Genomic DNA, 50402 nt, shown 5'->3' on the forward strand with positions numbered 1-50402 from the left:
TGGAGGCCTTTATTGCCTTCCGCGAAGAAGTAATCCTGCGCCGCTCGCGCCATGACCTGAACAAGGCGCGCGACCGGGCCCATATTCTGGTCGGGCTGGTTATTGCGGTTGCCAATATTGATGCCGTTATTGCCCTTATCCGCGCAGCGCCAGATGCTGCCACCGCGCGGGAATCGCTTATGGCAGCGCAGTGGAATGCTGCGGATGTGGAACCCCTGCTGGCCCTGATCCACGATGAAGGCAACGTGGTGGTGGATGGCAAGGTCCGCCTGACCGAAGCACAGGCACGCGGGATTCTGGAACTGCGCCTGCAACGCCTGACCGGGCTTGAGCGCGACAAAATCCAGAACGAACTGTCCGAAGTGGCGGTGCGGATTAACGAATTGCTCGAAATTATCAGCAGCCGCCCCCGCCGTATGGAAGTGCTGTGCGAGGAACTGGCCCGTGCCCGTGCCGAACTGGTAACCCCGCGCGTAACCGACATTACCGATTATGACGGGGATCAGGATGATGAAAGCCTGATCGAACCCGGCCAGATGGTTGTGACCATCACGCGGGAAGGCTTTATCAAACGCACACCGCTGGATGTGTTCCGCGCGCAAAACCGTGGTGGCCGTGGCCGCACCGGGGCAGGCACCCGCGGGGATGATATTGTGGTGCGCTCCTTTAACGCGCACACGCACCAGTGGGTTATGTTCTTCTCCTCCGGTGGCAAGGTGTACCGCCAGAAGGTGTGGCGTCTGCCAGAGGCAGGCCCCGCCGCCAAGGGCCGCGCGCTGGTTAACCTGCTGCCTGACCTTGGAACAGACACCATTACCGCCGTGCTGCCCCTGCCGCAGGACGAGGAACTGTGGGAAAGCCTACACCTTGTCTTTGCCACTGCCAGCGGGGGTGTACGCCGTAACCGGTTGAGCGACTTCCGCAATATCCGTGTTTCCGGCATGATCGCCATGAAGCTCGATGACGGTGATAGCCTGATCGGCGTTGCCACCTGCCGCGATGGGCAGGACGTGTTCCTTGCTACCCGCAAGGCACGCTGCATCCGCTTCCAGATTACGGATGACACGGTGCGTGTGTTTGCCGGGCGTGGGTCGTCGGGTGTGCGCGGGATCCGTCTGGCCGAGGGCGACCGGGTGATCAGCCTTGCCGTGCTCAACCATGTTGAGGCCACGGTGGAGGAACGCGCAGCCTACCTGCGCATGGCCAACGCCAAACGCCGGGCCGAAAACGCAGCCGACACCGAGGATGATGCCGACGTATCCGTGGTGGATGGGGATGAGGATGAAGGTGCAACCGGCACCGAAGCCCTGACCCCCGAACGCTTCGCCCAGCTTGAAGCGGCAGAAGAAGTGCTGCTGATTGTGAGCGATGGCGGGTTTGGCCGCCGCTCCTCCGCCTATGATTACCGCGTAAGCGGGCGTGGCGGGCAGGGCATTACCAACATGACCTTCTCTGCCAACAAGCGCGGGACGGAGGTTTCGGCCACCCTGCCGGTGCTGCCGGGTACGGATGTCATGCTCGTGACCGATGCTGGCCGCCTGATCCGTGTGCCGGTTGACCAGGTGCGTATTATGGCCCGTCAGGCTAGCGGGGTGACCCTGCTGCGCCTGAATGATGCGGAACGCATTACCAGTGTATTCCCGGTCATGGATGATGGTGAGGACGAAGCAGGCGAGGCAGAAGATGCCGCTCCCCAGCCGTCCGCGGATGATGGTGCCGGTCCCGCAGCATGACCAGCCCTGCTGCCGCACCCAAACGTGTCGGGCTGTACGCTGGCACGTTTGACCCGGTAACAGTCGGCCATCTGGACGTGATCGAGCGGGCAAGCCGGCTGGTGGACCGGCTGATTATCGGGGTTGCCCGCAATCCCGGCAAAAGCCCGCTTATGCCGCTTGAAGAGCGGATCGAATGTGTGAGCGAAGCCCTGCCTGCCATCAAGGCGCGTACAGGGGGGGAGATGACGGTTGTCTCCTTCCACTCGCTTCTGGTGGAGGCGGTGCGGGCCAATGGAGCTACGCTTATCTTCCGTGGCTTGCGCGTTCTGTCCGACTTTGATTACGAAGTGCAGATGACGGGCGTAAACCGGCGGCTGGATAGCGGGATAGAAACCGTGTTCCTTATGGCGTCGGAGCGCACGCAGTTTATTTCCTCCCGTATGGTGAAGGAAATTGCCAGCTATAACGGCGATATTTCGGAGTTTGTAACACCCTATACCCAGGCGCGCCTGCTGGCCCGTCTGGCTGAACGCACGGGCTGAACCGCGCATTTGGGCGGGTGTTGCCTTAACAGGAGAGTTTCTGATGTCCACAGAAGATAAAAAAGACCTGATTTACATGGATGTGCCCGCAGGCCGCGTGGTTATCCGCCTGCGCCCCGACCTTGCCCCCAAGGCGGCCGAACGCCTGCGCACGCTGGCCGAACAGGGTTTTTATGACAACGTGGCTTTCCACCGCGTTATCCCCGGCTTTATGGCTCAGGGTGGTGACCCCACGGGTACGGGCATGCACGGTTCCGACCTGCCGGACCTGCCCGCCGAATTTACCAACAAGGCCAAGTTTGAGCGTGGCACCATTGGCATGGCGCGTACCTCTGACCCGAACAGCGCGAACAGCCAGTTCTTTATCATGTTCGAACCCTCCCCCCATCTGGATGGCCAGTACACCATTGTGGGTGAAGTGGTTGAAGGCATGGAGAACGTGGACAAGATCAAACGTGGCTCCGGCATGTCCGGCGTGGTGAACGAGCCCGACCGGATTGCCAAAATGGTTCCGGCGGACAAGGCAGAAGCCTGATCCCACGCAAACGGCCCGCCCTAACCCGGCGGGCCGTTTTTGTATGGGCCTTAACAGGCTATGGCCGCGTATGTGCCCCAACGGGCATGATGTGGCACAAAGAGGCGGAAAAATGCCTTTGTGCGCTTGACGCAGGGGGTTAATCCGGTTAGGAACAGCCCCATCACGCACGGTCCATGACCGCCCGCGTGGTTCCATGTGTGAGCCGGTAGCTCAGCTGGTAGAGCATTCGACTTTTAATCGAATGGTCGAGGGTTCGAGTCCCTCCCGGCTCACCATTTCTCCCCAAAAAGCGCTAAAGACGGCCATTTTTTGAATGGTTAGAAAGTAAGGTTATACATTCATGCTAGCGAATGACCCGCTTCTATATACTCGGGTCAATCTCTTTTCCCGCCTGCACCTCGGGGTCATTTTCAAAAACGTGGAGGACGGCAGACCAGAACGCCCGCAGGGTTGGAAAACTGCCCCAATTAGATGGTTCTTCAACCTCTTCAGTGGGACTTATGCGGATCAAGGCAAAGCTTGCATGGTTGAGTTCCGCCTCATTGCAAGCCAGTAAAGTCTTTAGTTCGTTGACTGTTTGCTGTTTGAATAGCAGGTCATGACCTTGTGGTGCATTTTCAATAGCCTCTGCCAAGGTATCGCTAAAAATATTAGCATCCTCGCCAAACGAGCCCGTACCCAGATCGGTCAGGCGCGGGAATAAGTCAATAATATCAAATTTATTCAAGTCTAGCAGTTTGGACATAGTAAACTAACCTATTATGTTCTTTTTTGGTAATTGTAATGCGAATATACCGTACAGTCTTACGCTGACGATTAGCTTTTTCAATGACAACAGTTTCCCTTTCAGAGATATTTTGGTCTAATAGCATTTCCGCTCCATCTTTGGCATTCTTGAGCCAGGCATCAATATTGGATACGTTATTTTTAAGTGTTTTTTGAATAATACGGTCTACTTATGACTGTGTAGTAAATAATGAATCTTATGGCAGTTTTTACTTTATAAACTGATGCTTAATATATTCGTCTCTGAGAGCAATGTGTTTTCGTAGTATATGGCCCCCTACCTTGAGATTATGCGGTAGTGATTCATTACGGTCGTCATCAAATCTTTTCTAGCAGTGATGTGAGATGAGGTTCTGGTTTGCGCCTGATCTGGCTGGTTGAGACGCGTAAGGTGAAGGACGGTGGAAGTGTTCCCAAGTGATGTCAGCATGCCTGAAGGTCAGCCGGTATGCATCTGTTAATGCCACGCGAATGACCCGCCTTTACATATCTGGGTTAATCTCTTTTCCCGCCTGTACCTCGGGGTCATTTTCAAAACTGTGGAGGGTGGCAGACCAGAACGCCCGCAGGGTTGGAAAACTGCCCCAATTCGGTGGTTCTTCAACCTCTTCAGTAGGACTTATGGCGATCAAAGCAAAGCTTACATGGTCGATTTCTGCATCATTGCAAGCCAGTAAATTCTTTAATTCGTTGACTGTTTGCTGTTTGAATAGCAGGTCATGACCTTGCGGTGCATTTTCAATAACTTCCGCCAATGTAGCGCCAAAAATATCAGCATCCTCGCCGAAGGAACTGGCACCCAGATTTTTGATACGCGGGAATATGTTGCGAATATCATTATTTGTACATTCTAGCAGTTTGGACATAGTAAACTAACCCATTATGTTCTTTTTTGATAATTGTAATGCGAATATACCGTGCAGTCTTACGCAGACGATCGGCTTTTTCAATGACAACAGTTTCCCTTTCAGAGATATTTTGGTCAAGCACCATTTCCGCTCCATCTTTGGTATTCTTGAGCCAGGTATCAATCTTGGAGGCGTTATTTTTGAGTGCTTTGTGAATAATAAATTCGGCTACTGCCTGTGTAGTAAAGAATGAAAATACTGGAAGTTTTTAATTTGCAATCCGACGTTTAATATATTCGTCGCTGAGAGCGATGTGTTTTCGTAGTATATGGCCTCCTATCTTGAGATTATGCGGTCGTGATTCATTACGGTCGCCATCAAATCTTTTCTGCCAGTGATGTGAGATGAGATTCTGGTTGGCGTCTGATCTGGCTGGCTGAGGCGCGTAAGGTGAAGGACGGTGGAAGTGTTTCCAAGTGATGTCTGCATGCCTGAAGGTCAGTCGGTTACGCATCTGCTGATGCCACGCGAATGACCCGTCTTTACATATCTGTGTTAATCTCTTTTCCCGCCTGTACCTCGGGGTCATGTTCAAAACTGTAGAGGGTGGCAGACCAGAACGCCCGCAAGGTTGGAAAATTGCCCCAATTAGGTGGTTCTTCAACCTCTTCAGTAGGACTTATGGCGATCAAAGCAAAGCTTGCATGGTTGAGTTCTGCCTCATTGCAAGCCAGTAAAGTCTTTAATTCGTTGACTGTTTGCTGTTTGAACAGCAGGCCATGACCTTGTGGCGCATTTTCAACAACTTCTGCCAACGTATCGCCAAAAATATCAGGATCCTCGCCGAAGGAACAGGCACCCAGATCGGCTAGACGCGGAAATATGGTGCGAATATCATGATTTGTACATTTTAGCAGTTTGGACATAGTAAACTCATGCGTGGGGTGCTTTTTGATCATTGCAATACGGATATACCGCGCAGTCTTACGCTCCATCTTGGGCATCCTTGAGCACTTTGTAAATAATATGTCCGGCGGGCGTCCTGCATAGTAAAAATTAAATGACTGGATCTTTTTCCTTTTTTAAACCGATATTCCATATATTTGTTGGTTGGAGCAGCCTATTTTAGGAGGACATAGTCACCTACCTTGAGAGTGTGCGCTCGTGTTCTGAGGGGGTATCCCTCGTGTTAGGGACGGGTTTGCTCAGTAGGTGTTGTTGCTGGGATGTGTGGCAGAATAAAAAACAGTGTTTATGCGCGCAATGTGTGGCATAGGTTTTTTATCGTTGCCTATTCTGCGCCCTTTGGGACAACGCCCTAGCGTTGCGCAAGACATGCCAGACGCCCTTATAACCCCTTCCGCCTTATAATCCTTGAGCACCTGTTCCTGCCTGTCAGGGGCAGGTTTTTTTGTATTCAGGGTATGGAAAAATCCCGCGTGCGGCATGTGGGCTGTGGCCTTGGGGCTGGCGGGTAGTGGGCAGACGACCAATCCGTTAAATGGAGGTTCTGAACATGGCCGATACAGGCCACAATGTGCCCGTTATGGGGTCAGTTACGCGCAATACAGCCAAGGTTGCTGCCATTGTTGCTTTTATTCCCTCGTTTTTTTCTGTTCTTCCCCCAAATCTGGCGCTTGTTATTTGTGCTGGTATGGTCACCTGTGCGGCCATAACCGCGGCTGTGCCCGCGCCCGTGCATGGGCGGCTGCTGGTTGTGCTGTACCAGATTGTGCGGGTGCCGGGGCTGGGGGTGCAGTACGCCGTGCCCTATATGGCGGCCCATCTGGTTAAGACCCCGTCTGCCAGCGTGCCTGCTGCGGAGGCCGGAGCTGCGGCCACGGAATGTGTGGTTGCAGGGAAAACTACACCTTAAAAATTTTCCTTTCAGGAACAATAAATATGAAAAATTATGTCAAAGCAGGCAGCCTTGCGGTGCTGTGCCTACTGTGTTCGTGTGCGCAAACTGCTCAGGGCAAGTTGCGTCAGGCCGTGTATGATACGGCCAGTGCGTACCACCTGCTGGCCAGCCCGATGCCCGATATTATGGCAGGGCACGTGCACGGGGTAAGCCTGAGTGCCGGGCAAAAAGCCCTTGCCCGCAAGGCCAGTCAGAGTGTGCTGGACGAACTGAGCGCACTTGAGCAGTCCATACAGGCCGGGAACACGCTGGCCGAAACAGCCGTTGCAGCCCTGCAGGCGGATTTTGCCGCGTTTTCCACCTGCTGGAGCGGGCTTACCGCAGGGAGCACTCCGGCTGCATGTACCTTGGCCACGACGGCAAGTACGGCCACCACTGCCACGCAGGCTAATGCGGCTGTGTCCGTATCCACCAATGGGAAGGAATGAACCATGACCGCAGCAGAAATTAGCGCCATACTGGGTATTGTAGGGACTGTGGTCTCTCTGGCGGAAAAATATGGTCCCGAAGCGTATGACACGGTTTTGAGCGCCATTGCGCAAAGCAAAAGCGGCACAGGCCCGAGTGATGCGGATATTGCGGCACTCTTTGCCAAATGTCAGGCTGACAACGCGGCTATTCAGGCATCATGAGTGTGGATTTTGAGTGCGGTATGGTGCTGGGTGGGGGGCTAGTAGGGCTGGTGGGGGTTGCGCTGGCCGTAACCCTGCGCCTGCTCGCCCAGCGTGACGGTGGCTGGCCAGACTAGGTGTTTAGTCCCGGGTTTTGTGCTGGAAGTGCTGTCTCGGCGCATAAAAACCGGCTGCACGCATGGCCTCTTACCGATAATGCCATGCTTAATAGATTAATTTGGCGAATTTCATTTCAGGAGGATGGGTGTATGCCTTGGGAATATAGTCAATCTACAGGCTTTCTAAATTCAACAACAGCATTACTGTGAGTGGTCATGCAGGCATAGGAGTGGGGGAAAAAACCAGCCACACAACAAGCTAGTTTATAACACTGCTCCTATCCCTCGTGGCACAGACTCCATTGGGAAGCCATTCCGTCAGGCGCATATATGGTGCGCCTGACTCCTATAAAGGGCACCAATGTTTACGGAAGAACGGGATTTGTGATGCATGGAGAGAGTGCTGGTTATTCTGGAGAAGCATCAAATGGATGCATTATCGTCAAACCTGATACGCGGTAGCGGATATGGAACAGCAATGATTATATTATAAGGATAGTAAGATGAAATATTTATACTTGTTTATTTCTTTCGTATTCACAAATTATGCTTATGCTCAATCCCCACCAGCGTGTGAGCATTGGCCAAAAACTATGGCCCTTATGGGTATGAAGAACGCAGAAATTGTTGATCTAGATAAAATAAATGAAGATAAGACAAAAGTTGTTCTTTTGGCATACCAAGCTCTACCAAACGGTCTTTTTAAAGAAATATATGATATCACTTATTTTTCCAATGATGGTAAGCTTGTATTTGAAGTTATTACTTCGAGTGAATCTTCTTACGAAGAGTGTTCGATGTCTGATGTTACGACATTTCTTATTTCTAGACACATAGAGTGATTCTCGACCGGTTCGTCAGTGCAAGGCGATTCGGTTGACGAAGATGGTCCCGCTTAATACATCGCGATCATCTACGCGAGACTTCGCGTGGCGTTACCCCAAAGGCTGTTGTTGGCGTTCCAGCAGGTCGCGCACGGTTTGTACAATCTCGCCTATGCTTTCCTCGCAGTAGCGGTGCTGGTCGGCGGCAAAGATGGTGTTGGTGTAAAAAGGCCATTGCAGGCTGTGGCTGGCTGCGCGCAGGTGCAGGATGGCCTGCTCGTAACGGGCAAGCTCCTGCGCCGTGGCGCTGGGCAGCGTATCGGTGCTGAACAGGCCGCGCCGGGCAGCGTGAGTATAGGCATCGACCAGCGCCGCGTGGCGGTGGTCGGGGCAGGGCGGATGTGCTTCCAAAGTGTTCTCCCTCAACAACACGCGGCCAGTATGTGCGTAATAAACGCACAACGCAAGACCTCATAACACGCATATGTGTGCGGGGGAGTGCGGGCTTATGGAGGGCTGGGCGTTACTTCCAGGTCCATTTGCCCACAACACGGCCGTTAATGCTGATTTCTTCCAGTGTGAGCTCGTAGGTGGAATAGGCGCTGTTAATGCTCATGATCCGCACCCGCCGGGGCTCCTCCATGCCGGGGATCAGTTCCAGCCGTTTGAGCACAAGGCCAAACCCGTCCCACAGAACATACACACCGGGGGGGGAAGGAATACGGTGGGCTGTGTCCACCAGCACCCTGTCTCCGGACTGGTAGTCTGGCTCCATGCTGTCCCCCGCCACGCGGACAATGGCCAGCGTGTCTGGTGTTTCGGAAAAAGCCGCAACGTAGCCACGCGGCAGGGTCCAGTGTTCCACCGGGCGCAACCCGTCCTGCGGGGCGCACAGAACCGGCACACAGCCCGGCCCGGCCGATGTGATGACATCATACTCAGGTATGGCAATGCGGCCGGAGCCCGCCGGGGGCAGGGTATCGGGCTGGGGTGGGGCTGGCGCGGGCGTAGGCTGGGGGGTCATTTTGGCCACAAGGCCCGCTTCCCCCATGCTTACACCGGCAAGGTTCCATACCTCGTTGGCGGTAATGGGCGGGTCTCCCCTGCCATTGAGCAATGGCACCATGGATTTGACCATGGGTAAGGGCAGCACATCCTTTTTGTAGGAGGTCTCATACATGCGGTAGGAGGAAAACTTCTCTCCGTACCCCAGGTCGCGCGCAAACTCACGAATCGTATAACCGGCGCGCTCGCGCAGGGTTTTAAGCCTGTCCGTGATCCGATTCTGGTTCATGCCTGCATTGTGGTCAAAAGTGTCGTGCATGTCAGTGCGTAAAAACCGCTTGCAGTTTGTATTTTTAATACGCACATTATGTGCATGAACAACGCACATACCAGCCTGCCGGATGCGGTGCAAGAGCCGCCCCGGCCTTTTCCCGCCCCAATGACCCCACCGCAGAGCGATTTGCGGGGTCTGCCCTTTATGCCGCTCGATACCTGCCGCCTGCTGGATAGCGACCTGTTCGCCCTGAGCACGGGGGACGGGTTTAAATGCGCCGTAGCCTTGTGGTGCAAGGCATGGCAGCAGGTGCCAGCGGGCAGCCTGCCGCATAACGACCGGGTTCTGGCGCATTTGTCCGGTGCGGGTGGGCGGTGGCCCACGCTGCGCACGGTGGCCCTGCACGGATGGGTCGTCTGCTCTGATGGGCGGCTGTACCACCCCGTTATTGCGCAAAAAGCCAATCAGGCCTGGAAGGCCCGTCTGGCCCAGCGTGCCCGTGCGGCCCGCCGCTGGGGGCATGCGCCGGAGGAGAGTGCTCCCCCCACACAGGCCCCCGCATGCCACGGCACAGCCCACGCAGATGCAAGGGAGAGTGATAGGGAGAGCAAGAGTCGCTCACTGCGTTCGCGGGGGAATAATCAGGCGGATTTAGCGCGGGGGCGTTCCAGCAAGGCGCATGTGCCACACCCGCTGGAGGAGCAGGCCGCGCGGTTGAGGCAGCGCAGCGCGGCCCGCAAACAGGGGCGGGAGCCAGCGCGTAACACGCCAGAGGCACAGCCCCACATGGCGGATGATGACAAACCCGGTGGTGCGGAATGTTGAGCCTGAACGCGCAGGGCCACGGCATGGCGGACCTGCCCCAGCCCAGCCCCGCACTGGCTGGCCAGCTGGAGGCGTTTCGCCCCGGAGGGTTTGCTCCCCCATCTGCCCTTGTGGACGAGGCACGCGCCCTTCTGCCAGCCTATACCCGCGCCCTGTCTCCCCTACCTGTGCTGGAACTGACCAGCAGGGTAGAGGAGTTTGCCGAAATGCTGAACGCGGGCGTGGTTAACCCACTGCCCGGCGTGGCCCTGCAACTGCGTTGTGTGGCGCTGGTTACAGCCTGCGCCACAGTGCCAGCACTGGCATGGAGCGAGGCCACTGTGCGCCGTGCCCTTGTGGCGTTTACGTTTTTTCCATCCGCGGCACAGTTGGTGGCGTTGCTGGAGGCACAGTGTGGCGAGGCCCGCGCCACGCAGGGCCGGTTGCGCCTGATGGTGGCAGAGGCCGACCGGCGCATGGCGCGCGCACAGGCGCAGGAGCTGCGCTGGGCACAATGGGAGCAGCACCATGCGCTACAGCCTGTGTACAACCCTGTGGATAATGTGGATTGTATGCAAAATCGGACCTGATTGCGCGCCACTTTACAAAAAATTGAACAGTTTATGGCCCGTTTTCTCCAAAAAGGTGGAAAAGGCAGGGCAGGCAAGGATTTTATGCAAATGAATGCATCCCACACGCAGGTTTCCAAAAAACAGGGTGGAGTACCCCATGCGGGTCTTTTATCCGCGCAGGCAGGGTGCCAGCCCACGCCCGAGCGGATGGAAAAGTCCATCTTTGCGGTGGACACGGCAACGCCGTGCAACCCGTTGCAGGTGCTGGGTACGGTGCAGGCGCTGCTGAATGCGCGTGATATTACCCAAGATGCCGCCAATGCAGCGGAACGCTGGTATAAGGACTGGGTGTTTGCCTATGTGGGGCATATTGAATACCCCACAAACCATACGCCTAATACCCTGACCCGGCATGATGATGTGTCCTGGCAGATGACACGCGCGCACGCCGCTGGCCGTCTAGCCGATGTGCGCCACGCTCTTGGTTTGTGCGCTGATGTGCGGCTTAAACTGATGCTGGTGGATGAGCTGTCATTCATGCAGATGGGGCGCGTGCTTTTTCCGCATCTGTCAGATGCGCGGGCGCGGCTCAAGGTTTCTGCCCAGTGCGCCATGCTGCTGGAGCAGCTTGAAGGATTTTATAACAGTCTGCGCCGGGCAAACCAGAACCGTAAAAAACCGCGTTCTGGTGTGGCGGCAGGCTAGGCCGGTCGGGAAAAAAGCTGGTGCAAGGCATGGATTTGTAAAAAATATGCACAATGTGCGTTTTTTTTAACTTGCCATGTGCGCGCAGCCTGCGTATGTAAATATCTACATTGGAATTCCTGCGCCAGACCGCAGCAAGCCGCCCCACCGGGCGGCTTTTTTTATGGGCTGGGCGCTACGCGGCACACAGGGCCGTATTCCCCATTTGTGGAAAAATCATGATCCAGTCAGTCAGCTATGCCGATGTGGTGCGCCTGCACCGCACGGATGCCGTGTGCGTTGGCCTGCGTGCGGGCCTGCCCTTGCTCTGCTTTTTGGTGCCCGAGGCGGAAAATACACGCCACAGGGCCGATGTTCCCCTTTCGTGGTGCGAGAGTGCGCAGGCCAATCTGCCGCCAGAGGTGCGCGTGCGCTGTGTGGTGCGCGAGCGGGCGGTGCGTGGGCCGGTTGTGGGGCAGCTCCCCCAGCCTGCCATGCAGCGCATTCACGCCATGATCGCGCGCGAGCGTACCAGCCAGACGGTGGAAGGAGGCTGGCCGCACAAGACCACGCCCCACAATAAGGCCAGCACCCATGCCTGCATGCAAAAAAACACCAGTTCCCGTAACGGTACTGCCCGAACCGGCTATTACGCCTGAGGTCTGGGAGCATATCTTCAGTCAGGCGGAGGAAGGCCACACCCTGCGCCAGATCAGCACGGGGGCGGGCATGCCAACATGGGAGCATATGCGCGCCAGCCTGCGTGCAAGCCCCACACTGGCCAGCCGCTACGCCCGCGCAAGAGTGCTGGCAGCAGAAGCGTTTGAAGACCGGCTGTTGCAGGAGGTCCATAGCATTAGCGGGGAAGATACAGCCGCCATGCGCCTGCGGATTGATACCCTCAAATGGATCATGTCCAAGCATGCGCCCGCCCGCTACGGCGAAAAAGCAGCAGGTGAACCACAGGAGCCCCCCGCGGCCCGGCCCGATGGCAGGCCCCGCACCATTCGCCGTGTGATTGTGGACCCGCAGGTGCGAGAAGCAGTAAAAAATGAGCAGACCAAGCCTTAAAATACCCACGGCAAGGGTGTTCGCACCCCTGCTGGCTCCGTGCCGTTACAAAGGCGCTTATGGGGGGCGGGGGTCGGGCAAGTCGCATTTTTTTGGCGAATGCGTGGTGGAGGAGCATCTGCGGCTGGCAGGGCACCGCACGGTGTGCATCCGGGAGGTGCAGAAATCCACCCAGTTGTCCTCCCGCCAGTTGATTATTGATAAAATCAGCCAGTTTAACCTGCAACGGTATTTTGATGTGCAGGACAGGGCCATTCGCACACCGGGGGATGGGTTAATTGTGTTTCAGGGTATGCAGAACCACACGGCAGAAAGCCTGAAGTCACTCGAAGGGTTTGACCGGGCATGGGTGGAGGAGGCGCAGTCTGTCTCCGCCCTGAGCTGGCGTATGCTGCGGCCCACTTTGCGCAAAAAAGGGGCAGAAATCTGGGCATCATGGAACCCTCATGCTCCAACCGATGCGGTGGATGCGTTTTTCCGTGGTGCGGGCCAACTGGTCGGATAACCCGTGGTTTGATCAGGGCACCTTGCCAACAGAGCGGCTGGAGGACCAACGCACCCGCCCCGATGAATACGGGCATGTGTGGGAAGGGGATTACCAGAGTTTTTCCGCAGCCCAGATTTTTGCAGGCCGGGCGGCGGCGCTGTTTCTGCCTTACTAGCCCCCACGCGGGGTGCGTGGGGTAGGGGCGGCTGCACTGGCTATGGACGAAGGGCTGGCGTCCCTCTCCTTTGGCACAACGGCGGGGCGGCAGACGCTGGCCATGGTGCAGGATGCATCGGGGCTGATTGTGCCGCCTGTGGTGGATGGCACAATGGCCGCAACACTGCTGGATAACGGCTACAATTTTTACGGTGCATATGCCAACGGCTCCAGCACGTTCCAGTTCATGCGGCCCGGTTGTGTGTCTGGCCCGTTCCTGTGGGCGGATAGTTACGTCAACCAGATCTGGCTCAATGCCAGCCTGACCTCGGACCTGATCACCCTTTTGCTCAATACCGGGCAGATTCCGTACAATACGGAGGGTGATACCCTGGTGGCCGCCGCCGTGCAGGGCACCATTACGCAGGCACTGGGTTTTGGGGCCATTCAGCCCGGTGTGGCGTTAAGCACGGCGCAAAGGCAGCAGATCAACAATGCCTCGGCCATGGCTACAGCGGCGGATAGCGTGGCCACGCGGGGGTGGTATTTTATGCCCAACGTGTCCAGCGCTGCCGCGTCCTTCCGTGTGGCGCGCACCACCCCGCCCGCGCGCCTGTGGTACGCAGATGGCCAGAGCGTGCAGGCTATTACCCTGAACAGTGTTGAGGTACAGTAATTATGGCGCTCGATATTTCGGCAGCCAATGCCATTTTCACCATAACCGTGCCGGGCCTGTATAATGCGCCCGTTACACTCAAGAACTTTTCAACCGACCGGGCGTGGGATGTGGCGGAGCAGAACTGCGCGCATACCCAGATGTCGATAGATGGTTACCTGAACGCGGGTTTTGTGCCCGAACCCGTGGAGCAGTCCATTACGCTTTCTGCCGCGAGCGAGAGCGTCATCGTGTTTGAAGCCATTATGACCGCCCAGCAGACCGCGCGCACGCTCTACCGCCTTGGGGCGGAAATTACGCTCACCGGCACAGGCCGCAAATACACACTGGTCAATGGTGTGCTGCGTGGTGTGTCCCCCATGCCCAGTGCCGGGCGTTTGCTGGCAGACCGGCATTTTGCCGTAAGCTGGCAGGCTATTTACCCGGCGGGGCTGTAATGGCTATCCGCCAGACCAGCGTGACCGTCCCGCTTGAAGGGGCGGATTACGGCAAGGTGTTTGTCATTACCCGCATGTCCGCCATGGAGGCGGACCAGTGGGGGCGGCACTGCCTGCAGGCGGCCATTGCCTCGGGCGCGGATATTCCGGGGCTGGAGGTGGATGCCGGGCTGGCCGGGCTTGCAGCCGTGGGGCTGGGCATTTTTGGTGCCATGGACCCCGAGCGGATGGACAGCCTGCTGGAGCGGCTCATGCGGTGTGTGAGCGTACAGCCCGACCCGCGCAACGCCGCCGTGCGCCGCCCGCTGGATGAGAGCGATCTGGAGGAAATCCCCACTGTTGGCTGGCTCCAGAAGGAAGCTTTTGCCCTGCATGTGGATTTTTTCAAAGGCGTCGGCCCGTTGTTTTCCCTTCTGTCGGCCCTGCTTCAGACGGAACCCGGCGCGCCGCCGCCCGATGCCCCAATGTAAGCGAGCGGCACGCGCTGGTCATGCTTGAAGGGCTGGCCAGCCTGTGCGAGCTGCAAACCGTTTATGACAGCGAGGATTTTGAAAACCTGCTGGAAATGGCCCTTATCAAACGCTTTAACAGGTAAAACGCAATGGCAACGCTAACACAGTGCCTGACTGCCGCCTTGGTGCCCCGGTATTCCGGTGGGGCAGGCGCGGTGCCGGTGCATGCTGCAATGGCGCGGGCGGTGCTGTCTGTGCTGGTGGGGGCCGCGCAGGGCGGGGCTTCTCCGCTCAGGCCGGGGGGCGCGGGCGGGCGGGGTGTGGTGGCAGCTCTTATGGCCATGCCCCCAATGGCGCGGGCGCAAGGAGTTGGGCTGGCCGGGGCACAGGTGCCGGGTATGGTAGCACTCTCCCCCGGAATGTTCCCCCCTGCGGTGCAGCCATTAGGGCAGGTTGGCAAAAGCTCGTCCACTTTAAGCGAATTTTTGCAAAAATGGTCGCAGGACCGCCCGTTATCGCCCGCCCTGTGGCAGATGCCACAGCAATTTGTGGCACCAGATGGAGCGGTGCAGGCTATGGCAGCCCGGCAGGGTGGGGCCTCGCCCGGCATGGTCTTTACCGGGGCCGCGCCGCAGGGCACTGGTGTGCGGAGGGGTGTTGTGTTGGTGGCTCCCCCCGAGCAGGCATTTTTGCTGTCCTCCGTCTCCCACCAGTCTTCCGTTCTGGTGCCTTATGCCGGAGGGGGGAGTGCCATGCGCGCCATTGCAGGCGGGTATGGGCAAAAGGTTTACGTGCCAGCCGGGCATGGCGCGGCCGTGCTGCTAGGGCATATGGTGGCCACACCGGCACAAAAGGGTGCGGCGCTTGGGGCTGTGCGCAGGCTGCACGGTGTTTACGGCACAATGCGCGCCATGCCGCACCATGCCGGGCTTATGGCGGGTGTTCTGCGCCATGCGGGTGTGTCTGGGCGGCAGGAGGGAGCTGCACAGGGGGTACTCCCCCCTGTGCCGGATTACCTGCATGTCACCAGCCGGGCCGTGGGGGTTGCCAGTATGGTGCTCCCCTTCACAGCTTCCGCCCCTGCGGTGCAGGCACAGATTACAGTCAACGCCCCAAACAGCACACCACAGGCTATTGGGAATGAGGTCGCCCACTGGATGAGCACACTGCGCATGCAGGCACGGCAGGCCAATATGGGGCAGTTCTAGGCTCTGGGCCGTTGAGCGGTGCAGGGGGCTGGCATGGTCTATCATACGGGCAGGAAACTGGTTTATGGTGCGCCCCATGCGTGTGGTACTGGCTTTTTTTGTATGGTGTTCTGTTGCTGTTCCCGCTTGGGCGGTGGAGGAACAATGCCAGGCATTCGGGGTGAATGCCCAGTTGCCGGCCCTGACCAACCCCCGGCTGGAACGGGGGACAACCCTGCTGTGTAACCTTGGGTATGCGGCCCTTGTGTCCACCGTGTCACACGGGCCGTTATGGGCGGCGGAACATCTGCGGGCGAATGATCTGACTGCTGCGGCTGACCTGCCGCGCAAGGGGCATTTTTATGCCGACCCGCGCTGGCCCGGTGGCGCCGCGCTGAGCGATTACAGGCGCACAAAACCTTATGACCGCGGGCACATGGCCCCCAGTGGGGACCAGCCAACCCTACAGGCCCAGCAGGAAACCTATGCCCTGTCCAACATTGTTCCCCAGGCCTCTGTGCTCAACAAGGGGATCTGGGCACGTATGGAGCATAAGGTGCGCCTGCTGGCCGAGCGCGAGGGCGAACTGTATGTGGTTACAGGACCGGCTTTTCATTTACGCCCCATTGCCACGCAGGGGCATGACCGTGTGTATGTGCCCAGCTCGGTATGGAAAGCCGTTTACTCCCCCTCGCGGGGCAGGGCGGGGGTGTATGTGTGCAAAAACCGCCCCGTTCACCCTCATTGCGATCAGGTAAGTGTGCAGACCCTTATCCGCAATACGGGGGTGGACCCGTTCCCTGCCGTTCCTGCGCAGGTCAAGGCACAGGTGTGGCATCTGCCCTCCCCCTGAATGTTGTGTGGCTCCCACCCTTTGGGGCAGGGCGGGCAGGAGGGTGTGTAACGTGTAACAGGCGGCCCCAGTGGCCGCTTTTTTGTTGCGTTCACCCTTGCTGCCCATTCCCACGGCCTCGTGCCTCGTGCCTCGTGCCTCGTGCCTCGTGCCTCGTGCCTCGTGCCTCGTGCCTCGTGCCTCGTGCTCTCCACAGGGCATGCACTGGCGCAGTCCTTTTCCCCTTTTGTTTTTGTCATTCTACAGGATGGAGTTTGCCATCATGCCCATGCTTCCCATCAACCTGCCCCCCGTATGGGATGTGCCCGTGGCGGCGGGGGTACCTGCCCTTCTGGGCCAGTCGGTTAAGGCAGGGGTTGCGGCCTCGGCCTCCACAGCCGTGGCAACCATGCTGAATGCCGCTGTTCTGGCGCAGGCCGAGCGGCAATGGGGTGTTTTTACGCCCGATAACAAACCGGTCTTAACATCGGGGCATGTGCGTGCGCTGGATGTGCAGAGCCAGTGCCGCATTGCCACCGCCCCGCTGGAGAACGGGTCTTTCCTGTCCTACAACAAGGTGCGCATGCCCGGCCTGTATGGGGTGGAAATGCTGTGTGATGGGTCCAGCATGGAACTGGGGAGTGCGAGTGTGCTGGGGGATCTGCTCAGCACGCTGGGTATGCCCGTCCTTTCTGCCGGGTTGCAGGCGCGTGCGCTGTTTGTGGCGACGCTGGATGCGCTGGTGGCGGACCTTGGTCTTTACCACATTGTTATGCCCGAGGCGGTTTACGCCAATGTCAATGTAACCGGCTACCGGATCCGGCGTGACGTGCATGCAGGGGTAAGCATGCTGGTGGCCGAACTGGCTGTGCAGGAGGTGCGGCTGGGGGCCAGTGCAACATATGCGGGCACCGCCACCCCACAGGGGCAGGCCGTGCGGAACGGAGGGCACGTGCAGGCCCTTGCCTCCAGCACAAGTGTGGCGGGGTTTTTGTAATGGCTGTTGTTATTCCCCTGAGCGCGGTTGCCTACCAGAGCCTGCGCGTGCCGCTTTCGGGGCGGGCATGCAGGCTGGATGTGCAGCAGCGCAGCACCGGCCTGTACGCCGCCCTGTGGGTGGATGACAGCCCCGTACTGGCAGGCGTGCTGTGCCAGGACCGCACATGGCTTGTGCGCCAAAGTGCCACAACCTTGCCCGGAGACCTGGCCTTTGCAGATACGCAGGGCACGCAGGACCCCGATTACACCGGCCTTGGCAGCCGTTTTGTGCTTGTTTACGCGGAGGACACCAATGGCTGAGACCGCACAGGGCAGCACGGTAGCCGCCGGGGGTACGCTGGGGGGGGCGCCGCCCGCCGCCTTGGCCAACCGGCAGGTGCGCGTGGTGTTCACTCTGGCGCAGGACGGGTTTGGCCCCGGCGGGGCAGAAACAATAACCCTGAGCGGCTACTGCGTGCACTGCCATATCATGAGCACAGGGCTGGAAAGCGGGATGAGCTGCGCCTTGCGGGTGGAAGGGCTGGCCCAGCCTCTGCTCAACCGCCTTTCGCTCATGCAGGCGGGTATGGCAGCACAAACGCGTAACACGGTGACCATTATGGCAGGGAACAGTGCCGCGCAGGGCAGCCTGCCGGTTGTGTTTTCTGGCGGTGTGGTCGAGGCTTTTGTGGATTACGCCAACAGCCCCGATGTGGCGTTTGAGGTCCGTGCCCTTTCAGGCGCATTGCCAGCGGCCGTGCCGGTTGCCCCTACCTCGTTCGGGGGGGATGTGCCGGTTGCTACAGTCATGCAGGCATTGGCCAGCAAGGCGGAGCTGGGTTTTGCCAATTATGGCGTGCAGACCCTGCTGCGCGGAGGGGTGTACTACAAGGGGTCCGTGGCCGAGCAGGTGGATAGCTGCGCGCGCGCGGCCCGTATTTCCTACCAGATCGGGGTGGGGGTGCTGGCTATCTGGCCTGCGGGCATGGTGGCCGGGGCATATGGGCCAGTGCGCCCTGTTAGCGTGGCGACCGGGCTGGTGGGCTACCCCAGTTACAGCCAGTACGGTGTGGTGTTCCAGACCGTGTTCAACCCCGACATCCGGTTCAGGGATACGGTTAGCCTGCAAACCGGAACCGCCACGCAGGCCACGGCTGGGGGTGTTGCGGGTCTTGCCCCCACACAGGCCGGGCCTGCGCAGGCCAGCCAGATGCGCACCGGCGGCGGCACGCTGCCCACAGGCGGGTTATGGGTTGTGCAGAACGTGCGCCACGACCTGCAAACCGAACAGCCCGATGGGTCATGGTTCACAACAGTAGAGGCGGCAAGGCCAGACTTTGCCGGGCAGGCATTTGCAAGATAAACTGGTAGGCTCCCTGCGGGCCGAGGATGGAGCCAGTGCGTTTAACGCCACCAACGCGGCCATTCGGCGGGTACTGGCCATGCTGGGGGCTACGGCTCTTGTGCAGGTACGGGCCGTGCGCGGAACAGGGCTGGAGCCGGTGGGTATGGTGGACGTGCAGCCCATGGTCCACCAGCAGGATGGTGCAGGCCGCACCACACCGCACGGGCTGATCCACAACGTGCCTTACCTGCGCCTGCAAGGGGGCCGGCGTGCGCTGATCTGTGACCCGGCGGTGGGGGATATTGGGGCCATTATTGTCTGCGGGCGGGATATTGCCAGCGTAAAAAGCACCCGCCAGCCAGCAGCCCCCGGCTCCTACCGCCAGCATGATTATGCAGACTCCCTGTATATTGGCGGGTTTTTAAATGCTCCCCCGCAGGAATACGCCGGCTGGGTGGGGGAGGATTTTGTGCTGAATACCACAGGCCGTTTTGTAGTGAACGCCAGCCAATGCCAGATCAACTGTGCAGTACAGGTGCAGGGTGGGCTGAGTGCGCAGGGGGATGTACAGGCCGGGCAGATCAGCCTGCAAAACCATACCCATGCAGGCGTGCAGCCCGGAGCGGGCAAAACGGGTGCCCCGCAATAAGGCGCATGTTCGCGCAATGGACACTGTTTTTTGTAACATGCCGCCCCGCTGGGCGGTTTTTTTTATTGGGGTGCCATGAACACGCTGCTGCTTGACCGGACCACATGGGACCTGCTGCCCGATGCCAGCGGCAATATGGCCGTGGCATCGGGCTCGTATGCCATCTGCCAGAATGTTGCTTCTGCCATAAGGGTTTTTACGGGGGAATGTTACTACAACACCGCAACCGGCCTGCCCTACCGCCAGCATATTCTGGCCCACACGCAGGCTGCGCCCGTGTTCCGGATGCAGGCGGAACAGGCGGCCAGTGCCGTGGCCGGTGTGGCCGCCGCCCGGTGTGTGCTGACCGGCATTGCCGCCAACCGCCAGTTATCTGGCTATGTTCTTGTATCCACCACTTCGGGAGATGTGCAGCATGTCGGGTTCTAACACCGTAGGGACCACCGCCGTACCCGCCCCAGCCATGACCGATGCGGGCTTTGTGGCTCCGACGGAAAGCGATATTCTGGCCGGTATTCTTGATGACATGAACGCAGCTTTTGGCAATGTGCTCAATACCGACCTGTCCACCCCGCAGGGTCAGCTTGCCATGTCCCTTACCGCCATTGTGGGCGATGCGTATGACCAGATGCTTGCCCTGTTCAATGGTGTGGACCCCGCGCGGGCGGCAGGGCGTATGCAGGACGCCATTGGCAACCTGTATTTTATGACCCGCAAACCCGCCACGGCTACGGTGGTCACCTGCCAGTGCTCGGGTGCGGCAGGTACTGTTGTGCCACAGGGTACACTGGTGCAGGACGGGAGTGGCAACACCTATGCAGCCGATGGTGCCATAACGCTGGATGCCACGGGGTATGGGGTGGGTACGTTTTCGTGCACTGTTACGGGGGCGGTGGAATGCCCGCCGCTGAGCCTGGGCGTGTACCAGTCTGTTGTGGGGCTGACCAGTGTGAGCAACGCCGCAGCCGGGGTAGCCGGGCAGGCGGTGGAAGGACGGCAGGCGTTTGAACTGCGCCGCCAGCAGACTGTAGCACGCAATGCCATGGGGCCGCTGGATGCGCTGGCGGGGGAGGTATTGTCCACCCCCGGTGTGACCGATGCCTATGTGAGCGAGAACAGCACGGCAAACCCTGTGACCACAGGCGGGGTAACGCTGCCCCCGCACAGCCTGTATGTGTGTGTCAATGGCGGGCTGGATACGGATGTGGCCCTGGCCATCATGCGTAAAAAAACACCCGGCTGCGCAAGTGTGGGCACAAGCAGTGTGGTTGTGGCAGACCCCAACGCAGCCTATGCCAAACATCCACAATATACCGTGCAGTTTACCCGCGCGCAGGCAACACCTGTTTATGTGGCGGTGGTGCTGGCGGGTGGGGCTTCGGTACCATCTACAGCGGTGGCGGATGTGCAGGCCGCTCTTGTGGCGGGGTTTGAAGGGGCCACGGGCACGCAGCGTGTGCCCATTGGTGGCACGGTTTACGCCAGCAATTTTTATTCCAGCGTCAGCAGTGTGGGGGACTGGGTTAAAATTGTTGGCATAACCGTGGGCCTTGCCGCCCAGCCAGTGGCCTCCACCGTGCAGGTCAATATTGATCAGATCCCTGTTGTTTCAGCCGCAACAATTGCTGTGCAGGTGCTCTGATGGAAGGCGTGCAGCAGACTTTTTTATCCCAGTATGCCAATGCGCCGCGTATGCAGGCACTGGTTGCAGGCTGGAACCAGATGCTCGACCCCGCCGCCCTGATTGACCAGTGGTACAGTCAGGTCTGGAACCTGCACAGCGCACAGGGGTACGGGCTGGACGTATGGGGCCGCATTGTTGGGGTTTCCCGTGTGTTAAGCCTTTCTGCGCAGTCCTACCTCGGGTTTTATGAAGCCTCGGACCTGACGGAGGAAGGGTTTGCCAACGCACCATGGTACCGTGGGGTGGAGGCAACCAGCAATTACCGTCTGTCTGATGATGGTTACCGCCAGCTGATATACGCCCGCGCGCTGGCCAATATTTCCGGCGGGTCGGTGTTTGAGATCAACCAGATTCTGACAACGCTTTTTGCCGGGCAGGGCGACGCCTATGTGCGCGACAATAACGATATGAGCATGACCTACGTGTTCAGCTTTGTGCCGACTGCCGTGCAGGTCAGCATTATCCAGAACAGTGGCGTGTTGCCCCGGCCTGCGGGTGTTTCCGTATCCTACCAGATTCAGAGCAATTGATCATGAAAAGCACAGATGACCGCAAGCTGTTTGGCACGCCCATAGGGGCGGCAGCCGTTGCGGGCAATATTGCAGTTATTCCGCAAACACAGGCTACGGCGGGCGATGGCACGGCCTCGGTCGCGCTTGGCTTCCCGCCTGAAACCTTTATTGCCCGCGCAGCCGGGGGCGAACCACCCCGTGGGCAGGACATGAACGGCCTGCTCAACCTGCTCTCCTGCGCCATGCAGGTGTTGCAGGCAGGCTGGGTTGGGGCGTTTGATGCCGGTTTTGCCCAGTCCATTGGGGGGTACCCAGCCGGGGCCATTGTGGCGGGGGTTGTGCCCGGCACATTCTGGGTCAGCACGGTGGAGGCCAATGTTTCCACCCCCGGTGCGCAGGGGGCGGGCTGGCAATCCCTGTTCAATGGCTATGCCACACAGGCCTGGGCCAATGTGCAGTTTTTGCAACTGGCCCTTGCCACACTCCAGAAAGTTACAGGCCCGGTGGCCTTTGCCGGGCCAACAACAGTCCCTGATGTAACAGCCTTTGCCGGGGGTGATGCGCTGAATGCCAAAACGGCAGAGGGACGCTACGTTAAATCCGCCCCCGCTGCCGGGCAGACCCGCATTACGGACCTGACGCAGAATACCGATGGGCGCGCCGTGTTTGGGAATGGCACCAATACTGCCGTGCTAGCCAGTCTGGCAGATTTGCCTTTGTCCTCCCCCAGCTTGCAGATTCAGGAGTTTTCCGTAACGGGTGATAACAGTTCTGCTGTGACAACCACCTTCCCCGTGGCGTTCAAGGCGGGGACAGTTCCCAAAATATGGCTGCGGATCAATAACGAACCCAACAGTAATGCCTGGACGCGTCTGGCACATATGCGTTTGGATGCGCAGTATAATGAAATAATAGACAATACCGGTTTTACGTGGGGGGCAACCTACATAGGTTATACCAGTAATGGTAATTCTGCCCAGCCGTTCACTCTATCTGTTTGCGCGATTGGAGAAAAACAGTGAGCATTCTGGATGACCTGAAAGCCACGTACCCCGCACGCTATTATGCCAGCATGGACAAACCCTGCGCATGGTACGACATGTGGAGCTGTGCCTCCATGGATGGCCTGCCCGCAGCCAGCGCCCTGTTTGCCATGACAGCAGAGCAATGGGCGGCAAAAGGGGGGAATAGCGGCACAAAGAGCATGGCGGTTATAAACGGCCAGCTCGTGGATTACGCGCCCCCAACCGTTCCGGTGCCGCTGAAAACACAGGCGACAACCGCGCAGGCATGGATACAGCAGCAGGCCAATCTGGCATCGGCCATGGGTGAGGTCTTTACCGCGGATATGAAGGCGTATGTCCTTGCAGTGAACGCCATTGCCAGTGGTGCGGACACCACCAGCACGGCTCTGCCTGCACAACCAGCCAGTGTTATGGTGAGCAGTGCGGCCACCGCTACAGGCTGAACACCCCTCAATAGACACAGCGATGCATAGCCGCCCTTTGAGGCGGTTTTTTATGCCGGATACAAAAAATGACCCCAACACAATGCGCGGCCCCCCGAGCAGTGGATGATGACCTGCGCGTGATCGTGGATAGCCACGCCCGCCGCCTTGATGGGCTGGAGGATGATGTTGATACACTCAAATCCGGCCAGTCCGCCATGATCGAGCGGCTTATTTCCATTGAGGCACAGGGGCAGGAGCGTGAGCGCAACCGGGCGGCCCAGGCGCAGGATATGCGCAACGCTCTGGCCAGCCTGACCCAGCAGCTGGCCGAGCAGACCGGTGCCCAGAAGAGGCAGAACCAGCTGGCCGAGGACAGCCTGCACAGGTGGCGAAAGCTGGCAGTTATAGCAGGGCTTTTGTGCACAATCAGCGCGGCCATAGGCTCCACGCTTCTGTCTGATCAGGAGGTGGCCAGCACCATATGGGTGCATTGGCTGCACCTGCGCGAGCCGTGGGATACGCCGGTGCAGGAGGTCCCCCATGCCGGGCCTTGATCTTGCGCAGTTCAAGGCGCTGCTGGTGCGCCCGGTTCTGGGGCAGCTGGGGTTGGGGGGGAGTGCGGCGCTCAACCTGCTGAGCGGCACGGCACTGGTAGAAAGCGGGCTTGTATGGCTCCAACAGAATGGTGGCGGTCCCGCTCTGGGCCTGTGGCAGATGGAGCCCGCAACGCATGATGACATATGGCGGAACTTTTTGCGCTTTCGCCCCGATCTGGCCAGTGCCGTGCGGCAGGTTGGGGGGGCTGGGGCCGGTGTGGGCAGTGCAGCACTGCTGGTGAGCAATCTGGCCTATGCCTGTGCCATGGCACGCATGGCCTATGTGCGAGCCCCCGCCCAACTGCCTGCGGCAACGGATTCCGCAGGGTTAAGCGCGTACCATAAACAATTTTATAATACACTGCTGGGTGCTGCGGATGCACAGCGGAATACGGCCCTGTTTGCCCGCGCTATTGCCGCCTGAAAAAACTGTTCCGCACAGCCCCAAGCACAGAAAATGGCCCTGTACAGCCCCGTAAGGGGCATGGTTGCGCACCGGGTTGCTGCGTGGAGCCAGTAGGGGTTTGTGCCCGTAATGAATCGGCAGGTTGGAAAAGGGGAGGATGGAAGAGGAAGAAAAAGAGGATGAAGGGTCAAGCGGGATAAGAGAAAATAATAATAAGTTCACAAAAAAACAGTTATTTTTCATGTTGTTGTATGGTCAATCGGTTGTTAAGAATTTTCCGTCCTGACCTTGCGGGCTGGATTGAGGCGAAAAACCATGACCTTGCGCTTACTAGAGGTGGACGTGCCCGCGTATTCCAACCAACGCCAGATGCGCGATATTGCCTGCAGGGTAGAGCCCGTGCGTGCGACGGAGGCGGGGTCGCATGTTCTGTCCATTTTTCAGGATAATGCCGAACTCGCGGGTATTCCCGTTGTGGATGAGTGCAACCGGCCCATAGGCATTGTGCAGCGGCGGGACTTTTTTTTGCGTCTGGGCCAGCGCTTTGGGTACGAGGTGTACGCCAACCGCCCGATCTCCCTGCTTATGGAGTGCGAACCCATACAGGTGGATGTGCATGAAAAAGTCTCGGACTTTGTTGCAACAATCCTGAATATCCGCTCACTCAACCAGATTAATGAATTCATCATAACCGAATGTGGTCAGTATTACGGGCTGGGTTCTGCACTCAGTCTTACGCGTTCCCTGCACGCACAGGCCATGGATACCATTAACGAGCTCAACAAGATTGCGGGCGAACTCCGGCAGGCCAACAAAACCATCATGCGCGATAAATCCTTTATTTCCGGTATAGTGGACAATATCCCCACCGCCATTCAGGTACGGGATATTAAAACGGGTGACATCATTGTGCATAACAAGGCAGCGGAGGAATATGGCCTGCAAACCGCAGCCTCCTACGCGGGCATGCTCCTTGATGCCCCCCTGCAACTGGACGGTGAACTGGCCGAAGACCCGTTTTTGTACCAGCAACCCGAAGCGGTGGAAGAAACACTGGTGGACCGCGAGGGCCGTGCGCGCGTTGTCTCCCGCCATGATCTGCTGATTGCGGATGATGACGGCAACATGCGCTGGAAGCTCTGCGTAGCTGACGATATTACCGAATACCGTGATGCCCAGCGCAGGATTGAACGCCTTGCCCATTACGACAGCCTGACCGGCCTGCCCAACCGCTATTATCTGGGCATCCGTCTGGGCGAGCTGTCGCAGGACCTGAGCAACCCGTTCGTGCTGCTTTACATAGACCTCGACTACTTCAAATCCATCAACGACATGTACGGCCATAGCGGGGGGGATGAACTGCTGATCGCCGCTGCAAACCGGCTAAAGGCCTGCTGCCGCGAGGAAGATTTTGTAGCCCGGCTGGGGGGCGATGAGTTTGCGGTGATCTGGCAGCACTGCGGCCCGCTGGACGAGATTGAATCCCGGCTGGAGGAACTGGTGGCAAGCCTGGGCCGCCCCTACATTATTCAGGGGGCGGAGGCCAAGTCCGGGGCCAGTATCGGGGCTGCGGGTTTTCCGCTTCAGGCGGGGGATGTCACAACCTTGCTGCAATATGCGGATATGGCGCTCTACCGCGCCAAGGCTCTGGGCCGCTGCCAGCACAAGCTGTTTGATACAGACCTGAGCTATGAAATTCTGGAACGGGCCGAACTCGTTGCCGCCCTGCACCGGCTGGTGGAAGGTGATGGCCTGTTACTGCACTACCAGCCCATTTACGGCATTCACGCGCGCAAGGTGCAATCCTACGAGGCACTGGCCCGCTGGAACCACCCCGAACGCGGGATGATCCCGCCTGATGTGTTCATCCGTCTGGCGGAGGAAACAGGGCTGATCCACCAACTGGGCGAGCGGATCCTGCATCTGGCCTGTAGCGAGGCACTGAACTGGCCTGCGCATATCAATGTCTCGGTCAATGTTTCCCCCCTTCAGTTAAAAAACAGAAAATTCCCTGAAATTGTCAAAAATGTTCTGGAAAAAACTGGCCTGAACGGTGCCCGCCTTGAGGTGGAAATAACCGAAAGCGTGCTGATGGATGAATACGAGCATAAAAACGTTATTCTGAACGAGCTCAAGGCACTTGGCTGCAAGATCAGCATGGACGATTTTGGAACCGGCTATTCTTCACTCAGCTATTTGTGGAAGTTCTCGTTCGACAAGATCAAAATTGACCGCAGCTTCATTCAGGCCCTGCCAGACCCCACCGCCAAGGAAATCATACAGGCCATTCTGGGCATTGCCAGCATTCGCGCCATGACGGTTACGGTAGAAGGGGTGGAAACCGCAGCCCAGTTGCAGATGGTCAGCAGCATGGGCTGCTCGGAGGCGCAGGGCTACTACCTTGGCCGCCCCCAGCAGCAGGCCATTGCTGGCACACGGGATACGGAAACGGCTCTGGTGTGGGAGTGAGCGGCCCCATTCAGGTCCGCTCCAGCTCCGGGGGTGTTGTCAGGACTGCTCGCGCCGGCTCCACGCGCCGGTCTGTTCCAAAAGCAGGACCGGGTTGGGTGTGCCATTGACCACCTGCTCGCTCTGCTGCCCGTCCACGCTGCGGGGGGCATCCCCCACCAGTGTTACGCGCTGGAGTTCCCGTTCCTCCTGACCAAAATCGGCAATGGCGCGGTGTTCGGTGGCGCGGTTGTCCCACATGGCAACGTCTCCGGCCTGCCAGTGCCAGGTTATGGTGTTTTCCGGCCGGGTGACATGCCCTTGCAAAATGCCAAGCAGTGCTTGTGAATCCGGCAGGTTAAACCCGACCAGCCGTTTGATGAACTGGCCCAGAAGCAGAACCTTCTCCCCCGTTTCAGGGTGTACGCGCACGACGGGGTGTTTGGCCTCAAACACGCGGGCGGCAAAAACATTGGCCTGCCACTGAATAAACTCCCAGTCGCGCTCGGCAATCAGGTCCGTGTGGTCATATTCGTTATTGGTGTGAATGGCCCAGAGCTTGTCGGCCAGTTCCTGCAGGGGTTGTGGCAGGGAACGGTACGCCGTGGCGGTGTTGGCCCACAGGGTTGACCCGCCGTAAGGGGCGGGGCGTATGCACCGCAGGATGGACGCCTTGGGGTAGGAGGCCATGAAGGTCATGTCGGCATGCCATGTGTTGGCAGCCCGACCCTTGCGCGATTTAAGCTCAAAAATATGTTTTGTGCCCTGCGCGCTGGAAACCGTGGGGTGGGACACAAGCGTGCCAAACCGTGCGCCAAGGTCCTCCTGCTGTGCGCTGGTCAGTGACTGTTTGCGAAAGAAGATCACCTTGTGTTCCAGCATGGCGTTGTAAATGAACGCGATGCTGGCCTCGTCCAGATCGGGGGACAGGGTAATACCCCTGATTTCCGCACCAATTTGACCACCAAGCTTTGTAACGGTTGGTGATGCCGTTTTTTCTACCAGACCGAGAGACATTCGAGCATTCCTTAAAAAACAACACCAAAAAATGGTGGATTACGGGTGGCGGAAGAGGGACTTGTTCCAAAACGTCACTAATATGTTGTTCTGGAACATATTTTTCTTTCAGGCACTGGGTATTCCCACAATGTTAAGCGTGGATTAAGGGGCGGGAAACCCCGTTTCTGACTCGCATTATGGCGATATAAGATCGTTGAATATACTAAATTCTAATTAACAACAACACGTGATAGTTTAATCTTGACGTTATGACGGAATTGTATCGTTATTTAAGAGTCGAATCATATTTAAACTTCCAAATGTAGTGGAAAACAGAATGCTCACCCTGCCTTCGAACCTGCGCCGTATTGTTCTGAATGTCTCGGTGACGTCCCTTGGTTGCGCCATGGTTGCTGGCACCGCACAGGCGCAGTTACAGACCCCCGCCAGCAAAAAAACCTCCCCCAACCATTCAGCGCTCGAGGCCGGGCAGGCGGAGGATGTAACCGTTAGCGTGCGCAGGCGTAGCGAACCGTTGCAGAAGGTGCCTGTGGCCACATCGGTCTATTCCGCCAAACAGGCCACGCGGGATAACGTGCATGACCTGCAGGGCATTTTTGAATTCATCCCTTCCGCCAACTTCCGGGCCAATTCCTCATCCAAGGACCGGGCAACCTTTGTGCGCGGCATAGGCACCATTGCGACCTCTCCGGGGGTGGAGCCGTCCGTATCCACCGTGCTGGACGGGGTGGTGCTGGCCCGGCCCGGGCAGGCCACGGCCGATATTCTGGACCTTGACCATGTAGAGGTCATGCGGGGGCCACAGGGCACGCTGTTTGGCAAAAACGCCTCTGCCGGGGCGGTCAATATTGTTACCCGGCAGCCTACGGCGGACTTCCATGCCTTTGCGGAGGCCTCCTATTTTTCGGGGAACGAATACCGGCTGACCGGGGGGGCTACGGGCACGCTTGTTCCGTCCAAGCTGGTTGCCAATGCGTCTTTTCTGGTCGGTGGTTTTGACGGGAATGTTAAAAATCTGGCCAACAGCACCACGGTGAATGGCTACGAACACCGTGGTGCGCGCAGCAAGTTCCTCTGGACCCCGGATGAGGAAACACAGGTCACATTCGGGCTGGATTACATGTACCAGAACGATCTGGTGCCAACGGGGGTTTATACCTCCACCAATCAGGTGGCGTACCCTACGGGAGCGGTCAAAACCAACCCCGCACTGGCTTCGGCACTGGTGGGGGAGGGGGTTACACCCTCCAAGAACAACACCTCGGTCAGCAATAATACGCAAAGCCGGTCTGTGGACCATACTGGTGGTTTTTCCGCAACGGTCGATCGCGAACTTGGGCGTGGGTACAAGCTCACTTCCATTTCCGCCTACAGGCAGTGGCAGAATATTCAGGATCAGGATTACGATGGCCTGTCCGGCGTGTACGCCACCCTGCCCGAGGTGCGGGACCACGGTAAGCTGAACTTCTGGCAGGCATCGCAGGAAGTGCGCATTGCCTCCCCCCGTGGACATTTTTTTGATTATGTCGCCGGGTTTTACTACCTGCACGGGGTGGACCGGGAGGTCTATAGCCGCACCCTTTCGCAAAACGGGCAGGGCACGGCTTACGGCCAGTCGCATTATGGCATAACCAACAACAACTATGCCGTTTTTGCTGAAGGAAACCTGAACTTTACAAAAAACTTCCGGGCTATTCTGGGCCTGCGCCTGCTGCGTGACGATCTGGGGTATGACATGTCACGCAGGTCCACATCTGCCGTGGCGGTAACGGGTATTCGCCCGTCCTATGCGTCCTCCGGCTCCACGTCGCAGAATGGGTACGTGGACCGCATTGGCCTGCAATATGACATTAAGCCTGATATTCATGCCTATTTTACCTATTCGCATGGGTATAAGGGGCCTGCCTACAATACGTTTTTCAATATGCAGGCAACAGATGCGCAGGTGCTTAAACCCGAGCAGAACAACAGTTTTGAACTGGGGCTTAAATCCCAGTTCCTGCACCGGCGGGTTACGGCAAACCTTGCCGCATTTATTGAAAACTTCTCAAACTATCAGGCCAACTTTCTGGATAACGTAGCCGGTGGTGCGGTTTACCGCATGATTAATGCCGGGTCTGTCTCCTCCAAGGGGGTAGAAGGGGATGTGGCCGTGCGCACCCTGCCGGGCCTGACACTGGGCGGTAACTTTGCCTACACCTACGCTGTGGTGGACAAGTTTAACTGCCCTGCTGGTGCCCCTGCATCGTGCAATGTTAACGGCCAGCCCCTGCCTTTTGCACCACGCTGGAAGTTTGTGCTGAATGCGGATTACACAAAAAGCCTGAACAACCGCTTCACCCTATCGGTGGACAGTGATTACACGTGGCAGAGCCGCACGCAGTTTGCCCTGACCGAAACGCCAGACACGGTGCAGAAGGCTTATGGCATATGGAACATGAGCACCACGTTGCAGGACAAAAAGCTCAAGCTCCAGCTTTCACTTGTCATGCGCAACGCCATTAACACGCATTATGCCTCCTACATGGCATATGGCGCACTGGGCGGTGTAACCAGCTCCATCCCGCGTGATTACGGCCGTTATGGTGGCTTTGTTCTGCGTAAGGATTTCTGAACATGGCAGGGAACGCACTCTCCCCCCGTCCTTCGCAGGTTTTGACCACTTTGCTGCTGTGCTCCATTATTGTGGTAGCCGCAGCAGACAGGCAGATTATTGCGCTGCTCAAGCCCGTTCTGGACCAGACATTTGGCTGGACGGCGCGCGATTACGCCAGCATTGCCGCATGGACGCAGGTTGCCGCGGCATGCAGCCTGCTGGCGGCGGGGTGGCTGGTGGACTGGGCCGGGCCAAAGCGCACACTGGGTGTAGCCCTGACAGGCTGGAGCCTGCTGACCGTACTGCACGCCTTTGCCTCCTCCGTGCGGGATTTTGTGCTGATCCGCGCGGGCCTTGGCGCGTTTGAGGGGGCCGGCACCCCGAGCATGATGAAGTTTATTGCGCTGGCTGTTCCACGCTCCCAGCGCGGCAAGGTTATTGGCATTCTCAACGCCACACCCAATGTGGCAGCGGTGCTGACCCCCCTGCTGGTTGCGCTGGTTCTGCCCCTGCTTGGCTGGCGCGCTCTTGTGGTGGGGCTGGGCGGGGTTGGGCTTGTGCTGGCCCTGTTCTGGCAGCTCCGGGGGCCGGTGGTCCTTGGCCCGGCCGGGCCGCAACAGGCGGATGGTGCCACCACGGCGCGGCTGCGGGACCCGGCGGTGCGCCGGGTTGTGGTGGCATTTTCCATTAGCAAGGTGCTCTCGGATGCTACATGGTGGCTGTTGCTGAGCTGGCTGCCCGATATTTTTCATTCCCATTTTGGCCTGAGCATGCGGGGCATGAGCGGGGCATCGGGCACGGTTTATATTGGTGCGGGTATTGGGGCATTCTGCGGGGGTATTCTGCCGGGGCTTTTGCGCCCTTATGTGGGGTCGCAGGAGCAGGCGCGCCGTATTGTTATGGGCACGGCAGCCCTGTGCGTTGTTCCAATGATGTTTGTGTTTTTTACAACGTCTCTGGCTGTTGGCCTGTTCCTGTTTACCGTGGCGCTTATGGCGCATCAGGTTTTTGCCAGTAACCTGTTTGGGGTGGTTACGGACTGGCTGCCAGCCAGCCTGGTTGGCCGGGCTACGGGTATTGGCGCGTTCTGCGGCAACCTTGGTGGGGCGTCCATTCTGTGGGCCAGCGGGTTTGTGCCCATGCCGGTTATTCTGGGCGGGTGCAGTCTGGCTTACGTGCTGGCATGGAGCGTGCTGCGCGTGCGGGTGGCCCCTGTGTGGCTGGAGAGCACCTTTTGCGAACCACATGGCGGACGTGTGGCTCTGGCGGTATAAAACGCAAGACTGAATAAAGATTTTTCCATTTTTACCAAAAAAGGATCGTGTAATTCAATGAACTGGCAACCTTCCGTCACGCGGTATGAGCAGGCAGACTTCCGGCGTTGTGGGCATTCCGGGCTGGACCTGCCGCGTATTTCTCTTGGCCTGTGGCACAATTTTGGGGATACGGACGCCTTTGCAACCTGCCGCGCCACCATCCGCCGGGCGTTTGACCGGGGCGTGACGCATTTTGACCTCGCCAACAACTACGGCACGCCCTATGGCTCGGCAGAGGAAAACTTCGGGCGTATTCTGCACAAAGACCTGCACCCCTACCGTGATGAACTGGTCATTTCCACCAAGGCGGGGTGGGATATGTGGCCCGGCCCCTATGGCAATGGCGGGTCACGCAAATATCTGCTCTCCTCCCTCAACCAGAGTTTGAAGCGCATGGGGGTGGACTATGTGGATATTTTTTATTCCCACCGCCCAACCCCCGATGTGCCGCTGGAGGAAACCATAGGCGCGCTGGTTCAGGCCCACAGGCAGGGCAAGGCGCTTTATGTGGGGATTTCCTCCTACGATGCCGCCAGCACGCGGGAGGCCGAGGCCATTCTGCGCTCTGCGGGGGTTCCCCTGCTTGTGCACCAGCCCGCATATTCGCTGCTGAACCGGGGCATAGAGGCCGAGCTTCTGCCTGCGCTGGAGGAGCTTGGGGTTGGGTGTGTTATTTTCTCCCCTCTGGCGCAAGGGGTGCTGACCCGCAAATATCTGGGGGGTATTCCTGCCGAATCCCGCGCGGCTACAAGCCGTTTTCTGGATCAGGCGGCCATAACCCCGCAGGTGCTCAAGGCCGTGCGCAGGCTGGATGAGCTGGCACAGGCCCGCGGGCAGAGCTTGGCGCAAATGGCTGTGGCATGGACGCTGCGCAACCCGGTTGTCACATCAGCCATTATCGGGGCCAGAAACGTGCAGCAACTGGACGAAACACTGGCCGCGCTGGAGAACGTGGCGTTCTCTGCCACAGAACTGGCCGCCATTGAGCAGGCTCTGGCTGGCGTATGATGCGGGCGGGTCAGGCCTGTTGTGTCTGGCCCGCAGCATACCCTGTGTTTGTGGTTTTTACGGGGTGTGCGCCAGTGCCTGCTCCCACGGCGGGGTGGGGGTGTAGCACTGGCTCAGATAATCAATCATGGCGCGGATTTTAAGGGATACGCTAATCCCCGGTGCATAAACCGCGTGCAGGTCCGGCCCCGGTACGGGGGGCAGATCCAGTGTGAGCGCACGCAGGCGGCCTGTGCGCAACTCCTCGCTCACAACAAAAACCGGCTGGTACACAATGCCTTCACCCGCCAGTGCCGCTTCACGCAGGACATCACCATTATTGGCGCTGAGCGGGCCGGAAACAGGCACCGTTTTTTCTCCCTTTTCTCCAAAGCTCCAGCGGCTGGCGCTGTTGGTGCCGCTTAGCGTGTAGCCAAGGCACTGGTGCTGGCTTAGCTCCTCCACCCGGGTGGGGGTGCCCGCACGCTCCAGGTATGCAGGGGCTGCGCACACCACCATGCGAATGGTGGCCAGCCTGCGGCTGCGCAGGGTGCTGGAGGGCATTTTGCGTATGCGCAGGGTCAGGTCCCAGCCTTCGTCTATCAGGTCCACTGTGCGGTCGTTCAGCCCCAGTTCAACACTTACATGCGGGTGCAGGCGGTTGAACTCGGGCAGGTAGGGGGCCACGTAGCGTATGGCAAAGGAGACAGGCGCATTCAGCCGCAGGTGGCCGCGGGCTTCGTGCCGCTGCTCGCTTACGGTAAGCTCCATGTCCTCCATGTCCGCCAGAATACGCTGGCTACCTTCCAGAAACAGGCGCCCTGCCTCGGTGAGCGAGAGGTGGCGCGTGCTGCGGCGGAACAGGGTTACGCCCAGCCGGTCTTCCAGCGTGGTGACATGCTTGGTCACCATGGTGGGGGAAAGGGCAAGTGCCCGCGCTGCCGCGCTAAAGCTGCCAAGCTGCACCACCTTAACGAAAACCTGCATACTGGTAAAACGGTCAAGCATGGGCCGCTCCTGTGGTGGCGGGGCTGGGGGTGCTGGCCAAAACGCCCCTGTTGTTCTAGCAGCCCATGTTGGTTTTTGTCATGCTGGGGTAAATACCGGGCATGGGGCTGGCGCACGGGGTGCACTGCCCGCGCATGCTAACAGGTGTGGGCCGGGCTGGCCGGTACCACAAGACACAGGCAGGGAACGTGGCAGACACAAGGCAGGCAGACAACCGGGTAAACCAGCAGGCAGGGGCCTGTGGTGGGCAGGGTGCGCGCATGTCCGGCCCGGTTGCCCGTGGTGCCGGGGCTACGGTGGCCCCGGCCCGGCAGGTCCGCACGGGGCTGGGGCGGGCCATGCTGCTTGGCACCATGCTGGCAGGGCTTGCCCCCTGCGTGCAGGCTGCCCCCCTGCGTGCCACACCCCCCGCCGTGCAGGATGTGCCCCGCTCGGACGGCCTGCACGCCCTGCCGGTTACCAGCGTACAGGCCGATGCCCTGCCCCGCGTGGCTGATGTGGCACCGGGCCTGTTCCTGCCAGCGGAGAGCACAACCGGGCTTGCGGCATTCTGGTCCGGGCCGGAACTGATGGTGGTGGTGGACCGCGCCCTGCCAGCCCTGTTCCACCTGCCTGGCGAGGGCGGTATGTTCGACCGGCGTGAGAGCGTGGCCCTGAACGGTGCAACCCTGCTCCGGATTTACCTGCCAGATCACCCGCATATTGCCGTGCTGCGCCAGAAGGCCGGCTGGCTGCTCTGCGCCGTTCAGCCCGGCCACCCGGATGGGTGTGGTGCACGTGTGGGCAGCCCTGCGGGGAATGGCGGGGGGCATGGGGCTTCGGCTGGCGCGCACCCCGCTACGCCAGCGGTGCAGATGGTGCCCCGCCCTGCCCGCATCCTGTTTGCACAAAGCCAGCCCGGCCGGGTTGTTACCCTGCCCGACCCCGCAACCGGGGGCAGGCTGTTTGTGGCGACTACCCGGCAGGTGGAAACCCCTTTGCAGCCGCGCTCGGCCGTGGGGTATGCCGTGCGCCCGGCGGTGCTGGGGGTGGTGGTTGCAGCGGATTCGGCGCAGCTTTTCATGCAGCCTACGCCCAGCGGGCCGGTGCTGGAGGCCATAGCCGGCCAGCCCGTGCCGGTTGGCCTGCCTGCTCCGCCCCCCAGTGCCAGCGTGCGGCAGGGGCAGGACTGGTTCTGGCTCGGCCTGCGGGATGAACCCACTCCCCTGCTGTTGCAGAAGTGGCGCAAAGCGCGCGACAGTCTGGGCCAGGCAGCGGGGGACCCCGCAACCGTTCTGGCGGGCCAGCCGGAGGCTGTGGTCATTACCATGTGGGCCATGCGGGTGGCGGCGGCACAGGCGGCCTTTGCCGCAGGGTACCCCCAGCAGGCATGGGAGCTGCTGCGTGCCCTGCCCGAGCACAGCGGGCATGATGGCAGCAGTGCGGCCGATGTGGGCGGTGTGGTGCGTGGCGGCTGGCCGGGGCCGGGTGTGCAGGCCCTGCGCGCCTGTGCGGCCCTGCTTAGTGGGGACATGGCCGGAGCCGCCCCATTGGCCAGTGCGGACTGGGCCTTTGGGCCAGACATGGTGCTATGGCGTGGCGCGTATTTTATGCTCAGCGGTGCAGGGAGCGTGCCCACATCCGTTTTGCTGGCGCGTGGTTACGCACGGCTGGAACAGTACCCCGCACCAGTCCGCGCGGGGCTTATGTTGCGGGTTACGCAGTATCTGGCCCAGTTTGGCGGGCCGGACGAGCGCGCCGTGTTGGGCTCCCTGCCAGATGACCCGGCATACAGCCTTGCGCGCATTATGGTGCAGGCCCGCGGCACGGAACCCGAAAGCGCGCGTGTTGCACTGGAAAACCTGACCGCTTCAGGTAATGACCGCATGGCCGACATGGCCCGGGCCGAGCTGGTCGGCTTTTTGCTGGCGCATGACCAGATCGGGCCGGATATGGCCGCACAGGCCTATGCCCAGATTCTGGCCGCGCAGGTGGCCGAAGGGAGCAGGGTGGCCCCCAATGCCCAACAGGGTGAGGTGAATATTGTGCCCGCCTTGCGGCTGGTTTACGCGCAGGCTCTGGCCCGTAGCGGGCAGGCCGTGCGCGCTGCGGGTGTGCTGAGCGGGCTGGGTCCGTCCGAGCTGGCACCGCAGGACAAGCTGGATGCAGCATGGCGCACGGTGCTGTTTGCGCTGGTGTTTGGCCCACCCCACGCCGATGCAGCGCAGGGCACGCCCCCCCATGGCAGCCACGGTGCCGTGGGGCGGAAGCGGGGCGGGCGCGGGGCTGTGCCCAATGTTCCCCCCGCTACAGACCGCGCCCAGCAGCTTGCACTGGCAAGGGCCAGCATGGGGCTGGTGCCAGATGACCCGCTCAAGGCCAAACTGCTGGCCGGGCTTGGGCGGCAGCTTATGGCCATGGGGCAGTTCGGGCAGGCCATACCGGTTTTGCAGCAGGCCGATGTGCTGGCCATAGAACCGCTGATGCGGGCTGATATTGAGGAGCAGCTTGCGCAGGCTGCATTGCAGGGCAACCAGCGCCCGCTTGCCCTGCGCGCGCTTGAGCGCAGCGCACTGGCTGACCTGCCGGAAGACCTTGCCGCCCGCCGCAGGTATGATGAGGCCAGACTGGCCGCCGCCAGCGGCAACCGCGAGGGCGCACAGGCCCTTCTGGCCGAGGATGAATCGGATGCGGGCCTGTCCGTGCGTGGGGCCCTGTATGAGCAGGACCAGCAATGGGCACAGGCCGTGCTGGTTGTGGGCCGCCTTGCCAGCCGCACCCTGCCAGAGCAGGGCGAGCTAAGCCCCCCGCAGCGCGATCTGGTGATTCGTCTGGCAACGGATGCCGCTGCGGCAGGGGATATGGAAACCCTGCACAGCCTGCGCGCATGGGTGGCTGGGCGTGCCCTTGGGGCGGAACGGCAGGCCCGGTTTGCGGCCCTTCTCAGGCAGGCGCAAAAAGGGCCGGTTGTCTCCCTTGGTGGGTATGGCCTGCCATCGACATTTGACAAATCTGTTAAAGACCCAAAATAGTTCTTGCACCCAAGGGGTAAAAAGCCCTAGTTAGCGCGCTCTTGGCCCAAGGGGGCGATTAATTTCGCCCAACAGGCTGTCTACTGGTTTGGGGGTACGTCAATGAACGCACTTGCTCAACTGGGGATGGTCTCGGAACTCCCGAGCAATAACCAGGCAATTTCTGTTCCGGTCACATTTGAAGATGATGACCGTAAAGATTATTTCGTCGAAAAAGACGGCGAAAAATTTGCAGGGACACACCTGCTGGTTGATATGTGGGGGGCCACTAATCTGGACAACCCCGCGAAAATCGACAGCACCCTGTGTGAAGCGGCTCTGGCGGCAGGGGCAACCATTCTGCACAGCCATTTCCACCATTTTACACCCAATGGCGGTGTATCTGGCGTTGTTGTGCTGGCTGAAAGCCATATTTCCATCCACACATGGCCCGAACGCAACTTTGCTGCGGTCGACATTTTCATGTGTGGCGCATGCGACCCGCATCTGGCTATTCCGGTTATGCAGAGCCTGTTTCAGGCCGAGCAGCTGGACGTAAGCGAAGAGCGTCGCGGCCGCGTGCAGGCTTAAAAAAGCCCGCGCGGATCAAGCGCAAACTTCCTCTTTATCGGTATTGAACGGCGGCTTTGCCCAGGCATTGGGCAGGGCCGCCGTGCCGTGCATGGCAAGGATGGCTGAGATGGCTGAAAACTGGATTGAAGAAACCCTGTACGACAACTGGGGCCAGCGCTTCCGTGTTGTTCGGGAACTGGCGCGCGTTAAAAGCCCGTTTCAGGATATTGTTGTATTTGAAAGCGATTCTCACGGTCGCGTCCTGCTGCTTGATGGCGTGGTGCAGATTACCGAACGGGATGAATTCGTTTATCAGGAAATGCTGACCCACGTGCCGCTGTTTACGCACAAGGCTCCGCGCCGGGTGCTGATTATTGGCGCGGGTGACGGTGGCGTGCTGCGCCGCGTGCTGGAACACCCCGGCGTAGAAAAAGCCGTGATGGTAGAAATTGATGGCGCAGTCATCGAACTTTCCAAACAGCACCTGCCCTCTATTGCGGGCGATGCCTGGACCAACCCGCGCGCTGAAGTGATTGTGGGTGACGGGATTGATTACGTTGCCAAAGCAGCCGATGGCTCCTTTGACGTGATTATTGTGGATAGCACAGACCCCATTGGCGTGGGTGAAGTCCTGTTTACTGACAGTTTTTACGAACACTGTGCCCGCGTGCTCAGCGCGGAGGGGCTTATTGTCAACCAGTGCGGCGTGCCCTTCATGCAGGCCGATGAACTGTTTGAAACCAGCGAACGCCGGGCCAAATACTTCCCTCATGTGTCTGCCTATGTGGCGGCTGTGCCGACCTATGTTGGCGGGTTTATGACTCTGGGCATCGCCTCCAAGGGGCCAAACCCCGCCGGGCAGGATACAGCCGTTGTGCGCGCCCGTGCCGAACAGGCTGGAATTTTGGGTAAAACCCAGTACTGGACACCAGAAATCCATACCGGCTCCTTTAACCTGCCGCCCTATATTGCCCGGCACCTGCCCGGCGCAAAGGCGTAATCTACCCCGCGACCGTGATTGACTCGTAAGGGAAATAATGTCACGGTCGCACCCGCGCAGAGGGAGAGACCAGCCGTAAAAAGCTGGCGCCGAAGGAGCAACCGCCCCGGAAACTCTCAGGCAAAAGGACCCTGCGCTCTAAACTTCTGGAGAGAGGTGCGTTCGCACCCGCCGACGGGATAGCGATCTCAGGCAAAAGCACAGAAGGGGCAGCGGACGGTCCGGTCCGAAGCTCCGTGTTTTTGTCCTGTGTCCGGCATGGGGTGCGCGCGGAGTTTGGGCCTTTTTTGTAAGGCGGCGTGCATGGGCACCGATTCTTCTCTCCTCCATACTCCTCTCCATACCCTGCATCAGGATTTTGGCGGCAAAATGGTGCCGTTTGCAGGCTATTCCATGCCGTTGCAATACACGGATGGCATTATGGCCGAGCACCGCCATGTGCGCGAACAGGTGGGCCTGTTTGATGTCTCCCACATGGGGCAGGTGCGTATTCGTGCACGCTCTGGCAATGTGGAGGACGCAGCCCGCGCGCTGGAACGTCTGGTCCCTGCCGATATTGTGGGCCTTAAAACCAACCGGCAGCGTTATACGCAGTTCACCAACACATCGGGCGGTATTCTGGACGACCTGATGGTGATCGCGCAGGAAGAATGCCTGCTGCTGGTAGTGAACGCCGCATGCAAACAGGCCGACTTTGCCCATATGCAGGATAATCTGGCCGACTGTCTGGTTGAGCAGATGGAAGACCGCGCTCTGCTGGCCCTGCAAGGCCCACTGGCGCAGGACGTGCTGAGCAGCTTTGATGCAGATGCCGCAACCATGCGCTTTATGGATGTGTGCATGCTCGAAATTGATGGCGCACGCTGCATCGTCTCGCGCTCGGGCTATACGGGGGAAGACGGGTACGAAATCTCGCTCTCCGCCAAGGATGCAGACCGCGTGGCCCGCCAGTTGCTCCAGCATCAGCAGGTCAGGCTGATCGGCCTTGGCGCGCGGGACAGCCTGCGGCTGGAAGCCGGGCTGTGCCTGTATGGTTCCGATATTGATGAAACCACAACCCCGGTGGAAGCGGCACTGGAATGGTCTATCCAGAAGTCCCGCCGCACCGGTGGCGCACGTGCTGGCGGCTTTCCGGGCGCGGATATTATTCTGGAGCAGCTTGAAAAAGGCGTAACCCGCCGCCGCGTGGGCCTGCTGCCAACCGGCCGCGCCCCCGTGCGCCACGGTGCCCCCCTGTATGCAGATGAAGCCTTGGCCGACAAGGTGGGCGAGGTGACATCCGGCGCATTTGGCCCCACGCTGGAGGCCCCGGTTGCCATGGGTTATGTGGCCACCCCCCATGCCGCTGTAGGTACGGAGCTTGTGGCGGAACTGCGCGGGCGTGGCGTGCCATCCCGCGTGGCGGCTCTGCCTTTGGTGCCTGCGCGCTTCAAGCGGTAAAGCGCTTTTTTCCTTTTCAACATGTTTTCAGGCAGGCCCCGGTTTGGGGCCTTACGGAGTATTAAGGCAATGACCCTGTATTTTACGAGCGAACACGAATGGCTGCGCGTGGATGGTGATACGGCCGTGGTGGGTATTACCCAGCATGCAGCCGATGAGCTGGGTGAACTGGTGTTTGTGGAAACACGGCCCGCTGGCACGCAGGTCAAGGCGGGTGAAGCCGTAGCCGTTGTGGAATCGGTCAAGGCTGCATCCGACATTTACGCCCCCGTGGATGGTGAGATTGTGGAAGGCAACGCCGCTCTGGCCGATGACCCCTCCACCGTCAGCTCCGACCCGCAGGGTGCGGGCTGGATTGTCAAGTTCCGCCTGAGCAACCCCGCACAGCTTGACGGCCTGATGAATGCCGAGGCCTACGCCGCCTTTATTGGCTGAGCAGCCCCGCTCCACCCCGCCCGCCTGAGCGGCGCGCCCGTATGCCTGCCAGACCGGTGCGCGCATACGGGGTGGGGTTTTCCTTGTTGTTTTGCGTTTACCCGCGTGTATCAGGATCGTTCCTCGCATGTTCTCCCAAGTTGAAAACCTGCCCGCTTTTGCAGGGCTTCGGGCCGATGGCGCAGCCTTTGCCGCCCGCCATATTGGCCCCACGCCAGATGAGCAGGCCGCCATGCTGCGCACGGTGGGTGCCAGCTCCCTTGATGAGCTGACAGCCCAGACCCTGCCCGCCGCCATTCGGGTCGGGCAGCCGCTGGGGCTGGGGGAAGGCTGGACCGAAACAGACGTGCTGGCACACCTGCGCACGCTGGCCGGGCAGAACCGTGTGCTCACCAGCCTGATCGGGCAGGGCTATTACGGCACGGTGCTGCCTGCCGTGATCGGGCGCAATATTCTGGAAAACCCGGCATGGTACACGGCCTATACGCCTTACCAGCCAGAAATCAGCCAGGGGCGGCTGGAAGCACTGCTGAACTTCCAGACCATGGTCACCGAACTGACCGGGCTGGACATTGCCAATGCCTCCCTGCTGGATGAGGCCACGGCAGCGGCGGAAGCCATGGCGCTGGCCAAGCGGGTTGCTAAATCCGCCTCCAACACGTTCTTTGTGGATGCGGACTGCCACCCCCAGACCATTGCCGTGCTCAAAACCCGTGCCGAGCCCATGGGCTTTTGCATACAGGTGGGCAACCCGGCAACGGACCTGAACGCGGCAGACGTGTTTGGCGCGGTGTTCCAGTACCCCGGCTCCTCGGGGCAGCTGACCGACCCGCGCGCCTGTGTGCAGGCGCTGCATGCGGCTGGTGGCATTGCCATTATGGCCGCCGACCCGCTGGCCCTGACCATGCTGGCCTCCCCCGGAGAGCTGGGGGCGGATATTGCCATTGGTTCCACCCAGCGCTTTGGCGTGCCCATGGGTTTTGGTGGCCCGCACGCCGCCTATATGGCCGTGCGCGATGCGTATAAGCGGAGCATGCCCGGCCGCCTTGTCGGGGTTTCGGTCGATAGCGAGGGCCGCCCGGCCTACCGCCTTGCGCTGCAAACGCGCGAGCAGCACATCCGGCGCGAAAAAGCGACATCCAACATCTGCACCGCACAGGTGCTGCTGGCCGTTATTGCGGGCATGTATGCGGTCTATCATGGGCCGGAAGGGCTTAAGGCCATTGCCCGGCGTGTGCACGGGCTTACGTGCACACTGGCTGCGGGCCTGCGCGCACTTGGCGTAACCGTGCAGACCACCGCGTTCTTTGACACGATTACCATAGATGCGGGCGACAATGCCGCCGCCCTGCTGGCCCGTGCGTGCGAAATGGGCATGAACCTGCGCAATGCAGGGGCTGGGCGCATTGGCATCAGTCTGGACGAAACCAGCACAATCAAAACCGTGCTGGATGTCTGGTCCGTGTTCTGCACCGACCGCGACCGTATGGGGCATATGGCGCTCAAGCTGGAGCAGGCCGCCTCGACCGTGCCGGAAGCGCTGGTCCGCCAGTCTGCCTTCATGCGGCAGGCGGTGTTTGGTTCCTGCCGGTCCGAGACGGATATGCTGCGCTACCTGCGCCGCCTGTCCGACAAGGATCTGGCGCTGGACCGGACCATGATCCCCCTTGGCTCGTGCACCATGAAGCTGAATGCCACGGTGGAAATGCTGCCCATTACGTGGCCCGGTTTTTGTGACCTGCACCCCTACGCCCCGGCTGATCAGGCGCAGGGTTACCAGAGCCTTCTGGCCGACCTTGAGCGCTGGCTGTGCGCGATCAGCGGGTATGATGCGGTGTCCTTCCAGCCCAATTCGGGCGCGCAGGGTGAGTACGCGGGCCTGCTGGCCATTCGGGCCTACCACCGTGCGCGCGGGCAGGGGGAACGCAATGTGTGCCTTATCCCGGCCTCTGCCCATGGCACCAACCCCGCTTCCGCCCAGATGGCGGGCATGAGCGTGGTGGTGGTCAAATGCGATGGTGAAGGCAACATTGACCTGGAAGACATGCAGGCCAAGGTTGCAGCCCACGCGGCGGACCTGTCTGCTGTGATGATCACCTACCCCTCCACCCACGGCGTGTTTGAAGAAAACATGCGCGCCATCTGCGATATGGTGCACGCAGCCGGTGGGCAGGTTTATGTGGATGGCGCAAACATGAACGCGCAGGTCGGCCTTGCCCGCCCGGCGGATTATGGTGGGGATGTCAGCCACTTCAACCTGCACAAGACCTTCTGCATCCCCCATGGCGGGGGTGGTCCGGGCATGGGGCCCATTGGTGTGCGTGCCCATCTGGCTCCGTTCCTGCCGGGTAATCCGGCGGATGCGGCGGTGGATGTAGCCGTGAGCGCTGCCCAGTTTGGCTCGGCCTCCATCCTGCCCATCTCATGGGCGTATATCCGTCTGATGGGGGATGAAGGGCTGAAGCGCGCAACGCAGGTGGCTATCCTGAATGCCAACTACATTGTCAGCCGCCTGTCCGATGCGTATCCGGTGCTGTACCGTGGCGCCAAGGGGCGGGTTGCGCATGAGTGCATTCTGGACCTGCGCCCGATCAAGGACAACGTGGGCGTGACGGTGGATGACATGGCCAAGCGGCTGGTGGACTACGGGTTCCATGCCCCTACGGTCAGTTTTCCCGTTGCGGGCACGTTCATGATCGAACCGACTGAATCCGAAGGCAAGGCCGAGCTGGACCGCTTTTGCGACGCCATGCTGGCTATTCGTGAAGAAGTGCGCGCGGTGGAGCAGGGTACGGTGACAGCCGAGCAGTCCGTGCTGCGCCACGCACCACATACGGGTGCTGCGGTTACGGCAGAGGTATGGGAACACCCTTACAGCCGCCAGCAGGCGTGCTTCCCCCCCGGTGTAAACCCGGCTACCAAATACTGGCCCAACGTTGCCCGGATCGACAACGTATACGGGGACCGCAATCTTGTGTGCTCCTGCCCCGATATTGCGGAATGGATGGAATAATCACAGCCCGCACCATCGGCTAGCACCATCGGCTAGCACCATCGGCTAGCACCATCGGCTAGCACCATCGGCTAGCACCATCGGCTAGCACCATCGGCTAGCACCATCGGCTCACAACAGGGCGGTTCGGGGGGTTTACTCCGGGCCGCCCTTTGTGTTTGTAGGGCGCGGGGTGTTCTGGCCATTTGCGATTTCAGGGACGGGCGGGCCGCAATGCCAATGGCGTAGTGGTGTGTGCGGCAGTGTGTTCCTGGCGTTGCGCTCGCCTTACCTTACGGGCCTGCACCGCAGGTTAGGTAGTTGGGCCTTGCTCCCCTTGTGTGGGCATGTGGCGGAGGTTCTGGCCAGTCAGAGGCGTGGTTTTTCAGGCCCGGGGTTTGTGTTTGACACAGGTTGGAGCGCAGAATAGAAACGAAACTGTCCCGTTTCTTAAAATGTCGGTTTAGCCTGTCTTTACCTGCGGCAGGCGGTTGCCCCCATGCCAGAGGATGCAAGAATCCGTGCCAGTCTTGGCTGAGTTATCCAGTTGTTCCACGTCAGTGCCAGTGCCAGTGCCAGTGCCAGTGCCAGTGCCAGTGCCAGTGCGTGGGATGCCTTTGTGGCGCCGGGGCTTTGCCTCGTTTTGCAATTTTCTGCGCGGCAGGTCTGGTCTGGCGGGGCGGGTGCACGTGCTGGCACATACCCCGCTGGCAGTGCGCTCACATAAGGGTGGCAGGACTATTGCCGGAGGGCTGGCAGCTACATTCTGGCTTGTGGCGCACCCTGCTCTGGCCCAGCAATCACAGCCACAGCCACAGCCACAGCCACAGCCACAGCCACAGCCTGTAGCGCAGCCGCTGGTCTGTGCGCCTAATGATGGTCGGCTGAGTGTGCGGGTGGAAGAGCTTGGTGCTGTGGTTGGCTACCAGTGGGGGCGTGGCACGCTCGAACTCGGCGGGCATACCTACCAGATTGTGGCGCGTGGTGGCGGGGTGCTGGCTGTAGGGCATGCCTTTTTTGCCGCCGCAGGCTGTGTAAGCAACATTACCCGCCCCGAGGATTTTAGCGGCACGTACTGGACAACCGGGGGCAGTGCGGTTGTAGGGCAGGGGCGTGGGGTCCTGTTTATGGAAAATGCCCACGGCGTGGATGTGCATCTGGCCGAGCAGGCGCGGGGTGTTCTTATGTCCTGGCAGATTGCCCGGCTGGATATGGAGCTTATTCCCGACTGATCCAGCCCGCAGGGCCATAATCTGCTAAGTGTTCCACCTTATGGGGCTGACGCTGGCTTTCCTGCCATGGGCAGAGGGAGTAATGTGGGGCAGACGTTTTTTGGTAAACAGCAGATGGGTTAACCGGGTTTATGGCAGACGGAGTAACACATACGGGCGGCCGCCCATCGCACGAGGCGGCGGAAGAGCTGGACCGTACGGTTATTGCCACAGCCACCACAGCGTTCATGCGCGCAGGGTACGCCGGAACCTCTGTTGAGCATATTGCCAAGGTTATTGGCTGCTCCAAGGCGACCATTTACCGGCGCTACCCTTCCAAAAAAGAGCTGTTCAGGGCCGTGGTGCACGAACGCTGCCGGGAGCTTGTTGGCATTTTGCAGGTTGAGCCGGGGAGCATGGCCAACCCGATGGATGCCATAAAGGATATGCTGCGCCGTTTTCTGGATTTTCTGCTGGTGCCCGAAACGGTGGAAACCTACCGGATCCTTATTATGGACTGCCAGCAGTTTGCCAGCATTACCGAAGATCTGGACCGGGCCATAGAACCATTGCACGAGCGGATGAAAATGTTGCTGGCCAAGGTGCTGGGCTGGCCAGATACGCCGGAAAACCGGGCCGAAGTTGCGGTGCTGGAAATGAGCCTGCGCGGTCTGGTAACAGGCTGGCCGCTGCACCAGATGCTAAGCGGGCGCAAGCCGTTTGCAACCGATGCCGCCAAACGCCACTTTTTTGAGGCAAGCTGGAATGTGCTGGAAAGTGCGGTGCGTGTCCGCATTGCCTCTGGTCCGCCAAAATAGGGCGCTGGCGTTCAAAGCCGGGCAAAAAAATACCCCGTTCAGGCTGGCTGAGCGGGGTATGAGCGCATAAGCGGTGGAGGAACCGCTTACGGGAGCGTTGCTACAGGCTGTGCGCCTGCGGGTGCCTGCGCCAGCTGGGTTGCTGGCATCTTGTTGGCCCATGCGGTCATAACTTCCTGCTTCAGGCTGTCAGGCGTTGCATTTTTGCTGGCCGAATGGGGGTAGATAAACCCGTAAGTGGGGTAGATGGAGCCGTAGCTGTTGCGGTTGTTCAGGGCAACGCGCACGGCAGACCAGTCATTGTTGGGGGACACGTCTATAACAGACACGTTGCGGCTGATACCGGCCTGCGCCCAGTGGGACTGGTCAATAACAATGGTGCGGCTGTCCACAATGTTGCGCACAACGGCAACGTGGCCAAGCGGCATGCGGCGTGTGGCGCGGAAGTTGAGAACACTGCCTGCCTTGGGCTCCAGCCCCCGGTCATACACACCGGCGGCATTGTGCCACCAGTCACGCGCATTGCCGTGCAGGACCACATCGGATGCGGACTTGGCGTAAGCCACGCACTGGATCACATGGCCGGAGCTGCGGTGGTGGTGGCTGGAAGCCGTGTGCACATTGCGGTGAGCCGTGCGCGCCTGAGCAGAACAGGTGAGGAAGGAAGCAGTAACAAAGGACACAACGGCCAGCGTAAGTTTTAGCTTTTTAGACCGTCCATCCTGCATCGTGTCTGCCTTTCCCTGGCTTGCTTTAGTTTAGGTCAGCTGCATGTTCTGTGGTCAGGTATAAACATCAATGCAGATCAGGCAAGCGTTGTTTGCGCGGCAAAAACGCGAAAGTGACTGTTTGCCAAAAAGAGCCGGGTTGGAAATGAAAAATAGGAATTAATTCCTATCATCTGTCACGAGATTGCCTTAATTCGGCATGGCAGGGCGGATTTGGCGAACAGGGGATAAAAACCGGGCTGATTCTGATTCGGTGCATCTGTGGCTAAAAAACCACGCCCCGCAAAAGGCCAGCCCGGCAGGTCAGGCAGGCTTATTTGGTGGTGACCAGCATGATTTCAACCAGCATGCGCGGGTCGGCCAGAATACCCTGCACGCAGGCGCGGGCCGGGGCCATACCTTCAGGCAGCCAGGCGCTCCACAGGGCGTTCAGCTTGTCGCGGTCGTTAATGTCCTTCAGCCAGATCTGGGCCTGCAGCAGGCGGGTGTTGTCGGTCCCGTGCTGTTCAAGCAGGGCGTCCAGCTGTGCCAGTACGTCGCGGGTCTGGCCTTCCACGTCCTGGTCCAGATCGCGGGCTACAACACCCTGAGTGTACACAAAGCCGTGGTATTCCACTGCTGCGGACAGAATCGGGTTGGGGTTGGTGCGCAGGATTTTGCTCATGAAAAAACGCTTCCTTAGTGGATTATCGGAATAACAGGCGCATGCGCCTCTAACGCACATGCGGTTCCACAGTTTTCGGAGCGATCGGGGCTGCGGTCAACCGGGGGGCGGCACCATACGGGCAAACTGGTCCAGTCTGTCGGGGGTATCAAAGTCTTCCAGCAGGGTTGCCGGGGCGGGCAGCAGGCGCACGGCAGGCCCAAGTGCGCGCAGGATGGCCCGCCCGCCCTGATCCCCCGTAACCCCGAGCAGTGCGGCAAATTCGGTGCTGGACCACACAACCGGGTTGCCGGGCTTGTTGTGCCTTTGCGCGGCCACAACCGGGGCCTGCGTGGTGTGCTGCTCATAGAGCAGGGCGTTCAGCAGGTGGGTGGGTACAAGGGGCATATCGCCCAGGCAGACCAGCAGGCTGGTGGCTGGCATGGCCTGTGCCGCGCGCACACCCGCCCGGAGCGAGGCAGAAAGTCCATCAGCCGCATCCATCACGCAATGTGTGCTCAGGCGTGTGCCGTATTCGGGCAGGGCGTGGGTCAGTTCGGCCAGTTCGGCCCGGTTGGGGGGGAGCAGTACCAGCACATGGGCGGCGGCACTGCGCAGGGTGTTGCGCAGGGTGCGTACCAGCATGGGGCAGCCCGTGGCGTCGGGGGCCAGCAGCTTGTGCTGTGCCCCTGTGCGGGAGGACTGGCCCGCAGCCAGCACAATGGCCAGAGTTCCGGCGAGTGTTCCTGCCCGCGTGCCGTCCTGCGCGGGGGGCATCAGGGGTATTGCCACCCGCGCGCCTGTGCCAGTGGGGCCTGCCTGCGCACGGCTACAATATCGGCCAGAATGGACAGGGCTATTTCCTCCGCGCCTACAGCGCCTATGGCCAGCCCTATGGGGCCACGGATGCGGGCGAGTTCTGCCTCGGCAAAGCCCAGCGTGCGCAGGCGCTCCATGCGGCTGGCCTGCGTTTTGCGCGAGCCCAGTGCCCCAATATAGAATGCGGAGCTGCGCAGGGCCTCCTCCAGCGTGGGGTCATCCAGCTTGGCGTCGTGCGTCAGGGTGGCAATGGCGGTCATGGGGTCTATGCTCAGTGCCTGCATGGCTTCGTCCGGCCATTCGGTCAGCAGGGTCTGCCCCGGAACAAGGCCGGGAAAACGCTGGACCGTGGCCAGTGCGGAGCGCGGGTCAATGACAATGGGGGCCAGCCCGACCATGCTGGCCATGCGCGCCAGAGACTGGGCAATATGTACCGCCCCCACAATAAGCAGGCGCGGGGCGGGTACCAGAGGCTGCACAAACCATTCCTGCCCGGTGGCATCTGCCTCCGCCCCGCTCCGGCCGTGTTGCAGGCGGGCATGGGCTGCGTTGCAGATTTCGGGCGGGCAGGTGCCAAATTGCACAGTGCTGCCTTGCTCTGTTTGCACAACAAGTGCGTGCTGTGCGCCATTGTGCAGGCGCACCAAGGCCGCCGCCTGCCGGTTTGCCATGCACGCACAGACCTGTTCGAGCAGTGCAAGGGGGAAGGTTCCGGTGGGGCAGGCGGGGGAATTTATGGCTTCCACCTGCACGTCCAGCCGCCCGCCACAGGCCAGCCCGACCTCCCACGCACGGGCGCTGCTTACGCCATATTCCAGCGTTTGTGCGGGGCTTCCGGCCATAATGTCCTGCGCGTGGGTCATCACATCGGTTTCCACGCACCCACCGCTGACCGAACCTTCCACCGCACCGCGCGCATTAATGGCCATGCAGCTCCCCGCCGGGCGGGGGGAGCTGCCCCACGTGCCGGTTACGGTGGCAAGGGCCACAGGCTCACCCGCCCGCGCCCAGGCCAGTGCATGGTCCAGTGGGGTCAGGAGTTGGGGAGGGGGGGCTGGAACTGTCATGATCGTTGCCTATATCACTGTGCACACAGACTGCCCATTGGCAGCAGAACAGGCCAGAAGCGGCGTGGCTGCACAGCAACAATGGGAACGGGCTGTACGATTTTGGAACAAGGACATATTTTCCATGACTGAAGAAAGAGACGGCCTGATTGTTTACGTTGCTGCTGATGGCGGCAAAGTGCGCTTTTTGCACGATGCGCAGGGCGAAATGCGCGACGTAACGGACCTTAAGGCCGATGGCCATGAAGACACCCCCGGCAAGCTCCCGCCCGAAACCGACCCCCGCACAGCGGCCAAGGAAGGGTTTGCCCGTAACGTGGCCGACCGCATTAACGCCATGGTTGCCCACGGTGCCAACGTGGCGGGCTTTGTTATTGCGGCTCCTGCACCCATTATGCACGACATCCGCGCCCATCTGAGCAAACCTGCCGAAGCCAAGGTGATCAAGACGCTGATCAAGGACCTGACCAACATTCCGGCCCATGACCTGCACAAGCATTTTGACATCCCGGCCACAGGCTGGGTGCTGCCGGGCTAAAAAAAGCCTTAAGCCGCAGACAGAAAGCTGCCAGATGGTTCCGTCTGGCAGCTTTTTTTTGGCATACTGGCCAGAACACGGCGCAAAAGAGAGGTCGCATATGCAGGTTTCCTACCCCGGCATGCAGCTACGCATCGTTCCGGTTACCCCGTTCCGGCAGAACTGCTCCATCCTGTGGCACGAGGGCACGGGCGGGTGCATCATGGTCGATGTGGGGGGGGATGCGGATGTGCTGCTCGACTTTGCAAACCGCAAGTCCCTGAACGTGGAGGCCATTGTGCTGACCCACGGCCATCTGGACCACGCCGGGGGTGTTATGGCCCTGTGTCGTGGGCTGGAAGCACAGGGCAAGCCCCGCCCGGCCGTGATCGGGCCGGATGAGCGGGATGCGTTTCTGCTCTCCTCCATAACCGATCAGGCCCGCCATTTTGGCCTTACCGGGCTGGAGAATGCCTCGGTCGATCGCTTTGCGCGTGATGGCGAGGTGCTGGACTATCTGGGCTGCCAGTTGCGCGTGGTGCATGTGCCGGGCCATACGCCGGGGCATGTTGTGCTGGTGGACGAGCGCGCCCGCTTTGCCTTTGTGGGGGATGTGCTGTTCCGTGGTTCCGTCGGCCGGACGGATTTTGCCTATGGTAACGGCGCACAGCTTATAGAGGGCATACGCCAAAAGCTGCTGCCGCTTGGGGATGATATTGTGATAGTCCCCGGTCATGGTGGATTGTCCACACTGGGCGCGGAGCGGACGGGTAACCCGTTTTTGCAAGACGCGCATTGAGTGCAGGAGAAAACAGGACGTGAAGAACAAACAACTGTTCGGGCTGCTTATGGCCGCGCTGGTGGGGAGTGCGGGTGCAACATGGGGCCTGCCCGCTCTGGCGGATGATGGAGAGCCTACGCAGGCCCAGCCGGTTCTGCCCAAGGAGCCGCTGAGCATTGTCTCTGCTTCGGGCAGGCATGTTTTCTCCGTGGAGCTGGCAAAAACCCCGCGCCAGCAGCAGGTGGGCGAGATGTTCCGCACGCAGGTGCCAGCCGATGGGGGCATGCTGTTCCCGTGGGGTGCGCCCCAGCAGAGTGATATGTGGATGGAAAACACCCTTGTCCCGCTGGATATTGTTTTTATTGGCCCCGACCAGCGCGTGCAGGCGATTGTGGAAAACGCAGTGCCGCAAAGTCTGGCCCATATCAGCAGCCACGGCCCCGCACTGGCCACGCTGGAACTGGCCGGTGGCGTAACCGCCAGACTGGGCATTATGGTGGGGGACAAGGTGGAGGCGGCCTCTCTGGCGCCGGCAGCCCCGGTTGCCTCCGTGCCACAGGCAGCCCAGCCAACCACAAAAACGCCCTGACGCGCCGCCCCTGCTCCGCTAGAAGCGCCTGACATGGCACCGGGCTGGCGGAGCTTGGGTGCGCTTAGCTCACGAGGCGGGACTTTGACCTTTCTGGTAACCGGTGCAGCCGGGTTTATTGGTTTTCATGTTGCACGGGCACTGCTCGAACGCGGCGATCGGGTGATCGGGGTTGATAACCTGACACCCTGCCCCGACCCGAACCTGAAAAAAAGCCGCCTGCTCCTGCTGGAGCAGTATCCCGGCTTTACCCTGCATGGGCT

At 59.9% G+C, this 50402-nt stretch carries 60 protein-coding genes, 1 tRNA gene and 1 riboswitch (2 of these 62 cut by a window edge); of the genes, 47 read left to right on the forward strand and 14 right to left on the reverse strand.

Going from position 1 to position 50402, the window contains the following annotated elements; translation table 11 throughout:
• The 4 genes from gyrA to ACSYTG_RS01590 form a co-directional block, all read left to right on the forward strand.
• Window positions 1-1733, forward strand: partial view of a DNA gyrase subunit A gene (gene gyrA, locus ACSYTG_RS01575; protein ID WP_095350018.1) — the 3' portion only. It extends 1072 nt beyond the left edge of the window; the window shows 1733 of its 2805 coding nt (coding positions 1073-2805); its start codon lies off the left edge, out of view; the stop codon is at window positions 1731-1733.
• Window positions 1730-2257 (forward strand): pantetheine-phosphate adenylyltransferase, encoded by a 528-nt coding sequence (coaD, locus tag ACSYTG_RS01580; RefSeq protein ID WP_086647031.1) that lies wholly within the window; start codon window positions 1730-1732, stop codon window positions 2255-2257. Before gyrA ends, coaD begins: the two co-directional genes overlap by 4 nt.
• Before the next feature lie 43 nt (window positions 2258-2300).
• Complete coding sequence (locus ACSYTG_RS01585) at window positions 2301-2792, forward strand: peptidylprolyl isomerase (protein WP_086639914.1); 492 nt, start codon at window positions 2301-2303, stop codon at window positions 2790-2792.
• A gap of 202 nt (window positions 2793-2994) precedes the next feature.
• Window positions 2995-3070: transfer RNA gene (locus ACSYTG_RS01590), tRNA-Lys, on the forward strand.
• Between the two features lie 86 nt (window positions 3071-3156).
• Here ACSYTG_RS01590 and ACSYTG_RS01595 read toward each other — a convergent pair.
• From ACSYTG_RS01595 to ACSYTG_RS01615, 5 genes are all read right to left on the reverse strand, one after another.
• Window positions 3157-3540 carry a hypothetical protein gene (locus ACSYTG_RS01595; protein ID WP_489783636.1) on the reverse strand — a complete coding sequence of 128 codons (384 nt, stop codon included), beginning with the start codon at window positions 3538-3540 and terminating at the stop codon, window positions 3157-3159.
• Complete coding sequence (locus ACSYTG_RS01600) at window positions 3515-3742, reverse strand: RNase A-like domain-containing protein (RefSeq protein WP_489783708.1); 228 nt, start codon at window positions 3740-3742, stop codon at window positions 3515-3517. Before ACSYTG_RS01600 ends, ACSYTG_RS01595 begins: the two co-directional genes overlap by 26 nt.
• A 321-nt stretch (window positions 3743-4063) precedes the next feature.
• Window positions 4064-4447: a hypothetical protein gene (locus ACSYTG_RS01605; RefSeq protein ID WP_489783638.1), complete on the reverse strand. Its 384-nt coding sequence runs from the start codon at window positions 4445-4447 to the stop codon at window positions 4064-4066.
• Window positions 4419-4649, reverse strand: coding sequence for an RNase A-like domain-containing protein (locus tag ACSYTG_RS01610; RefSeq protein ID WP_489783710.1), 231 nt, complete (start codon window positions 4647-4649; stop codon window positions 4419-4421). Before ACSYTG_RS01610 ends, ACSYTG_RS01605 begins: the two co-directional genes overlap by 29 nt.
• Window positions 4650-4971: 322 nt before the next feature.
• Entirely contained in the window at window positions 4972-5355 is a 384-nt protein-coding gene (locus tag ACSYTG_RS01615; protein WP_489783712.1) for a hypothetical protein, read from the reverse strand.
• A 590-nt stretch (window positions 5356-5945) separates the two neighbouring features.
• Here ACSYTG_RS01615 and ACSYTG_RS01620 point away from each other — a divergent pair.
• The 4 genes from ACSYTG_RS01620 to ACSYTG_RS01635 all read left to right on the forward strand — a co-directional run bounded on the left by ACSYTG_RS01620 (window position 5946) and on the right by ACSYTG_RS01635 (window position 7922).
• Entirely contained in the window at window positions 5946-6305 is a 360-nt protein-coding gene (locus ACSYTG_RS01620) for a hypothetical protein (protein ID WP_489783640.1), read from the forward strand.
• Between the two features lie 26 nt (window positions 6306-6331).
• On the forward strand, window positions 6332-6778 hold the full coding sequence (locus tag ACSYTG_RS01625; protein WP_489783642.1) for a hypothetical protein: 447 nt from the start codon (window positions 6332-6334) through the stop codon (window positions 6776-6778).
• A 3-nt stretch (window positions 6779-6781) separates the two neighbouring features.
• Entirely contained in the window at window positions 6782-6982 is a 201-nt protein-coding gene (locus ACSYTG_RS01630) for a hypothetical protein (protein WP_095350105.1), read from the forward strand.
• A gap of 601 nt (window positions 6983-7583) precedes the next feature.
• Window positions 7584-7922 (forward strand): hypothetical protein, encoded by a 339-nt coding sequence (locus ACSYTG_RS01635; protein ID WP_489783644.1) that lies wholly within the window; start codon window positions 7584-7586, stop codon window positions 7920-7922.
• 93 nt (window positions 7923-8015) lie between these two features.
• On the opposite strand, the gene ACSYTG_RS01640 is transcribed toward ACSYTG_RS01635, so the two are convergent.
• Window positions 8016-8315 carry a hypothetical protein gene (locus tag ACSYTG_RS01640; RefSeq protein ID WP_489783646.1) on the reverse strand — a complete coding sequence of 100 codons (300 nt, stop codon included), beginning with the start codon at window positions 8313-8315 and terminating at the stop codon, window positions 8016-8018.
• Between the two features lie 112 nt (window positions 8316-8427).
• Window positions 8428-9228, reverse strand: coding sequence for a LexA family transcriptional regulator (locus ACSYTG_RS01645; protein ID WP_233129214.1), 801 nt, complete (start codon window positions 9226-9228; stop codon window positions 8428-8430).
• 54 nt (window positions 9229-9282) lie between these two features.
• Here ACSYTG_RS01645 and ACSYTG_RS01650 point away from each other — a divergent pair, with 54 nt between their 5' ends.
• From ACSYTG_RS01650 to ACSYTG_RS01765, 24 genes are all read left to right on the forward strand, one after another.
• Window positions 9283-10008: a DUF1376 domain-containing protein gene (locus ACSYTG_RS01650; RefSeq protein WP_489783648.1), complete on the forward strand. Its 726-nt coding sequence runs from the start codon at window positions 9283-9285 to the stop codon at window positions 10006-10008.
• The gene (locus tag ACSYTG_RS01655) at window positions 10002-10577 is read left to right on the forward strand and encodes a hypothetical protein (protein WP_489783650.1); all 576 of its coding nucleotides are present in this window, start codon (window positions 10002-10004) and stop codon (window positions 10575-10577) included. The genes ACSYTG_RS01650 and ACSYTG_RS01655 overlap by 7 nt, the downstream gene beginning before the upstream one ends.
• Before the next feature lie 84 nt (window positions 10578-10661).
• Window positions 10662-11264, forward strand: coding sequence for a hypothetical protein (locus tag ACSYTG_RS01660; protein WP_491706436.1), 603 nt, complete (start codon window positions 10662-10664; stop codon window positions 11262-11264).
• A 218-nt stretch (window positions 11265-11482) separates the two neighbouring features.
• The gene (locus ACSYTG_RS01665; protein WP_278740229.1) at window positions 11483-11902 is read left to right on the forward strand and encodes a hypothetical protein; all 420 of its coding nucleotides are present in this window, start codon (window positions 11483-11485) and stop codon (window positions 11900-11902) included.
• Window positions 11838-12314, forward strand: a complete 477-nt coding sequence (locus ACSYTG_RS01670) for a terminase small subunit-like protein (RefSeq protein WP_489783654.1) — start codon at window positions 11838-11840, stop codon at window positions 12312-12314. Before ACSYTG_RS01665 ends, ACSYTG_RS01670 begins: the two co-directional genes overlap by 65 nt.
• Entirely contained in the window at window positions 12295-12819 is a 525-nt protein-coding gene (locus ACSYTG_RS01675; protein WP_489783656.1) for a phage terminase large subunit, read from the forward strand. Before ACSYTG_RS01670 ends, ACSYTG_RS01675 begins: the two co-directional genes overlap by 20 nt.
• Window positions 12794-12976, forward strand: coding sequence for a hypothetical protein (locus ACSYTG_RS01680; protein WP_489783658.1), 183 nt, complete (start codon window positions 12794-12796; stop codon window positions 12974-12976). Before ACSYTG_RS01675 ends, ACSYTG_RS01680 begins: the two co-directional genes overlap by 26 nt.
• 12 nt (window positions 12977-12988) lie before the next feature.
• A complete protein-coding gene (locus ACSYTG_RS01685; RefSeq protein ID WP_489783660.1) occupies window positions 12989-13633 on the forward strand; it encodes a hypothetical protein in 645 nt (214 codons plus the stop codon).
• A 2-nt stretch (window positions 13634-13635) separates the two neighbouring features.
• Window positions 13636-14070 (forward strand): phage tail fiber protein, encoded by a 435-nt coding sequence (locus tag ACSYTG_RS01690; RefSeq protein ID WP_253530538.1) that lies wholly within the window; start codon window positions 13636-13638, stop codon window positions 14068-14070.
• Window positions 14070-14540 carry a hypothetical protein gene (locus ACSYTG_RS01695; protein WP_166115858.1) on the forward strand — a complete coding sequence of 157 codons (471 nt, stop codon included), beginning with the start codon at window positions 14070-14072 and terminating at the stop codon, window positions 14538-14540. The genes ACSYTG_RS01690 and ACSYTG_RS01695 overlap by 1 nt, the downstream gene beginning before the upstream one ends.
• Before the next feature lie 131 nt (window positions 14541-14671).
• Window positions 14672-15730, forward strand: coding sequence for a hypothetical protein (locus ACSYTG_RS01700; protein WP_489783662.1), 1059 nt, complete (start codon window positions 14672-14674; stop codon window positions 15728-15730).
• 64 nt (window positions 15731-15794) lie between these two features.
• The gene (locus ACSYTG_RS01705) at window positions 15795-16562 is read left to right on the forward strand and encodes a DNA/RNA non-specific endonuclease (protein ID WP_489783664.1); all 768 of its coding nucleotides are present in this window, start codon (window positions 15795-15797) and stop codon (window positions 16560-16562) included.
• A 262-nt stretch (window positions 16563-16824) separates the two neighbouring features.
• Complete coding sequence (locus ACSYTG_RS01710; RefSeq protein WP_489783666.1) at window positions 16825-17538, forward strand: hypothetical protein; 714 nt, start codon at window positions 16825-16827, stop codon at window positions 17536-17538.
• Entirely contained in the window at window positions 17538-17840 is a 303-nt protein-coding gene (locus ACSYTG_RS01715; protein ID WP_415437519.1) for a phage baseplate plug family protein, read from the forward strand. The genes ACSYTG_RS01710 and ACSYTG_RS01715 overlap by 1 nt, the downstream gene beginning before the upstream one ends.
• Complete coding sequence (locus tag ACSYTG_RS01720) at window positions 17833-18882, forward strand: baseplate hub protein (RefSeq protein WP_489783668.1); 1050 nt, start codon at window positions 17833-17835, stop codon at window positions 18880-18882. Before ACSYTG_RS01715 ends, ACSYTG_RS01720 begins: the two co-directional genes overlap by 8 nt.
• The gene (locus ACSYTG_RS01725; protein WP_278740213.1) at window positions 18872-19513 is read left to right on the forward strand and encodes a Gp138 family membrane-puncturing spike protein; all 642 of its coding nucleotides are present in this window, start codon (window positions 18872-18874) and stop codon (window positions 19511-19513) included. The genes ACSYTG_RS01720 and ACSYTG_RS01725 overlap by 11 nt, the downstream gene beginning before the upstream one ends.
• Window positions 19514-19588: 75 nt before the next feature.
• Entirely contained in the window at window positions 19589-19942 is a 354-nt protein-coding gene (locus tag ACSYTG_RS01730) for a hypothetical protein (protein WP_415421010.1), read from the forward strand.
• Window positions 19929-21155 (forward strand): baseplate J/gp47 family protein, encoded by a 1227-nt coding sequence (locus ACSYTG_RS01735; RefSeq protein WP_489783671.1) that lies wholly within the window; start codon window positions 19929-19931, stop codon window positions 21153-21155. Before ACSYTG_RS01730 ends, ACSYTG_RS01735 begins: the two co-directional genes overlap by 14 nt.
• The gene (locus ACSYTG_RS01740) at window positions 21155-21727 is read left to right on the forward strand and encodes a DUF2612 domain-containing protein (RefSeq protein WP_489783673.1); all 573 of its coding nucleotides are present in this window, start codon (window positions 21155-21157) and stop codon (window positions 21725-21727) included. The genes ACSYTG_RS01735 and ACSYTG_RS01740 overlap by 1 nt, the downstream gene beginning before the upstream one ends.
• A gap of 2 nt (window positions 21728-21729) precedes the next feature.
• On the forward strand, window positions 21730-22731 hold the full coding sequence (locus ACSYTG_RS01745; protein ID WP_489783675.1) for a hypothetical protein: 1002 nt from the start codon (window positions 21730-21732) through the stop codon (window positions 22729-22731).
• Window positions 22728-23177, forward strand: a complete 450-nt coding sequence (locus ACSYTG_RS01750) for a hypothetical protein (protein WP_253530482.1) — start codon at window positions 22728-22730, stop codon at window positions 23175-23177. The genes ACSYTG_RS01745 and ACSYTG_RS01750 overlap by 4 nt, the downstream gene beginning before the upstream one ends.
• Before the next feature lie 68 nt (window positions 23178-23245).
• Window positions 23246-23713 (forward strand): hypothetical protein, encoded by a 468-nt coding sequence (locus ACSYTG_RS01755; protein ID WP_165926381.1) that lies wholly within the window; start codon window positions 23246-23248, stop codon window positions 23711-23713.
• Complete coding sequence (locus ACSYTG_RS01760) at window positions 23700-24179, forward strand: hypothetical protein (RefSeq protein WP_165926382.1); 480 nt, start codon at window positions 23700-23702, stop codon at window positions 24177-24179. Before ACSYTG_RS01755 ends, ACSYTG_RS01760 begins: the two co-directional genes overlap by 14 nt.
• Window positions 24180-24476: 297 nt before the next feature.
• Window positions 24477-26630, forward strand: a complete 2154-nt coding sequence (locus tag ACSYTG_RS01765) for an EAL domain-containing protein (protein ID WP_489783678.1) — start codon at window positions 24477-24479, stop codon at window positions 26628-26630.
• A 39-nt stretch (window positions 26631-26669) separates the two neighbouring features.
• On the opposite strand, the gene ACSYTG_RS01770 is transcribed toward ACSYTG_RS01765, so the two are convergent.
• Window positions 26670-27626: a TauD/TfdA dioxygenase family protein gene (locus ACSYTG_RS01770; protein ID WP_278740200.1), complete on the reverse strand. Its 957-nt coding sequence runs from the start codon at window positions 27624-27626 to the stop codon at window positions 26670-26672.
• Window positions 27627-27945: 319 nt separating this feature from the next.
• Here ACSYTG_RS01770 and ACSYTG_RS01775 point away from each other — a divergent pair, with 319 nt between their 5' ends.
• Genes ACSYTG_RS01775 through ACSYTG_RS01785 form a run of 3 tightly spaced genes read left to right on the forward strand, consistent with a single transcriptional unit; the run spans window position 27946 to window position 32549 of the window.
• Window positions 27946-30243: a TonB-dependent receptor gene (locus tag ACSYTG_RS01775; protein ID WP_233129204.1), complete on the forward strand. Its 2298-nt coding sequence runs from the start codon at window positions 27946-27948 to the stop codon at window positions 30241-30243.
• A gap of 2 nt (window positions 30244-30245) precedes the next feature.
• The gene (locus ACSYTG_RS01780; protein WP_086647268.1) at window positions 30246-31499 is read left to right on the forward strand and encodes an MFS transporter; all 1254 of its coding nucleotides are present in this window, start codon (window positions 30246-30248) and stop codon (window positions 31497-31499) included.
• A 57-nt stretch (window positions 31500-31556) separates the two neighbouring features.
• Window positions 31557-32549, forward strand: a complete 993-nt coding sequence (locus tag ACSYTG_RS01785) for an aldo/keto reductase (protein WP_489783681.1) — start codon at window positions 31557-31559, stop codon at window positions 32547-32549.
• Window positions 32550-32606: 57 nt separating this feature from the next.
• Here ACSYTG_RS01785 and ACSYTG_RS01790 read toward each other — a convergent pair whose 3' ends face one another.
• Window positions 32607-33536, reverse strand: a complete 930-nt coding sequence (locus ACSYTG_RS01790; RefSeq protein WP_086647270.1) for a substrate binding domain-containing protein — start codon at window positions 33534-33536, stop codon at window positions 32607-32609.
• A gap of 101 nt (window positions 33537-33637) precedes the next feature.
• Between ACSYTG_RS01790 and ACSYTG_RS01795 the strand changes: the two genes are divergently transcribed.
• From ACSYTG_RS01795 to gcvP, 6 genes are all read left to right on the forward strand, one after another.
• Window positions 33638-36547 (forward strand): hypothetical protein, encoded by a 2910-nt coding sequence (locus tag ACSYTG_RS01795; RefSeq protein WP_489783683.1) that lies wholly within the window; start codon window positions 33638-33640, stop codon window positions 36545-36547.
• Window positions 36548-36649: 102 nt separating this feature from the next.
• On the forward strand, window positions 36650-37117 hold the full coding sequence (gene speD / locus ACSYTG_RS01800) for an adenosylmethionine decarboxylase (RefSeq protein WP_086647272.1): 468 nt from the start codon (window positions 36650-36652) through the stop codon (window positions 37115-37117).
• A 109-nt stretch (window positions 37118-37226) separates the two neighbouring features.
• The gene (gene speE, locus ACSYTG_RS01805) at window positions 37227-38099 is read left to right on the forward strand and encodes a polyamine aminopropyltransferase (protein ID WP_086647276.1); all 873 of its coding nucleotides are present in this window, start codon (window positions 37227-37229) and stop codon (window positions 38097-38099) included.
• 50 nt (window positions 38100-38149) lie between these two features.
• A riboswitch (glycine riboswitch) is annotated at window positions 38150-38240 on the forward strand.
• A gap of 162 nt (window positions 38241-38402) precedes the next feature.
• A complete protein-coding gene (gcvT, locus tag ACSYTG_RS01810; protein ID WP_489783686.1) occupies window positions 38403-39539 on the forward strand; it encodes a glycine cleavage system aminomethyltransferase GcvT in 1137 nt (378 codons plus the stop codon).
• Between the two features lie 69 nt (window positions 39540-39608).
• Window positions 39609-39974, forward strand: coding sequence for a glycine cleavage system protein GcvH (gcvH, locus tag ACSYTG_RS01815; protein ID WP_086647277.1), 366 nt, complete (start codon window positions 39609-39611; stop codon window positions 39972-39974).
• Between the two features lie 127 nt (window positions 39975-40101).
• Window positions 40102-42987: an aminomethyl-transferring glycine dehydrogenase gene (gene gcvP / locus ACSYTG_RS01820; protein ID WP_489783688.1), complete on the forward strand. Its 2886-nt coding sequence runs from the start codon at window positions 40102-40104 to the stop codon at window positions 42985-42987.
• Window positions 42988-43440: 453 nt separating this feature from the next.
• On the opposite strand, the gene ACSYTG_RS01825 is transcribed toward gcvP, so the two are convergent.
• Entirely contained in the window at window positions 43441-43665 is a 225-nt protein-coding gene (locus tag ACSYTG_RS01825) for a hypothetical protein (protein WP_489783690.1), read from the reverse strand.
• On the opposite strand from ACSYTG_RS01825, the gene ACSYTG_RS01830 reads away from it, so the two are divergent.
• Both ACSYTG_RS01830 and ACSYTG_RS01835 read left to right on the forward strand, forming a co-directional pair.
• A complete protein-coding gene (locus ACSYTG_RS01830; RefSeq protein ID WP_491706437.1) occupies window positions 43656-44198 on the forward strand; it encodes a hypothetical protein in 543 nt (180 codons plus the stop codon). The two genes, ACSYTG_RS01825 and ACSYTG_RS01830, sit on opposite strands and share 10 nt — an antisense overlap.
• A 131-nt stretch (window positions 44199-44329) precedes the next feature.
• Window positions 44330-44995: a TetR/AcrR family transcriptional regulator gene (locus tag ACSYTG_RS01835; RefSeq protein ID WP_086647357.1), complete on the forward strand. Its 666-nt coding sequence runs from the start codon at window positions 44330-44332 to the stop codon at window positions 44993-44995.
• A gap of 86 nt (window positions 44996-45081) precedes the next feature.
• On the opposite strand, the gene ACSYTG_RS01840 is transcribed toward ACSYTG_RS01835, so the two are convergent.
• The 4 genes from ACSYTG_RS01840 to ACSYTG_RS01855 form a co-directional block, all read right to left on the reverse strand.
• Window positions 45082-45723, reverse strand: coding sequence for a CHAP domain-containing protein (locus ACSYTG_RS01840; RefSeq protein ID WP_095350116.1), 642 nt, complete (start codon window positions 45721-45723; stop codon window positions 45082-45084).
• A 313-nt stretch (window positions 45724-46036) separates the two neighbouring features.
• Complete coding sequence (locus ACSYTG_RS01845; RefSeq protein WP_086647359.1) at window positions 46037-46387, reverse strand: RidA family protein; 351 nt, start codon at window positions 46385-46387, stop codon at window positions 46037-46039.
• Window positions 46388-46483: 96 nt separating this feature from the next.
• Entirely contained in the window at window positions 46484-47158 is a 675-nt protein-coding gene (locus tag ACSYTG_RS01850; protein ID WP_233129213.1) for a nucleotidyltransferase family protein, read from the reverse strand.
• Complete coding sequence (locus tag ACSYTG_RS01855; RefSeq protein WP_489783695.1) at window positions 47143-48252, reverse strand: XdhC family protein; 1110 nt, start codon at window positions 48250-48252, stop codon at window positions 47143-47145. The genes ACSYTG_RS01850 and ACSYTG_RS01855 overlap by 16 nt, the downstream gene beginning before the upstream one ends.
• Window positions 48253-48376: 124 nt before the next feature.
• On the opposite strand from ACSYTG_RS01855, the gene ACSYTG_RS01860 reads away from it, so the two are divergent.
• The 4 genes from ACSYTG_RS01860 to ACSYTG_RS01875 all read left to right on the forward strand — a co-directional run.
• Window positions 48377-48790: a host attachment protein gene (locus ACSYTG_RS01860; protein WP_194301403.1), complete on the forward strand. Its 414-nt coding sequence runs from the start codon at window positions 48377-48379 to the stop codon at window positions 48788-48790.
• Window positions 48791-48890: 100 nt separating this feature from the next.
• Window positions 48891-49568 (forward strand): MBL fold metallo-hydrolase, encoded by a 678-nt coding sequence (locus tag ACSYTG_RS01865; protein WP_489783697.1) that lies wholly within the window; start codon window positions 48891-48893, stop codon window positions 49566-49568.
• 49 nt (window positions 49569-49617) lie between these two features.
• Entirely contained in the window at window positions 49618-50139 is a 522-nt protein-coding gene (locus ACSYTG_RS01870) for a DUF192 domain-containing protein (protein ID WP_086647365.1), read from the forward strand.
• An 84-nt stretch (window positions 50140-50223) separates the two neighbouring features.
• On the forward strand, window positions 50224-50402 hold the 5' end (the start) of the coding sequence (locus ACSYTG_RS01875; RefSeq protein ID WP_489783699.1) for an NAD-dependent epimerase/dehydratase family protein. Its footprint extends 808 nt past the window's final position; the window shows 179 of its 987 coding nt (coding positions 1-179); it begins with the start codon at window positions 50224-50226; its stop codon lies off the right edge, out of view.

The sequence above is a fragment of the Acetobacter sp. ESL1128 genome, from assembly GCF_058505085.1.

Excerpts from the sequence above, each read along its gene's own strand:
- ACSYTG_RS01865 (WP_489783697.1), top strand. The coding sequence starts at position 48,891 with ATGCAGGTTTCCTACCCCGGCATGCAGCTACGCATCGTTCCGGTTACC.
- ACSYTG_RS01845 (WP_086647359.1), bottom strand. The coding sequence starts at position 46,387 with ATGAGCAAAATCCTGCGCACCAACCCCAACCCGATTCTGTCCGCAGCA.
- ACSYTG_RS01795 (WP_489783683.1), top strand. The coding sequence starts at position 33,638 with ATGGGGCTGGCGCACGGGGTGCACTGCCCGCGCATGCTAACAGGTGTG.
- ACSYTG_RS01660 (WP_491706436.1), top strand. The coding sequence starts at position 10,662 with ATGCAAATGAATGCATCCCACACGCAGGTTTCCAAAAAACAGGGTGGA.
- ACSYTG_RS01620 (WP_489783640.1), top strand. The coding sequence starts at position 5,946 with ATGGCCGATACAGGCCACAATGTGCCCGTTATGGGGTCAGTTACGCGC.
- ACSYTG_RS01635 (WP_489783644.1), top strand. The coding sequence starts at position 7,584 with ATGAAATATTTATACTTGTTTATTTCTTTCGTATTCACAAATTATGCT.
- ACSYTG_RS01655 (WP_489783650.1), top strand. The coding sequence starts at position 10,002 with ATGTTGAGCCTGAACGCGCAGGGCCACGGCATGGCGGACCTGCCCCAG.
- ACSYTG_RS01585 (WP_086639914.1), top strand. The coding sequence starts at position 2,301 with ATGTCCACAGAAGATAAAAAAGACCTGATTTACATGGATGTGCCCGCA.
- gcvT (WP_489783686.1), top strand. The coding sequence starts at position 38,403 with ATGGGCACCGATTCTTCTCTCCTCCATACTCCTCTCCATACCCTGCAT.
- ACSYTG_RS01710 (WP_489783666.1), top strand. The coding sequence starts at position 16,825 with ATGCCCATGCTTCCCATCAACCTGCCCCCCGTATGGGATGTGCCCGTG.
- gcvH (WP_086647277.1), top strand. The coding sequence starts at position 39,609 with ATGACCCTGTATTTTACGAGCGAACACGAATGGCTGCGCGTGGATGGT.
- ACSYTG_RS01790 (WP_086647270.1), bottom strand. The coding sequence starts at position 33,536 with ATGCTTGACCGTTTTACCAGTATGCAGGTTTTCGTTAAGGTGGTGCAG.
- ACSYTG_RS01860 (WP_194301403.1), top strand. The coding sequence starts at position 48,377 with ATGACTGAAGAAAGAGACGGCCTGATTGTTTACGTTGCTGCTGATGGC.
- ACSYTG_RS01785 (WP_489783681.1), top strand. The coding sequence starts at position 31,557 with ATGAACTGGCAACCTTCCGTCACGCGGTATGAGCAGGCAGACTTCCGG.
- gcvP (WP_489783688.1), top strand. The coding sequence starts at position 40,102 with ATGTTCTCCCAAGTTGAAAACCTGCCCGCTTTTGCAGGGCTTCGGGCC.
- ACSYTG_RS01870 (WP_086647365.1), top strand. The coding sequence starts at position 49,618 with ATGGCCGCGCTGGTGGGGAGTGCGGGTGCAACATGGGGCCTGCCCGCT.
- speE (WP_086647276.1), top strand. The coding sequence starts at position 37,227 with ATGGCTGAAAACTGGATTGAAGAAACCCTGTACGACAACTGGGGCCAG.
- ACSYTG_RS01835 (WP_086647357.1), top strand. The coding sequence starts at position 44,330 with ATGGCAGACGGAGTAACACATACGGGCGGCCGCCCATCGCACGAGGCG.
- ACSYTG_RS01630 (WP_095350105.1), top strand. The coding sequence starts at position 6,782 with ATGACCGCAGCAGAAATTAGCGCCATACTGGGTATTGTAGGGACTGTG.
- ACSYTG_RS01700 (WP_489783662.1), top strand. The coding sequence starts at position 14,672 with ATGGCAACGCTAACACAGTGCCTGACTGCCGCCTTGGTGCCCCGGTAT.
- speD (WP_086647272.1), top strand. The coding sequence starts at position 36,650 with ATGAACGCACTTGCTCAACTGGGGATGGTCTCGGAACTCCCGAGCAAT.
- ACSYTG_RS01665 (WP_278740229.1), top strand. The coding sequence starts at position 11,483 with ATGATCCAGTCAGTCAGCTATGCCGATGTGGTGCGCCTGCACCGCACG.
- ACSYTG_RS01695 (WP_166115858.1), top strand. The coding sequence starts at position 14,070 with ATGGCTATCCGCCAGACCAGCGTGACCGTCCCGCTTGAAGGGGCGGAT.
- ACSYTG_RS01855 (WP_489783695.1), bottom strand. The coding sequence starts at position 48,252 with ATGACAGTTCCAGCCCCCCCTCCCCAACTCCTGACCCCACTGGACCAT.
- ACSYTG_RS01625 (WP_489783642.1), top strand. The coding sequence starts at position 6,332 with ATGAAAAATTATGTCAAAGCAGGCAGCCTTGCGGTGCTGTGCCTACTG.
- ACSYTG_RS01745 (WP_489783675.1), top strand. The coding sequence starts at position 21,730 with ATGAAAAGCACAGATGACCGCAAGCTGTTTGGCACGCCCATAGGGGCG.
- ACSYTG_RS01705 (WP_489783664.1), top strand. The coding sequence starts at position 15,795 with ATGGTGCGCCCCATGCGTGTGGTACTGGCTTTTTTTGTATGGTGTTCT.
- ACSYTG_RS01690 (WP_253530538.1), top strand. The coding sequence starts at position 13,636 with ATGGCGCTCGATATTTCGGCAGCCAATGCCATTTTCACCATAACCGTG.
- ACSYTG_RS01645 (WP_233129214.1), bottom strand. The coding sequence starts at position 9,228 with ATGCACGACACTTTTGACCACAATGCAGGCATGAACCAGAATCGGATC.
- ACSYTG_RS01715 (WP_415437519.1), top strand. The coding sequence starts at position 17,538 with ATGGCTGTTGTTATTCCCCTGAGCGCGGTTGCCTACCAGAGCCTGCGC.
- ACSYTG_RS01720 (WP_489783668.1), top strand. The coding sequence starts at position 17,833 with ATGGCTGAGACCGCACAGGGCAGCACGGTAGCCGCCGGGGGTACGCTG.
- ACSYTG_RS01765 (WP_489783678.1), top strand. The coding sequence starts at position 24,477 with ATGACCTTGCGCTTACTAGAGGTGGACGTGCCCGCGTATTCCAACCAA.
- ACSYTG_RS01595 (WP_489783636.1), bottom strand. The coding sequence starts at position 3,540 with ATGTCCAAACTGCTAGACTTGAATAAATTTGATATTATTGACTTATTC.
- ACSYTG_RS01755 (WP_165926381.1), top strand. The coding sequence starts at position 23,246 with ATGACCCCAACACAATGCGCGGCCCCCCGAGCAGTGGATGATGACCTG.
- ACSYTG_RS01780 (WP_086647268.1), top strand. The coding sequence starts at position 30,246 with ATGGCAGGGAACGCACTCTCCCCCCGTCCTTCGCAGGTTTTGACCACT.
- ACSYTG_RS01840 (WP_095350116.1), bottom strand. The coding sequence starts at position 45,723 with ATGCAGGATGGACGGTCTAAAAAGCTAAAACTTACGCTGGCCGTTGTG.
- ACSYTG_RS01735 (WP_489783671.1), top strand. The coding sequence starts at position 19,929 with ATGTCGGGTTCTAACACCGTAGGGACCACCGCCGTACCCGCCCCAGCC.
- ACSYTG_RS01650 (WP_489783648.1), top strand. The coding sequence starts at position 9,283 with ATGAACAACGCACATACCAGCCTGCCGGATGCGGTGCAAGAGCCGCCC.
- ACSYTG_RS01605 (WP_489783638.1), bottom strand. The coding sequence starts at position 4,447 with ATGTCCAAACTGCTAGAATGTACAAATAATGATATTCGCAACATATTC.
- ACSYTG_RS01730 (WP_415421010.1), top strand. The coding sequence starts at position 19,589 with ATGAACACGCTGCTGCTTGACCGGACCACATGGGACCTGCTGCCCGAT.
- coaD (WP_086647031.1), top strand. The coding sequence starts at position 1,730 with ATGACCAGCCCTGCTGCCGCACCCAAACGTGTCGGGCTGTACGCTGGC.
- ACSYTG_RS01760 (WP_165926382.1), top strand. The coding sequence starts at position 23,700 with ATGCCGGGCCTTGATCTTGCGCAGTTCAAGGCGCTGCTGGTGCGCCCG.
- ACSYTG_RS01740 (WP_489783673.1), top strand. The coding sequence starts at position 21,155 with ATGGAAGGCGTGCAGCAGACTTTTTTATCCCAGTATGCCAATGCGCCG.
- ACSYTG_RS01675 (WP_489783656.1), top strand. The coding sequence starts at position 12,295 with ATGAGCAGACCAAGCCTTAAAATACCCACGGCAAGGGTGTTCGCACCC.
- ACSYTG_RS01615 (WP_489783712.1), bottom strand. The coding sequence starts at position 5,355 with ATGTCCAAACTGCTAAAATGTACAAATCATGATATTCGCACCATATTT.
- ACSYTG_RS01770 (WP_278740200.1), bottom strand. The coding sequence starts at position 27,626 with ATGTCTCTCGGTCTGGTAGAAAAAACGGCATCACCAACCGTTACAAAG.
- ACSYTG_RS01670 (WP_489783654.1), top strand. The coding sequence starts at position 11,838 with ATGCCTGCATGCAAAAAAACACCAGTTCCCGTAACGGTACTGCCCGAA.
- ACSYTG_RS01775 (WP_233129204.1), top strand. The coding sequence starts at position 27,946 with ATGCTCACCCTGCCTTCGAACCTGCGCCGTATTGTTCTGAATGTCTCG.